Source organism: Marinomonas piezotolerans (assembly GCF_003362755.1).
GTDB classification, from domain to species: Bacteria; Pseudomonadota; Gammaproteobacteria; order Pseudomonadales; family Marinomonadaceae; genus Marinomonas; species Marinomonas piezotolerans.
The window spans coordinates 57,672-112,641 of sequence record NZ_QKRA01000010.1; the positions used below are offsets into that span (position 1 = coordinate 57,672).

At 44.0% G+C, this 54,970-nt stretch carries 50 protein-coding genes, 1 tRNA gene, 2 rRNA genes and 1 riboswitch (1 of these 54 running past the window's edge); of the genes, 18 read left to right on the top strand and 35 right to left on the bottom strand.

All coding sequences use genetic code 11. From position 1 onward, the window contains the following. Positions 1 to 445 carry the end of a DNA topoisomerase III gene (locus tag DN730_RS16320; protein ID WP_115469216.1) on the top strand. The gene continues 1,499 nt to the left of window position 1, outside the view, so only the last 445 of its 1,944 coding nucleotides appear in the window; its start codon lies off the left edge, out of view; its stop codon occupies positions 443 to 445. Here the strand turns inward: DN730_RS16320 and DN730_RS16325 are convergent. From DN730_RS16325 to exaC, 5 genes are all read right to left on the bottom strand, one after another. Continuing rightward, the gene (locus tag DN730_RS16325) at positions 442 to 1,059 is read right to left on the bottom strand and encodes a LysE family translocator (RefSeq protein ID WP_115469217.1); all 618 of its coding nucleotides are present in this window, start codon (positions 1,057 to 1,059) and stop codon (positions 442 to 444) included. The genes DN730_RS16320 and DN730_RS16325 overlap by 4 nt on opposite strands. Positions 1,060 to 1,155: 96 nt before the next feature. Beyond that, positions 1,156 to 1,944 (bottom strand): hypothetical protein, encoded by a 789-nt coding sequence (locus tag DN730_RS16330; protein ID WP_115469218.1) that lies wholly within the window; start codon positions 1,942 to 1,944, stop codon positions 1,156 to 1,158. A 69-nt stretch (positions 1,945 to 2,013) separates the two neighbouring features. After that, a complete protein-coding gene (locus DN730_RS16335) occupies positions 2,014 to 2,712 on the bottom strand; it encodes a hypothetical protein (protein ID WP_115469219.1) in 699 nt (232 codons plus the stop codon). Positions 2,713 to 2,817: 105 nt separating this feature from the next. Continuing rightward, entirely contained in the window at positions 2,818 to 4,386 is a 1,569-nt protein-coding gene (locus DN730_RS16340; RefSeq protein ID WP_115469220.1) for an inorganic phosphate transporter, read from the bottom strand. 312 nt (positions 4,387 to 4,698) lie between these two features. Next, positions 4,699 to 6,216 carry an acetaldehyde dehydrogenase ExaC gene (gene exaC, locus DN730_RS16345; protein ID WP_115469221.1) on the bottom strand — a complete coding sequence of 506 codons (1,518 nt, stop codon included), beginning with the start codon at positions 6,214 to 6,216 and terminating at the stop codon, positions 4,699 to 4,701. Positions 6,217 to 6,415: 199 nt separating this feature from the next. On the opposite strand from exaC, the gene DN730_RS16350 reads away from it, so the two are divergent. Both DN730_RS16350 and DN730_RS16355 read left to right on the top strand, forming a co-directional pair. Beyond that, positions 6,416 to 7,321 (top strand): helix-turn-helix domain-containing protein, encoded by a 906-nt coding sequence (locus tag DN730_RS16350; protein WP_115469222.1) that lies wholly within the window; start codon positions 6,416 to 6,418, stop codon positions 7,319 to 7,321. 119 nt (positions 7,322 to 7,440) lie between these two features. Further along, entirely contained in the window at positions 7,441 to 8,670 is a 1,230-nt protein-coding gene (locus DN730_RS16355) for an MFS transporter (RefSeq protein ID WP_115469223.1), read from the top strand. Positions 8,671 to 8,745: 75 nt separating this feature from the next. Here DN730_RS16355 and DN730_RS16360 read toward each other — a convergent pair. Next, positions 8,746 to 8,830: transfer RNA gene (locus DN730_RS16360), tRNA-Leu, on the bottom strand. Positions 8,831 to 9,024: 194 nt separating this feature from the next. On the opposite strand from DN730_RS16360, the gene DN730_RS16365 reads away from it, so the two are divergent. After that, positions 9,025 to 9,897: a carboxylate/amino acid/amine transporter gene (locus tag DN730_RS16365; protein WP_115469224.1), complete on the top strand. Its 873-nt coding sequence runs from the start codon at positions 9,025 to 9,027 to the stop codon at positions 9,895 to 9,897. A 67-nt stretch (positions 9,898 to 9,964) separates the two neighbouring features. Here DN730_RS16365 and folE read toward each other — a convergent pair whose 3' ends face one another. After that, complete coding sequence (gene folE, locus DN730_RS16370; protein ID WP_115469225.1) at positions 9,965 to 10,648, bottom strand: GTP cyclohydrolase I FolE; 684 nt, start codon at positions 10,646 to 10,648, stop codon at positions 9,965 to 9,967. Between the two features lie 49 nt (positions 10,649 to 10,697). Next, positions 10,698 to 11,462 carry a dihydromonapterin reductase gene (folM, locus tag DN730_RS16375; RefSeq protein ID WP_245957998.1) on the bottom strand — a complete coding sequence of 255 codons (765 nt, stop codon included), beginning with the start codon at positions 11,460 to 11,462 and terminating at the stop codon, positions 10,698 to 10,700. Between the two features lie 127 nt (positions 11,463 to 11,589). Here folM and DN730_RS16380 point away from each other — a divergent pair, with 127 nt between their 5' ends. Next, the gene (locus DN730_RS16380) at positions 11,590 to 12,489 is read left to right on the top strand and encodes a dienelactone hydrolase family protein (RefSeq protein WP_115469226.1); all 900 of its coding nucleotides are present in this window, start codon (positions 11,590 to 11,592) and stop codon (positions 12,487 to 12,489) included. Positions 12,490 to 12,552: 63 nt separating this feature from the next. Here the strand turns inward: DN730_RS16380 and DN730_RS16385 are convergent, their stop codons facing one another. The 7 genes from DN730_RS16385 to DN730_RS16415 all read right to left on the bottom strand — a co-directional run bounded on the left by DN730_RS16385 (position 12,553) and on the right by DN730_RS16415 (position 19,815). Continuing rightward, a complete protein-coding gene (locus DN730_RS16385; protein ID WP_115469227.1) occupies positions 12,553 to 13,629 on the bottom strand; it encodes an MJ1255/VC2487 family glycosyltransferase in 1,077 nt (358 codons plus the stop codon). Further along, on the bottom strand, positions 13,626 to 14,141 hold the full coding sequence (locus DN730_RS16390; protein WP_115469228.1) for a phosphatase PAP2 family protein: 516 nt from the start codon (positions 14,139 to 14,141) through the stop codon (positions 13,626 to 13,628). Before DN730_RS16390 ends, DN730_RS16385 begins: the two co-directional genes overlap by 4 nt. Positions 14,142 to 14,299: 158 nt before the next feature. Further along, entirely contained in the window at positions 14,300 to 14,863 is a 564-nt protein-coding gene (locus DN730_RS16395; RefSeq protein WP_115469229.1) for a hypothetical protein, read from the bottom strand. Positions 14,864 to 14,974: 111 nt separating this feature from the next. Next, entirely contained in the window at positions 14,975 to 15,970 is a 996-nt protein-coding gene (locus DN730_RS16400; RefSeq protein WP_245957999.1) for a phospholipase A, read from the bottom strand. A 30-nt stretch (positions 15,971 to 16,000) separates the two neighbouring features. Beyond that, entirely contained in the window at positions 16,001 to 16,348 is a 348-nt protein-coding gene (locus DN730_RS16405) for a 5-carboxymethyl-2-hydroxymuconate Delta-isomerase (RefSeq protein ID WP_115469230.1), read from the bottom strand. Between the two features lie 33 nt (positions 16,349 to 16,381). After that, positions 16,382 to 17,326, bottom strand: a complete 945-nt coding sequence (locus DN730_RS16410; protein ID WP_115469231.1) for a 2-hydroxyacid dehydrogenase — start codon at positions 17,324 to 17,326, stop codon at positions 16,382 to 16,384. An 89-nt stretch (positions 17,327 to 17,415) separates the two neighbouring features. Beyond that, positions 17,416 to 19,815, bottom strand: a complete 2,400-nt coding sequence (locus DN730_RS16415) for a putative bifunctional diguanylate cyclase/phosphodiesterase (protein ID WP_115469232.1) — start codon at positions 19,813 to 19,815, stop codon at positions 17,416 to 17,418. Positions 19,816 to 20,192: 377 nt separating this feature from the next. On the opposite strand from DN730_RS16415, the gene DN730_RS16420 reads away from it, so the two are divergent. Next, positions 20,193 to 20,882, top strand: coding sequence for a hypothetical protein (locus DN730_RS16420; RefSeq protein ID WP_115469233.1), 690 nt, complete (start codon positions 20,193 to 20,195; stop codon positions 20,880 to 20,882). Here DN730_RS16420 and DN730_RS16425 read toward each other — a convergent pair. After that, on the bottom strand, positions 20,879 to 22,087 hold the full coding sequence (locus DN730_RS16425) for an MFS transporter (RefSeq protein WP_115469234.1): 1,209 nt from the start codon (positions 22,085 to 22,087) through the stop codon (positions 20,879 to 20,881). The genes DN730_RS16420 and DN730_RS16425 overlap by 4 nt on opposite strands. Positions 22,088 to 22,184: 97 nt before the next feature. Here DN730_RS16425 and DN730_RS16430 point away from each other — a divergent pair, with 97 nt between their 5' ends. Next, positions 22,185 to 23,081 (top strand): LysR family transcriptional regulator, encoded by an 897-nt coding sequence (locus DN730_RS16430; RefSeq protein WP_115469267.1) that lies wholly within the window; start codon positions 22,185 to 22,187, stop codon positions 23,079 to 23,081. Between the two features lie 63 nt (positions 23,082 to 23,144). Here DN730_RS16430 and DN730_RS16435 read toward each other — a convergent pair whose 3' ends face one another. Further along, positions 23,145 to 24,194: an FUSC family protein gene (locus DN730_RS16435; protein WP_245958000.1), complete on the bottom strand. Its 1,050-nt coding sequence runs from the start codon at positions 24,192 to 24,194 to the stop codon at positions 23,145 to 23,147. 65 nt (positions 24,195 to 24,259) lie between these two features. Beyond that, positions 24,260 to 24,841, bottom strand: a complete 582-nt coding sequence (locus DN730_RS16440; protein ID WP_115469236.1) for an NnrU family protein — start codon at positions 24,839 to 24,841, stop codon at positions 24,260 to 24,262. Positions 24,842 to 25,187: 346 nt separating this feature from the next. Between DN730_RS16440 and DN730_RS16445 the strand changes: the two genes are divergently transcribed. The 3 genes from DN730_RS16445 to DN730_RS16455 all read left to right on the top strand — a co-directional run bounded on the left by DN730_RS16445 (position 25,188) and on the right by DN730_RS16455 (position 30,235). After that, the gene (locus DN730_RS16445; protein WP_115469237.1) at positions 25,188 to 26,759 is read left to right on the top strand and encodes a glucan biosynthesis protein G; all 1,572 of its coding nucleotides are present in this window, start codon (positions 25,188 to 25,190) and stop codon (positions 26,757 to 26,759) included. Positions 26,760 to 26,764: 5 nt separating this feature from the next. Continuing rightward, a complete protein-coding gene (mdoH, locus tag DN730_RS16450) occupies positions 26,765 to 28,912 on the top strand; it encodes a glucans biosynthesis glucosyltransferase MdoH (protein WP_115469268.1) in 2,148 nt (715 codons plus the stop codon). 210 nt (positions 28,913 to 29,122) lie between these two features. After that, on the top strand, positions 29,123 to 30,235 hold the full coding sequence (locus tag DN730_RS16455) for a GGDEF domain-containing protein (RefSeq protein ID WP_115469238.1): 1,113 nt from the start codon (positions 29,123 to 29,125) through the stop codon (positions 30,233 to 30,235). Here DN730_RS16455 and DN730_RS16460 read toward each other — a convergent pair. Genes DN730_RS16460 through DN730_RS16475 form a run of 4 tightly spaced genes read right to left on the bottom strand, consistent with a single transcriptional unit; the run spans position 30,228 to position 33,816 of the window. Further along, entirely contained in the window at positions 30,228 to 31,448 is a 1,221-nt protein-coding gene (locus DN730_RS16460; RefSeq protein ID WP_115469239.1) for an MDR family MFS transporter, read from the bottom strand. The genes DN730_RS16455 and DN730_RS16460 overlap by 8 nt on opposite strands. A gap of 40 nt (positions 31,449 to 31,488) precedes the next feature. Further along, the gene (locus tag DN730_RS16465) at positions 31,489 to 31,929 is read right to left on the bottom strand and encodes a pseudoazurin (protein WP_115469240.1); all 441 of its coding nucleotides are present in this window, start codon (positions 31,927 to 31,929) and stop codon (positions 31,489 to 31,491) included. After that, on the bottom strand, positions 31,919 to 32,761 hold the full coding sequence (locus DN730_RS16470) for an ABC transporter ATP-binding protein (RefSeq protein WP_115469241.1): 843 nt from the start codon (positions 32,759 to 32,761) through the stop codon (positions 31,919 to 31,921). The genes DN730_RS16465 and DN730_RS16470 overlap by 11 nt, the downstream gene beginning before the upstream one ends. A 2-nt stretch (positions 32,762 to 32,763) precedes the next feature. Continuing rightward, positions 32,764 to 33,816 carry a FecCD family ABC transporter permease gene (locus DN730_RS16475; RefSeq protein ID WP_115469242.1) on the bottom strand — a complete coding sequence of 351 codons (1,053 nt, stop codon included), beginning with the start codon at positions 33,814 to 33,816 and terminating at the stop codon, positions 32,764 to 32,766. 201 nt (positions 33,817 to 34,017) lie between these two features. Here DN730_RS16475 and DN730_RS16480 point away from each other — a divergent pair, with 201 nt between their 5' ends. After that, positions 34,018 to 35,115, top strand: coding sequence for an ABC transporter substrate-binding protein (locus DN730_RS16480; RefSeq protein ID WP_115469243.1), 1,098 nt, complete (start codon positions 34,018 to 34,020; stop codon positions 35,113 to 35,115). A gap of 222 nt (positions 35,116 to 35,337) precedes the next feature. Next, positions 35,338 to 36,078 carry a MipA/OmpV family protein gene (locus DN730_RS16485; RefSeq protein ID WP_115469244.1) on the top strand — a complete coding sequence of 247 codons (741 nt, stop codon included), beginning with the start codon at positions 35,338 to 35,340 and terminating at the stop codon, positions 36,076 to 36,078. 68 nt (positions 36,079 to 36,146) lie between these two features. Here the strand turns inward: DN730_RS16485 and DN730_RS16490 are convergent, their stop codons facing one another. The 5 genes from DN730_RS16490 to DN730_RS16510 form a co-directional block, all read right to left on the bottom strand. Beyond that, positions 36,147 to 36,374 carry a DUF2789 family protein gene (locus DN730_RS16490; RefSeq protein WP_115469245.1) on the bottom strand — a complete coding sequence of 76 codons (228 nt, stop codon included), beginning with the start codon at positions 36,372 to 36,374 and terminating at the stop codon, positions 36,147 to 36,149. A 93-nt stretch (positions 36,375 to 36,467) separates the two neighbouring features. Further along, positions 36,468 to 37,118: an NAD(P)H-binding protein gene (locus tag DN730_RS16495; protein WP_115469246.1), complete on the bottom strand. Its 651-nt coding sequence runs from the start codon at positions 37,116 to 37,118 to the stop codon at positions 36,468 to 36,470. Positions 37,119 to 37,322: 204 nt separating this feature from the next. Continuing rightward, on the bottom strand, positions 37,323 to 38,912 hold the full coding sequence (locus DN730_RS16500; protein WP_115469247.1) for an ABC-F family ATPase: 1,590 nt from the start codon (positions 38,910 to 38,912) through the stop codon (positions 37,323 to 37,325). Between the two features lie 147 nt (positions 38,913 to 39,059). Further along, positions 39,060 to 40,100, bottom strand: coding sequence for a GGDEF domain-containing protein (locus DN730_RS16505; protein ID WP_115469248.1), 1,041 nt, complete (start codon positions 40,098 to 40,100; stop codon positions 39,060 to 39,062). A gap of 159 nt (positions 40,101 to 40,259) precedes the next feature. Further along, entirely contained in the window at positions 40,260 to 40,844 is a 585-nt protein-coding gene (locus DN730_RS16510; protein ID WP_115469249.1) for a hypothetical protein, read from the bottom strand. Positions 40,845 to 41,287: 443 nt separating this feature from the next. After that, positions 41,288 to 41,447: riboswitch (FMN riboswitch) on the top strand. A 94-nt stretch (positions 41,448 to 41,541) separates the two neighbouring features. Between DN730_RS16510 and DN730_RS16515 the strand changes: the two genes are divergently transcribed. Then, the gene (locus DN730_RS16515; RefSeq protein WP_115469250.1) at positions 41,542 to 42,027 is read left to right on the top strand and encodes a 6,7-dimethyl-8-ribityllumazine synthase; all 486 of its coding nucleotides are present in this window, start codon (positions 41,542 to 41,544) and stop codon (positions 42,025 to 42,027) included. 72 nt (positions 42,028 to 42,099) lie between these two features. Here DN730_RS16515 and DN730_RS16520 read toward each other — a convergent pair whose 3' ends face one another. Beyond that, on the bottom strand, positions 42,100 to 42,723 hold the full coding sequence (locus DN730_RS16520) for a hypothetical protein (RefSeq protein WP_115469251.1): 624 nt from the start codon (positions 42,721 to 42,723) through the stop codon (positions 42,100 to 42,102). Positions 42,724 to 42,812: 89 nt separating this feature from the next. Then, a complete protein-coding gene (locus tag DN730_RS16525) occupies positions 42,813 to 45,014 on the bottom strand; it encodes a malate synthase G (RefSeq protein ID WP_115469252.1) in 2,202 nt (733 codons plus the stop codon). Between the two features lie 367 nt (positions 45,015 to 45,381). On the opposite strand from DN730_RS16525, the gene DN730_RS16530 reads away from it, so the two are divergent. Next, a complete protein-coding gene (locus DN730_RS16530; protein WP_115469253.1) occupies positions 45,382 to 46,977 on the top strand; it encodes an isocitrate lyase in 1,596 nt (531 codons plus the stop codon). Positions 46,978 to 47,203: 226 nt separating this feature from the next. Beyond that, positions 47,204 to 47,749: a glutathione peroxidase gene (locus tag DN730_RS16535; protein ID WP_115469254.1), complete on the top strand. Its 546-nt coding sequence runs from the start codon at positions 47,204 to 47,206 to the stop codon at positions 47,747 to 47,749. Positions 47,750 to 47,792: 43 nt separating this feature from the next. On the opposite strand, the gene DN730_RS16540 is transcribed toward DN730_RS16535, so the two are convergent. Further along, a complete protein-coding gene (locus DN730_RS16540) occupies positions 47,793 to 48,197 on the bottom strand; it encodes an MmcQ/YjbR family DNA-binding protein (RefSeq protein WP_115469255.1) in 405 nt (134 codons plus the stop codon). 156 nt (positions 48,198 to 48,353) lie between these two features. On the opposite strand from DN730_RS16540, the gene DN730_RS16545 reads away from it, so the two are divergent. Continuing rightward, the gene (locus DN730_RS16545) at positions 48,354 to 49,961 is read left to right on the top strand and encodes a methyl-accepting chemotaxis protein (protein ID WP_158541231.1); all 1,608 of its coding nucleotides are present in this window, start codon (positions 48,354 to 48,356) and stop codon (positions 49,959 to 49,961) included. Positions 49,962 to 50,005: 44 nt separating this feature from the next. On the opposite strand, the gene DN730_RS16550 is transcribed toward DN730_RS16545, so the two are convergent. Both DN730_RS16550 and DN730_RS16555 read right to left on the bottom strand, forming a co-directional pair. Then, a complete protein-coding gene (locus DN730_RS16550) occupies positions 50,006 to 50,644 on the bottom strand; it encodes a phosphatase PAP2 family protein (protein WP_115469257.1) in 639 nt (212 codons plus the stop codon). A gap of 450 nt (positions 50,645 to 51,094) precedes the next feature. Continuing rightward, positions 51,095 to 51,754, bottom strand: a complete 660-nt coding sequence (locus tag DN730_RS16555; RefSeq protein ID WP_115469258.1) for a glutathione S-transferase — start codon at positions 51,752 to 51,754, stop codon at positions 51,095 to 51,097. Between the two features lie 187 nt (positions 51,755 to 51,941). Between DN730_RS16555 and DN730_RS16560 the strand changes: the two genes are divergently transcribed. After that, complete coding sequence (locus DN730_RS16560; RefSeq protein ID WP_115469259.1) at positions 51,942 to 52,679, top strand: substrate-binding periplasmic protein; 738 nt, start codon at positions 51,942 to 51,944, stop codon at positions 52,677 to 52,679. Between the two features lie 122 nt (positions 52,680 to 52,801). On the opposite strand, the gene DN730_RS16565 is transcribed toward DN730_RS16560, so the two are convergent. Then, complete coding sequence (locus DN730_RS16565; RefSeq protein ID WP_115469260.1) at positions 52,802 to 53,353, bottom strand: DUF2058 domain-containing protein; 552 nt, start codon at positions 53,351 to 53,353, stop codon at positions 52,802 to 52,804. A gap of 228 nt (positions 53,354 to 53,581) precedes the next feature. Here DN730_RS16565 and DN730_RS16570 point away from each other — a divergent pair, with 228 nt between their 5' ends. Beyond that, on the top strand, positions 53,582 to 54,451 hold the full coding sequence (locus DN730_RS16570; protein ID WP_115469261.1) for a lipase family protein: 870 nt from the start codon (positions 53,582 to 53,584) through the stop codon (positions 54,449 to 54,451). 129 nt (positions 54,452 to 54,580) lie between these two features. Here DN730_RS16570 and rrf (DN730_RS16575) read toward each other — a convergent pair. Together rrf (DN730_RS16575) and rrf (DN730_RS16580) are read right to left on the bottom strand one after the other, a co-directional pair. Beyond that, positions 54,581 to 54,695, bottom strand: a 5S ribosomal RNA gene (gene rrf / locus DN730_RS16575). A 120-nt stretch (positions 54,696 to 54,815) separates the two neighbouring features. Beyond that, positions 54,816 to 54,930: ribosomal RNA gene (gene rrf, locus DN730_RS16580) — 5S ribosomal RNA — on the bottom strand. Positions 54,931 to 54,970 lie beyond the last annotated feature (40 nt).

The following is a 54,970-nucleotide window of genomic DNA, read 5'->3' on the forward strand; positions in this document are numbered from 1 at the left end:
CATAAGCAGGTTTGTGCTGGATAAAGAAATTAAAGCAATTTTAAAAGATACAGATGGCCTTGGCACAGAGGCCACACGGGCAGGCATCATCGAACTACTTTTTAAGCGAGGCTTTTTAGTCAGAAATGGAAAGCAAATTAACGCGACGGCGACGGGACGGGCTCTCATTGAAGCGTTGCCCGATAGCACTAGCGTGCCAGACATGACGGCAAAATGGGAAGCTATGCTTAATGATATAAGCCTAGGAAATGAGAGCTATAAGCATTTTATGGATGAGCTGTGCCTTAATTTAAATAGCTTAATTGAAACGGCAAAAACAGGAAAAATGGGAAGCTTCGCCAACCTTCCCGCGCCGAAGAGTAAAAAGGTGGCTTACCGGAAAAAGCGAGGCAAAACAGGTAGCAGAACGACTTCAACAAAACCTAGCAAAGTAAAGGCTACTTAACCCAGCGCCAACCAAATACCAACGCCTACCATCAGCGTCCCCGCGATACGGTTCATAATGCGTACATTACCACTCTTCATAAGCAATGATCTTAGAGTGCGCCCTCCTGTTGCATAGATCAACAAACAGGAAAACTCGAGCAATAAGATAATAGTAATTAAACTGACTAGCTGTATTGCGAGAGGCGCATCAGCCTCCAAAAACGGTGGCAATAAGGCAACAAAAAAAGCCCATCCTTTAGGGTTTGCAACGGCTGTCAAAAAGCCTTGTGACGCAAGCTCATACGCTGTCGCTCGAAGACTGCTGTCGTCTGTTTTGATTGCCATTTTCCCACGAGAGCGCCACATCTGAACACCGAGATAAGTCAGATAAGCTCCACCTAGATATTTGAACAGCATAAATGCTGATGGATAATTGAGCAGTAACGTGGCAACCCCCACTGCGGTTAACACCGCCACTAAGCCAACGCCAACAAGCTCTCCTAGCATCATCCATAATGAGCGTTTGACCCCTATTGTCATACCTAATGTCATAGCTAGGGTCATACACATGCCAGGTGTAATGGAAACGAAAAAGAATGTGGGTACAAAGACCGATAATAACCCGAGGCTCATCGCAGCTAGATCCAATATATTAAAGACCGTAAGTTGCCATCTATACAGAAAAAAAACAATGTGTTCTGTGTGTAAATTGGGGGGAGTATTCGGTTACTAGAAATGTTTCTTTCTCTGGAATTCACCGTCAGTCATGAACTTTTGCCATTCGTCGTCTAGCTCGCCTTCCGCTTCGTCATCTTCTTGGCTTTCTGCTGCCATTTCAGCTTCCCGGCGCTGTAACTCTAGGTCATCTTCAATCTCTTGAATGGTCTCTTCATACTTTTTGATGACTTCCGCTGCTTCAGGCTGCTCTTGAATTGGCCTCATCTGATTAATCGCTTCTTGATATTCACTCACAGCTTCTTCCATTTTATGGGTCAAAAAGCTTTGTCGAGCAAGGTAAGCATGATAGTCAGCATTCACTTTATACTTATAAAGCATCAACAGCGACTCATAGCGTTCTGCTGATTCTTGGTCTATTTTCTTAGTTGTCTTAGCGTTGTGAATATAGTTTGCAAACGAATCAAACAATCGCTTCAGTTCCAGTATTTGAACGTCGTCTATCACTGGCTTAGCGCGTCTTTTCTCTTTGCTACTTTGAAATTGAACCATCTCTTCTTGTAAAAAACGGCGGCGACGAGCCAATGGCTCATCAGGCTGGATGGCGAGTAGCTCATCACAGGTTGCAAGAATTCGGCTAAATAACCATAGCCTCATATCCTTCGGTTGATACTGTGCAGGGAGCTCATCTAGGAAGCGACGCTCTTGTCGTAACTGATTATTCAATAGCGCAACTTTTCGCAATCGCTCAATTCGAGCCTGCTCTTTAAGTTGTAGATAGATTGCAAAGGCAATAAAACCGCCAATGACCAATAACAGCAATGTTACAAAAACAGTGGTCATGAAGTTGGTTTCCGGAGTTTTTTAATAATTAGGTATTGAATCACTGATTCTTCCTTATAACAAAACAACTCAACTCACTCTAGGTTTTTTTCCAAATAGCTCTGATTCTACCCGATGAATTATGCTATTAAGACGCTTGATAAGTACTTCTGATTGAGTAACGGTCCCGACTTTCTCTATTTCCACTAAAGCTAAGCGAAGCTTTTCCAAAGCTCTCGCTTTTTTGTCAATATCTAAATCTAACTGAGCTTCACGAACCAAAAGGTCATGATGGGCTAAAAAATAACTGAATCGAATCTGCACAACTTGCTCTTTAGCTGTCGCCTTGTCTAAAACTCCTAAGCCAACTAAACCCCGGATTAACAGTGGCAGTGCCTGCAACGCCTGCTGAACTTGCGCCAATTGCTGAGCGCTGACAACCTTATCCTTCAATGTCGCTTGTTGGCCTTCTTTTAGCTCTTCAAACAATTGCAGATATTGCGGCATCCATTTTACTAGCTCAGTCTCCACTGCGTGCTTTTTAATCAGAGTTAAACTGGAAATCAAATACTCAACTAAAACAAGCTTGGTTGTTAGCGGCAAATAGCGATCAGAAACGGTATTAAGTATTTGTTCAATTCGCTGGCAACGTCTCACTAACAATTCCAGTTCTTGCATCTGCTTGGCTTTGCGAGTTTTAAAAAACCTCACCAACACCACCAATACAATCAAGGCAACCAAAACGACGGCCAAGATAATACTTAATGACACCACTAATGTATGGGGCACATGCTCACCACTATAGATTATTGAGTACGCTCAAAATACCATTATAGTAGACTTAAAAAAAAGCCGATCATATCAATGATCGGCTTTTATTCTTACCATCAAATTTTAGGCAACAGAATATCCAAGCAGTGCATAGAATACTAATGCGGCAAGGATCGCTGAAGCTGGAACAGTAATAATCCAGGCAGCCGCAATTTTAAGTAATGCAGAGCGCTTAACAAGCTCTTGCTTGGTGGCCTTTTTCAAGCTCTTACGCTCTTCCCTACTAATCGGTGCGGCGGCACTTAGCTCTTTGACTTCACGAAGAATCGCTCGTTTTTCCTCAACATCAGCTTGATTAAAACGATCTACGAACGCTTGAGTTTCATCTACATTGAAACCTGCACGTTCAGAGTGCTTAATAATTTTCTTCAGTTTCTTCTCATAGGATTGTTTCAAATATTCACGCAAGAATCCCACACCGAAGATACCACCCACCGCAATGTGTGTTGAGCTGACTGGAAGACCCAGTTGTGAAGCGATAATTACCGTGATGGCAGCCGCCATCGCAACACAAAAAGCTCGCGTTTTATCAAGCTCAGTAATCTCAGAGCCAACTGTACGAATCAATTTAGGACCAAATAACGCCAATCCAATCGCGATACCTATACCCCCTACAACCATGACCCAAAGCGGAATGGACGCTTTAGTCGACACCCCGCCGTGCAGCAACGCGTCATTGATCGCAGCCAATGGCCCGATAGCATTCGCAACATCATTAGCGCCATGCGCAAAGCTCAATAGAGCAGCGGATACCACTAACGGAATCGTGAACAAGCTATTCACAGACTCTTTCTCATTTTTAAGCGCAGAAGCCGCCTTATCAACGATCGGACGTACGATGAAGTAAATGGTCAGTGCGATCGCAAAGCCAATCAATAGAGCCGTCACAAAATCTAATTTCCAAAGCTTTTTCAAGCCTTTAAGGATCAAATATGTGGAAAATGCCCAAACCATCGCAGCAACCAAGAGAGGAACAACTTTCTTAGCGGCTTCAATCATGTCACTTTTATAGGTTATTGCCCGTTTAATATAAATAAGGAATAACGCAGCGATCAAACCACCCAATGCAGGTGAAATGACCCAGCTAGCTACGATCGCCCCCACTTTATCCCAGTTTGCGATATCCCAGCCCCCAGCTGCGATACCTGCCCCGAGTACTCCACCCACTATTGAGTGCGTAGTCGACACCGGAGCGCCTAAATACGTTGCTAAATTAAGCCACAGTGCGCCAGCCAACAGTGCCGCCATCATCACCCATATAAAAGTAGTAGCGTCGCCAATCGCACTTGGATTAATGATGCCTTTTTTAATCGTGCCTACGACACTGCCACCTGCGATGATTGCACCACTTGCTTCAAATATCGCCGCCAACAGAATTGCGCCTGTCATGGATAGCGCTTTCGCGCCAACAGCTGGCCCCACATTGTTTGCCACATCGTTCGCACCAATATTCAGCGCCATGTAAGCGCCAAAAGCCGCCGCAATAGCAAGGATAGAGACGTTAGACACACCTTCACCATGTGTACTTGCGTAATAACCAGCGACAAAAACAAATGCTAGAGCGATTAGAATTCGAACAATTTCACCACCACGAGTGGTCTTCTCTGATGTACCGTAATCTGCGAGATCCATAAAAGCGTCTTCTCAATTAATTAAACAAAGCCAGTCTGATTGGTATGCATGTACCAAACCAGCCCCTTGGCAATTTCATTAATCCGTCAAAATATAGTCATAGTTTTGAAACGTGCGACATTCTACACTCAGCAGATTTTTATAAAAACCCAATCACCAAATGATTTGCCCCGCAGAGCTTTTCTCTGCCTTTGTTTCAATTCGGTGTCATTTATAAGACAGTTAAGTTACAGAATTGTTACAGGCATTAAAAGTACAAAAAAAAGCCCCCGAAGGGGCTGGAAGGTGAACAGTGTTTAGATAGTTTATGGGTTAGAAAAAACCCATCGGGTTGATATCGTAGCTGACCAGCATATTTTTCGTTTGTTGGTAGTGATCCAGCATCATCTTATGGGTTTCGCGCCCTACTCCTGATTTTTTGTACCCCCCAAACGCAGCGTGTGCAGGATACTGGTGATAGCAATTCATCCATACGCGTCCAGCCTCAATGCCTCGTCCCATGCGGTATGCGAGATTAGTATCCCGAGTCCAGACACCTGCCCCCAAACCAAATTCAGTATCGTTGGCAATGGCCAGCGCTTCCGCTTCGTCCTTAAAGGTAGTGACTGCGACAACAGGCCCGAAAATCTCTTCTTGGAAAACTCGCATGTTGTTTGAGCCTTTCAACAAGGTTGGTTTAATGTAGAAGCCATCGTTAAAGCCATCGATTACCTCTGAGTCACCACCGATTAACACTTCAGCCCCTTCATCGCGGCCAATTTTTAAATAACTCATGATCTTATTGAACTGCTCTTCGGATGCCTGTGCCCCAACCATAGTGTCAGTGTCTAGCGGATTACCTCGTTTGATCTGCCCAATACGGTCAATGACTAACTTAATAAAGTCGTCGTACATATCTTCTTGAATCAACAAACGAGAGGGGCACGTACACACTTCACCTTGGTTAAAGAACGCCAACACAGTGCCTTCAACACATTTGCTGATGAACTCGTCTTCTGCGTTCATAATGTCACTGAAGTAAATGTTTGGTGATTTACCACCCAATTCGACGGTTGATGGAATGATGTTTTCAGCGGCGCATTTAAGGATATGTGAGCCTACGGGCGTAGAACCAGTAAAGGCGATTTTAGCAATACGTTTGCTAGTCGCCAGGGCTTGACCTGCTTCTGCACCATAGCCGTTTACAATGTTCAGAACACCCGCAGGAAGTATGTCTTTGATCAGATCTGCAAGCACTAAAATAGAGGCTGGAGTCTGCTCAGCAGGCTTTAAGACGACGCAATTACCTGCAGCAAGAGCAGGTGCCAGTTTCCAAGCCGCCATTAGCAGCGGAAAGTTCCAAGGGATGATTTGACCGACAACCCCAAGTGGTTCATGAAAGTGATAGGCAACCGTATTTTCATCAATTTCACCTATTGAGCCTTCTTGTGCGCGCATACATCCTGCAAAGTATCGAAAATGGTCAGCACTTAATGGCACATCTGCAGCCAAGGTTTCGCGTACGGCTTTACCGTTATCCCAAGTCTCGGCGACGGCTAGCATTTCAAGGTTTTGCTCAATTCGATCTGCAATTTCTAGTAGGACTTTAGAACGCGCTTGCACTGAGGTCTTACCCCAGGCTGTCTTGGCTGCATGAGCAGCATCCAGCGCTAGATTTACATCTTCTTCTGTAGAGCGAGGAATTTGGCAAAATGCCTGACCGTCAACAGGACTAACATTATCAAAATATTGGCCTTTTACCGGCGCCACCCATTCGCCACCGATGAAGTTCCCATATTGTGCTTTAAACGAAACGACACTGTTTTCTGAACCAGGTTTAGCGTAGATCATACTAAGTACTCCGTTATTTTTGTTGTTCGAGATGCTTTGTGTATGTTCAATCTAATACGTGCTAAAAAAAGTTACTTGTCTGTGAGTCTAAATATGTTGTCTGTCAATCCAAAAGTTTGACCTGCTTCTATAATTAGAGTCATGATATGGCGAATGTCACGTTGCATCACCACCCAATAACAATTTAAACGAGGTGTGTATGACCCAATCCTTAACGAACCTGAGTGCGCGTCAGCCCACCCAGCTAGTGGAAAATAGAAGCTGCTTTGCTGGCCCGAATTCTGAACTAAGTATTTATGACACTTACGAATCTGCTCAGAAAGTTGGCCTGAAAGCCGAGTCGCTCCTGTATTGTGGGATGGTATCGGGTGCCAAAGTGATGCATACACATTATCAAGATAATATCCCGTTTATGCCTCACGAGTCGTTTATCCTTGCGCCAGATGAAGAGGTTTTTATAGATTTCCCAGAAGCCAGTCTGATTGCCCCAACTACGTGTCTAACCATTGAAATCGCTCAAGAACGCGTGGCCCAAATTTGTGACCGAATGAATGACGTGATGAATCCAAACGGTCGCATGAAAATGCCGACATTGGATCCAAGCAAGCCATTACATACGCTTCATACTCAAGCGACACAACAGGTGATTGATCGTCTCGTCAGTGATTTTGTGCAAAACGATCCAGATAGAGACCTATTGGTCGATTTCGGTGTTAGCGAATTAGTCACGCGTATATTGCGCCACCATGGTCGCGATGCGCTGCTCCAGTTTGCCAATACCCAACCAGACAACAATGAATTAACGTCGGTGTTGAGCTTTATTGAATCCAACCTATCATCAGCGTTAGATATTGACCAACTGAGTAAACTTGCCTGTATGAGTCGCAGCCGATTTTATCAAACTTTCAAGCGACACTTAGGGTGTACGCCCAGTGAATATCAGCACCAGCGGCGCATGGCTACAGCATTAACTCTATTGAAACAGCGCCACTCAGCGACATCTGTCAGCATTGAACTGGGCTACCAGAGCTTGAGTCACTTTAGCCGCCGTTTTCATCAACACTTCGGTATTTCTCCTCGCCAAGTCCAGCACTCACTCAATTAATCAAACAGAAAAAAGGGCCTTTGAGTTGGCCCTTTTCAATGGCCTCCTAGTTCACAAGTTTGTATAGTTGATTAAGTTAACTATTTACTCTGTCTGTTCACCGCATTCAAGGAATTCGAATGTCTACGCTCGACCCATCATTATTTAAACAACGTAACTTTGTTCATTTTTGGATTGGGCAAATAGCCTCTTCGTTTGGCTTTCAAATGTTGTCAGTAGGTATTGGTTGGCAAGTATACGACTTAACAGACAGCGCCTTAGCATTAGGCTTGGTTGGATTGTTTCAGTTCTTACCACATCTATTATTAACACTCGTCGTCGGCCATGTGGCAGATCGCTACAATCGTCGTATCATTTGCTTTTGCACTCGACTTACCATGGCTCTTACAGTAAGCGTATTGGCGTTTGGAAACCTAACAGACACGATTTCTGTCAACATGATTTATACATGTGCCGTTATGTTGGGCATTGCCAGAGCTTTTGAGATGCCAGCGAGTCAGGCGATCCTACCCAACCTAGTCAGCGCTAAGGATCTTTCTAAAGCGGTTAGTGCCATAGCATCAGCTCGAGAAATTTCAGTGATTGTCGGGCCAGCCTTAGGGGGACTGATCTATCTACTGGGAGCTTCTACACTTTATTTTACCAGTACCGCCTGCTTTATTGTGTCCTGTGCCATTATGGCATTGCTAAAGTATGACTACATCGCAAAAGAAAAAGCGCCGATCAACCTCACTCATTTATTAGGGGGATTGCGCTTTATCAAGCACAACAAGATTATTTTTGGTGCGGTTTCGATGGATATGTTTGCAGTGTTATTGGGTGGTGCGACGGCGTTACTGCCAATCGTAGCGAAAGACATACTACACACTGGCCCTTGGGGACTGGGACTTCTGCGATGCGCACCAGCAGTGGGTGCACTGTTAATGTCAATCTATTTGGCAAGGTCCCCTTTGCAGCACAGTGTAGGAAAAATCATGTACGCCGCGGTCGCTCTTTTTGGAGTGTCGACGATTATTTTCGGTTTATCGGAGCACTTATGGCTCTCGTTAATCGCATTATTTGTGCTTGGGGCAACCGATATGATCAGTGTTGTTATTCGTTCGACACTCGTTCAGCTTGAGACACCGGATGATATGCGAGGTCGAGTAAGTGCTGCCAATTCTATCTTTATTGGTAGTTCGAATCAGCTTGGCGAGTTTGAGTCGGGCGTCACGGCCGCTTTGTTTGGCACCGTTCCAGCGATTGTTATTGGCGGTATTGGTACGATTGGAATAGTAGGAATCTGGATGTACCTTTTCCCTAGCTTACTCAAGCGAAGTTCATTGGAAGTGGAGCCAAAAGAGCCGTAGCTGCTATTGATCAACTAGGACTTATAAAAAACAAAAAAAAGGCCAACTCAATTGAGTTGGCCTTTTTTAAAATTTTGGTGCGGAAGGAGAGACTCGAACTCTCACGCCGTGAAGCACTGGAACCTAAATCCAGCGTGTCTACCAATTCCACCACTCCCGCAAGCAGTGGGAGTGCATTATAGGGAGCTTTTAATTCGGGTCAAGCATAAAATCAATTTTTTTGAATTAAACCACAAAAACAGAGACCCAAGAGCAAAACATCCACATTAGTAAACCATAAAAATCAACAAAGTTTACTCTATACCAATGAAGAAAGTCCCTATAATGCCAGCTCAAATTTAGGGAGTATCTTATATGTCGATTCTAGTAGCCATTACCGTGTTATGGGCATTTTCGTTTAGCTTGATTGGTGTGTATCTAGCAGGTCAAGTAGACGCTTGGTTTTCAGTTTTAATGCGTATTTCATTGGCAATGCTGGTATTTCTTCCATTTATTAAATTTCGTCAAACACCTCGACCTTTAGCTCTCAAACTAATGGCTGTTGGCGCTATTCAACTTGGAGCAATGTACGGCTTTTACTATCAATCATTTTTGTACTTGTCTGTACCTGAAGTGCTGCTGTTCACTGTTATGACCCCAATATACATTACGCTCATTAATGATGTGCTAGAGCGCCGCTTTCATCCTGGCTTCATTATTAGCGCTTTAGTCGCGGTGGCGGGCGCTGTGGCAATCCGCTATCAGGGCGTCGACGAAGGTTTTGTTCAAGGCTTTTGTATGGTTCAAGGTGCCAATCTTTGCTTTGGACTCGGTCAGGTAGCCTACAAACATATCATGGCAAAGGCTGATACAAAGCTCCCTCAACTCACGTTGTTTGGATGGTTCTTTATCGGTGCTTTTATCGTCGTTGTTCCTTGCTTCTTAACATTGGGCAACTTTGAAAAGTTACCTACAACGTCACTGCAATGGGGTATCTTAGTGTACCTTGGAACCGTCGCATCTGGGCTTGGGTATTTCGCATGGAATAAGGGAGCAACTCTGGTTAATGTCGGCGCGCTAGCTGTCGCAAACAATCTATTGATCCCTGCTGGCATCGTTGTAAATCTAGTCTTTTGGAATCGCGAAGCGGACGTGACACGATTACTGGTGGGAGGCACCATCATTGTCGCAGCTCTGTTTATTAACCAGTGGTTCGTCAAACAACGAACTCTGATTCCTGCAACATAATCCATATTAAAAAGGGGAGACATCGGTCTCCCCTTTTTAAAGTACTCTGTTTACAACTTTCTAGCCTCTAGCCGGCTAAAAACTCACTACGAGTTTTGTCGCTGCGCTTGAATAAACCACCTAACGCCGTCGTCTGAGTCGATGAACTGGCATCCATTACACCACGAGCTTTGACACAATAATGTGTGGCGCTAATGCTAACCGCGACATTATCTGTCTCAAGCAAGGTTTGTAACGTCACCAGAACTTGCTGCGTCAAACGCTCTTGTACCTGTGGCCGTTGACCAAAGAAGCGAACTATTCGATTAATTTTAGACAAGCCAATGATTTTGTTTTTCGGCAAATACGCCACTTTTGCAAAACCGTCAATTGTCACAAAGTGGTGCTCACAGGTACTGGTAAAAGAAATATCACTTACTTTAACCATTTCATCAACGTTCATTTTATTTTCAATGACGCTAATTTTTGGGAAGCAAGAATAGTCGAGGCCAGAAAAAATTTCTTTAACGTACATTTTTGCGATGCGGTGAGGCGTTTCAGACAAACTATCATCAGTAATGTCTAAACCAAGCGTGTACACCACATCTTCGAAAGCCGCTTTGATTCGCTGGTACTTTTCTTCCACCGACAGGCCATTCTCAATCATGGGTGTTTCCAAGCCATGCTTGATTAGCGCATCGCGCACACGGGACGCTTCATCAGAGAGAGGGAGCGAACTAACTTTACTGGTTTCTGCCATTGCAGTTGTCATATCAACACCTTAACTAACAAATTCATTCATGACGCCAAAGGCAAATCGATTATCCTCGTCGAGCCAAGTGACGACCTCCATCCAAGGCCAATGTTCGCCCAGTCATGTAACGACTATTCAAAACATATTGTACCGCCGCAACACCCTCTTGTTCACCTGGTTCAACCGATAATATCGATTTATTTAACGCTTTTTGGCGATATTCCTCATCATCATCTTGATGGAACATCAACAGAGATGGCGCGATACTATTAACCTTGACCACCGGAGCAAGCTGGCTAGCAAAGGATAAACTAAGGTTTGCAAGCCCTGCTTTGCTAGATGCGTAGGCAATATGCTTATCACTCCCTTTTTCTGCGACATAATCAGTTATATGAACAATATCAGTCGGCTTACCGAGAACTTTTGCACTGGCCTGTAAAAGCGGCGCAAGGGCCAAGTTCATTTGATAAGGTGTCGATACGTGCACCTGCCACATACGCTGAATCAAATCATAAGGTGCCATCTCCCCACCCTCTGAGAGCCAATCAGACGCATTGTGAATGATTGCCCTTAACCCTTGGTATTCTCCAAGCACTTCTTGAATTAGATGATTGACGTCCGCCACAGAGGTAAAATCCGCTCGGATACAATGAACACCTTTCGCTTTTAGCTCTTCAACCACTACTGTGTGTGTTCGATATGTCGTGATAACAGGATTACCAGAGTCCAAAAAAAACTGAATTAGCGCCAACCCCAAGCGCCGCCCTCCACCTGTGATCAAAATAGGATGAGCCAAGTCTTCTTGGCATTCTTCGGACATTTCTATTGCCATAGTCATATCACTCAATCAATCTGCTTTGGAATTAGATACGTACTTAATAGAGCAATGGTTCACGTTTTAGACTAATTTTCAGTGAGCACCATTATGGTGAACTTACACCTCAAAAGGAGCGTCAGCAATGAATAAACCATCCCGTTCGGTTTCAGTCATCCCCCAACAAGCATTCGATTGGTATGATGAGTACGCACATGGCGATATTGACCGAAGAACTTTCTTACGACGTGTTTCCACTTTAGGCGTCGCAGGCGTAACCCTATCTGCGGTTTCGGCGGCACTGATGCCTAACTACGCGCTTGCAGAGCAAGTGTCTTTCAACGATCCAGACATTACCGCTCAATATGTCGAAATCGATGCGCCAAACGGTCATGGTAAAGCCAGAGGCTATTTGGTTTTGCCGAAAGGAGTTAGTGCCTCTTCGCCCGCACCCACCGTTTTAGTTGTACACGAAAATCGTGGCCTTAACCCGTACATTGAGGATGTTGCAAGGCGTCTCGCTGTAGAGGGATTTATCGCTTTTGCTCCCGACGCACTGTTCCCCTTGGGCGGCTACCCTGGTAATGATGATCAAGGTCGTGCAATGCAAAGAGAGCTAGACAAAGATAAAATCTTGGGCGACTTTTCTGACGCCGCGTCGTTTCTTGATAATCACGAACTCGGAACTGGCAAAGTAGGCGTTGTTGGATTCTGCTTTGGTGGCTATGTATCCAATCAACTAGCCGCTTCGATTCCGGACGTAGTTGATGCGGCGGTGCCGTTTTATGGCACACCTCCGACGTCTGATATCAGTGATTTGAAAGGGCCTTTATTGATCCACTTTGCCGAGCTAGATCAGCGTGTGAATGCTACGTGGCCAGATTATGAGGCTGCTCTCAAAAAACAAAACGTACCGTATACCGCGTATACGTACCCTCGCGTCAATCATGGCTTTCACAATGACTCAACAGCGCGCTATGACGAATCCAGTGCTGAGTTAGCGTGGAAGCGCACCCTAGATTTCTTCAATCAACACCTGAGTTAGGGACCTCAACCCAAAACAAAAAAAGGGCTTCAATATTGAAGCCCTTTCTTATTAATATCCATCTCAGCTGGCAATCGAATATTGCGCTTCAGCTCGTTGAAACTGTATGCCATTTGCTAACGGTACACAGTCCCATAGACGTTGGCTGAGTTGTTCAATTGGTTCTTCTGCCCCTGCGGCTATCCACTCAGCAATGGCCTTCGCCACATCGGGATAATCCACTTTAACCACTTTTGAAGACTCTAACCATTGATTGATAACCTCTGCACTGAGCTCTTTTGAGCCTTGGGCAAACCCCAATTGTTCAAGTGCTATCATATTGGAAAGTTGCTCGACTTGACCATGGAGTGGTTTAACCAAGATCCTACGCCCCATCTGTAAAGCTTCTGAATTTAATTCAAATCCAGCATTACACAATACCGATTCACATTCTTTTAGATTCTGCTGAAATTGATCTCGGCTGAATGGAAACACCTTAATATTGCCATAGCAACCTGGTTCGATGTCTTTACAATGAACGCGAAATTTATAGTTAGGTACTCGCTCTAACCACTCCATCACTTCTTCACTGTTTTCAAACGGCAAATAGACTAATACATGGTCATCTTGTGGCTTCGTGACGTCATTGTGACGTTGAATAATAGGAGGTAAAATCGGCTGATCAAAATGATGCCAATGAACACCAATAGACCTAGGAACGGGAGCAAAACGCGATAGAATCCAAGATCCAACCGCATCGCCTTGGTATTTAGGTATGTCATAACCCAAGGCATACTGATGACCAATGCCAATGCATGGTATATTTTGCCGCTTCGCTGCCCAAGCACTAATTGGTTCAAAATCCGTTATCACTAGGTCATAATCTGACAAATCAAGTGCTCTAATGTCTCTAATTAGACCCATTATATTTGCTTTACGATAACTAGAAAGCAAACTAATACGTCCGTCTATCGCGACAAATGATAGTCCTTCAAATACACGATAGTCACCAAAGCACGCCATATCGAAGTAATCATCTTTGTTTCGTCCTGAAAACAAATAGTCGACGTCCATACCTAAACGAGCAAACTCTTCATTCAATGCTCGAGCGCGGGTAATGTGGCCATTTCCTGTCCCTTGAACACCATATAGAATTTTCATACCAGTACTCCAAACGCGAGGGCTGCGCATATACTGCCCAAAAGCGCCCCCATTACTGTGTCAGTAGGAAAATGAACACCCAAAAATATCCGCGACATACCAACCATGACTGACCAGCTATACAGCGAAATGGAAAAACTTGGAAACCATTCACTGACACAATAGGCGATAAAAAACGCTCCCGAAGTGTGTCCCGAAGGGAATGAGAATTGATCTGAGGGTCGGATAAAACTGGTAAAATCATCCAAAATATCGGCGGGGCGATTGCGCTTAAACCCTTTTTTCAGAATTAGATAGAGAATGCGCTCGATTGCAAACCCTACCGCCAGCAACCACGCCCAGTCTTGGTGTCCCATCAGCCAAAATACAATGGCTAACAATACATATAAGGGACCATCAGCAGACATTGAAATTATCCGACTTAGACGCGTCAACAATTGGCGATGCTTACGAGCCATCAGCCAGTAGAATGTTAGAACATCTAAGTTATGGATATTGGTAAGTAAGTTCATCACAACCTCCCGATCCTTTGGTGTAGCTTAAAAAATAGCTCAGGCGGGTGTCACTGACGTTGCAGTTGGATGATGCTTTTATGACAAAAAAACGCCTCTTATAGAGGCGTTTTTTCATACCATAACGAGGATGTTATGGTCATATATAGAGACTCGACTTACAGACCGTTGGCCGCTTTGAATTTTTCAACAAGCGCTGTAGGTTCTTTCTTCTTGTTATCGCTGTTTAGTGCGTAAACAACTGTCTCACCATTTGGGCCAGAGCCAATTGATGTAAAGCGAAGAGGTACTTCACCGACAGTACGCGCAGTGTTCATTTCCTCTAAAGATTGAAAAACGTAAATACGACCTTCCATGCGCATTTCACCGTAGAAATCTTCGGCGCCATTAAGCTCTCCGTCGTACATTTCTACGCTGGCAATGCCAGACATTTTCTTCTTATCTTCATTTGTTAAACCGAATACCACGGTTTCGCCACGAGGACCGTCACCAATACGCACTTTGCGGTAAGACGTTTCACCGACACTTAGGAAGTCTTCATAAACATCGCGATCATCGAACACATAGATACGACCTTCATCATGCACTTCGTATAAATCATCGTTATTCATTGAAGCTTTAGCAGGCATTGCATCATCAGTTTTAACATTTGATCCGCCGCACGCGGTCAGCAAAACAGACGCCGCAATAACACCAAGCATAGGTAAAGTAACTTTTTTCATGGGTATCTCCTTAGTTAGATAACCCATTACCGTACGTAAAAATTATGACAAATTGACGACACTATTCTTGCACTTTTATAGCAATCGATGATCGACATGTCATATTGGGACTTAGAGCCAGCCCGTCAACATAAAGCCTACGCCAACTGTACGAGTATAATTGTTGTAGTCGAGCATTGATTGACCGTAACCTTCAAAATATTGGCCATAGCCTCTTACCTTGCCCCATAAAGGAAAATTAACACCTAAACGGATGGCACCTTTGTTTTCGCTACGCAGATTATTTCGAAGCATAACTTCATAAGAGACATCATCGATGACGTGGATAACATTAAGTTCACCATACCCCATATAACGGTCAATATCGGGGTTATCGTTATCGTCTGAGGGTTCTGGAATTCGATACCAAGGCTTAATAGACACGACGGTATTATCTCGTTCAAATATAAAATCTAGATACACCCGATTCCACGAACGTGATAAAGGCTTTTGCTGGCCATTAGATTGGTGATTCACACCATAATGAAGATACGTAAGTTTATTGCCAAAAAATGAAAGGTCTGGATTCGTTACAATGAACGCCTCGGGTTCATAATTAGTGTCACGAAAAGGCGCTGAGGCGTCACTATTATAGGCTTGCCAATAGGACTGCTGCGTATACGCAAACCATAAACTTGAACCATCCCCAACGACTCCAGTAGCGACGGGAAATTTGATACTGACTTGAAACTGAAATTCAATTGACTGCAAGCTATCATCAGCAATGCCCTGACGTGTTTCACGCTTATTAGGGTTATGCGTATAGCTAAGGGGCAAGAAATAATTAGGGCGATGTGACGTTAAAACAAATGGATCACTGGCTGATGCCGTCTCTCCTTGTACTCGCTGCTCAACCATACCATCGGCCAGAAGAGCCCTCTCGGCGATGGGTTGAGGCGCTTTGGGTTCGCTTACCTTCACACCTTCAAAAATGCCATCCGACTCTTGCCGATCAGATTGCTCAGCAGTTTGAGGTTGAGACAATACTTCGTTGACGTCTGACTCCATAGCAAAAACAGGCGCTGACAAAAATGTAAGCACATACATACTTCTTTGAAACCAACGCATTGACCATTCCTTTTTGGCGGTATCGTTACCTCAAGACGGGATTATCTTACGAGCGTAGCTCGCGCTGTCCATCTCAAGAATCTCTACCGTTAGGCTAACCTGTTTCACTGAAAAGCAACACAAAGCATCTAGGACACTCTGTGCAAGTCGATTTTTTTGTTCCTGTGTCCGCCCACTCAGTATTCGAATCGTCACATGGACAAATGCGTCCTGTAGCCCTCCAGTAATAAAATGCTTACACGGAAATGCTCGCAGTTTAATATCACTTGGCTGAAACAGTTCAGACTTCATACACGCATCTTGAACAGCCTCTAGCCAGTCCATTGGCGGTACTTCTTGTTCAAGATTTTGACTGTACTCCACAATACAATGAGGCATCGATATTTCCTATTTTTATATGATGAAGGGACTTTAGTACCCGATCTGTATATCCACAGTTTTTGGTAAGATATTGAGATAGCGATAGTTGCGGATATTCTGCGCGACGATGGTGCTAGCGGACGAGACAGTCGTAGCCGCTGATACATGAGGCAGAACCGTTACATTTGGGTGCGTCCAATAAGGATGAGATCGAGGCAATGGTTCAATCGCGAAAACATCCAATACCGCATGCTGAAGCTGTCCTGTATTTAAGCTGTACAACAAAGCTTCATCATCGATAATCTTACCGCGGGCAAAGTTAATCAGTCTTGCCCCTGGCCTTAAAAAGCCAAAACGCTCAAAGTCCAAAAGATGCTCCGTTTCCGACGTCAAAGGCAGAAGACAAACAAGTATATCACTTTTTTTCAGCGTCTCTTCTAGCCCTTCACTCCCTGAATATGTCTCAACATCTGCGATCGTTTTAGGCGTCCGACTCCAGCCGATAACATTAAAACCAGAGGCCTGCAATTTCGCTACACTGGCTCGACCAAGCTCACCAAGCCCCAATATGCCTACAGTCCTGTCTCGCGCCGCAACATAAGGAATGGGTTGCCAGACGGCTGTACGTTGCTGTTCCGCATAGTAAGGCATTTCTCGGTGTAGAAATAAGGTCCAAGCCAACACCGCTTCTGCCATAGTACTGCTCAATTCTGGGTCGACCAAACGAACAATGCTAAAGGTGGGAGCATCAAGTTCTCTTACGATACGCTCCACTCCAGCCCAAACACTGTGAATCCAAACCAAGTTAGGTAGACACTCGAGATCTTGGGGATCGGGGTTGGCGACGACGGCAATATCCGCAAACTCACGCTCGGCTTGACTTAATTTATTGAGAGGTAAAATCGTTTCATCAGGTAATTTTTGTGATAATAAACTGAGCCAGTGGCGCTCTTCGTCTTCATTTAGACGATGGATAAAAGGAATAGGCGCTTTCATGTTACCTCGCGTAAATTCAGCAATCTCTTTAACATACCGAAGCAACTCTAAAAGTAAAGCGCGTCCATCAACACTTAATACAAACCTACTTATGTATGTGCTTGATGCTTATTACAAAGTTCTACGAATTGCGCAGCAGGCATTGGCCTGCCAAAAAAGTACCCTTGATAAGTAAAACAACGCATAGATTTTAATTGATCGAGGTGTGCTTGGGTTTCAACGCCCTCCGCCAATACATTCACATCCAGCGCATCTGCCATCGCAATAATGGCCATGACGATAGCGCGATCACTTGGGTCATTGATCAAGTCACGTACAAACGATTGGTCAATCTTTAAGCGATCAATTGGTAAGGATTTAAGATACTTCAAAGAAGAATAGCCCGTGCCAAAATCGTCGATCGACAAATGAATACCGAGCTTACGAATTTGCGCCATTTTCTCCAGCGCCAATTCTGAATCCGCCATCAAAACATTCTCAGTGATCTCGATATCAATTGCTGAAGCTGGCAGCCCGCTCTCACGCAGTGCGTCATCAATGTCGGCCAGCAGATTGGGGTGCAAAAACTGCAAAGGACTTACGTTAATTGATATCCGCCATCCTTCTTGCCACACACCTTCTTCAAGCCATTTAGCAACCTGTCTCGCAGCTTGATTAAATACAATACTGCCAATATCGTGAATTAAGCCAATCTCCTCGGCTAACGGGATAAACTCATCGGGTGGAATGAAACCGTGCTCTGGATCGTGCCAACGCAGCAAAGCTTCCGCACCGATGATGGCCCCCTCTGCGTCATTTTGAGGTTGATAATAAACTTCGAACTCACTTTTACTTACCGCCCGATGTAAAGACTTCTCATGGAGCAATCGTCTATCAGAGATTTCTTGCATATCCTGTTGAAAGAATGCAAAGGTATTTCTCCCCGTTTCTTTTGCGCGATACAGAGCCGTATCGGCTTGACGCAAAATAGTTGCTGGCGATTCCTCTGTACCATCAAAAAAAGACACGCCAATACTGGCCGTAACATGCAGCTCGTGACCGGCGACATGCTTTGCTTTTGAGCACTCGTTTAGCACATCCTGCACGAAGCGCACGAGATCGACATTACGGTCGGTACGTGCACCTTTAACGGAACTCCACAGAAAAGCAAATTCGTCCCCCCCCATACGTGCAAACACGACATCTGACGGTATCGTATGTAACAGAGCCTCAACGACCGACACCAGTAGTTGATCTCCAACATTATGCCCTAGTGAATCGTTTATCGTTTTAAAACGATCGAGATCCAGCATCACAAGTGCCCCTGTTTCTTGTGCCTCTAAACTCTCCATGCGTTTTTTCAGACGTTCAACAATCATTGTGCGATTGGGTAATCGCGTAAGTGAATCATAGTAGGCAAGACGATTAATACGTTGCTGAGCCTCTTTACGCTCAGATAAGTCACGTACTAGCATTACGCTTTCAAAATCATCTTGTGCAAAGTATTTAGCGATTCGTATTTCAACAGGAATCGGCGACATCATGGGAGAAAACGTTGTCTCAACCGTCATAACATCATCGACACGCATTTCAGATAACAATTCATCGAGTGATAACCAAAGATTATCCCCATGCAGATCACTAAGCGACGTTTCTCTCAGCTGCTCTTGCGTGAGTGATGTCATTTTTTCTACCGCCGCATTACTACGGATAATCCGGTTATTTCGATTAACTACCAAGATGCCATCGGCTGCATGATCAATCATTGCTTTCGAATGCTGATGACTGCGCTCTAGTGCAGCCATCGCCATATTTAAACGGGATAGTAACTGATTAAATGTCGACTTGAGACGCCCTAACTCATCCTGTTTATGGATGCGATCAAACGATTTTGGAACGGGCACTTCTTCACTACCATCAACTTGGGAAATTGCATACGTCAGCTGCTTCACTGGACGGGTCACAAGGCCGTAAAACAACAGCGAAATTAAGGAAGCGAGCAGGATATCTTTTAATAGGTTATGAATGAAAAACTGACTGTTTGAGGCAATAATACCATCCAGCAGATACCTTCGGTCGAGGTCTATTTGGATACGTCCCAATTTGATTTCAATGCCAGAGAAGTAAAGCGCTCGTTCAACCATCAGCTCATTTGGTAAAAGCCACTTCAATACTGTGTCACTTATTTGGGTATAAGGGTGTGATGCGTCTGCGTAGGCAAATCGTTGACCTTCTTCATCCAGTATTTCAACTGCTTGGATGGCTGGGTGATATAGCAAACTTTCTGCTTGTTGCTGTGCAAACGCCCTATCTAAGCGAAATAAGGCATGGGCTAAGGGTTGCTCGACGAGCGACAAAATTCCTTGAAATTCCTGATCAATGCGGGCGGGCTCACTACGCAGCGTTTCAATCGCTTGTAAGCAACTCAATACGATACTTAACACAATAGCTAGGAGCAGCGTCGTAAAGGACTGCTTTATATAAAGAGATTTCTTAAATGCAAAGCGCATATTACTCCTACTACTTAGCCGTACCGTTTTAATGTTGTCCGCTCAGTTTCTAGGCGGTGCCTCTTATCGAAATCTTAATCTTTGGGCACCACTCTGATACAAGATGTCTTGAAAATATACTTGAGTTCATTAGCTGCCGATTCATACACGCGTCAGAAGTTTAATTTTTGATAGATAGCAATAACTTGTAATATATCAATCACTAAACCTATAAAAATAGCTTATGTTGGATTACAAAAGAATACATTAATTTTTCACTTAGCCTACACTAAATATCCCGTTTCAAAAACTAACACCTGCTTGAGTACCCTCACTATATCAAACAGCCATGTTAGTATTGCGCAAAACACAGGCTCGCAGGACAACACTACGACAGTATGATCAAAACATTACTTCAGCCAGAAATACTCGACGGAACCATCACCATCGACAATGAAGAGGCGCTCGACGTTCGGTTCTCCTTGACCGCCCCTCTTCTCAGCTTTGCACAAGGTGTTATGTTTGAAGACGGCGATCATCAAATCAAGATTATGATCGCGACAGAGCAAGGACAACACGAAATTCCGTGGGACGGAAAACGCGTAATTTCAAGCATTGAACATAGCAGTGTGTTTAAGCAACAGGTGTTAAAAACACACACGGCTACACGCTTTTGCAATACCAATGCCGCTATCTTAAAACATATAAACCGCTGCTCGTGTATTGATCCGATACTTAGTGAAAAGCGCCTTATCGGATTTGATTTAAGCTATCCGGAAATACCTAGAAAACGAGGTGTACTGATTGCAGGAAAATGCTCTCAAGGCTGCGGCTACTGGAGCGTACGCGCTTTTGACGTCGATACACGTCACATTAATGAACGTAATATGCTCATCACCTTCCTAAAGAACATTTGCCAATCTGAAGCACTACATTTGCCAGCATGGGAATCGATCATTGATGAACCAAGTCAAGTTCACACCTTTTATGCTGTTGGATCAAGCAAACGTCAACGAGAAGCGACAAAAAACAAAGTCACTTCTCTTAAAGGAGTTAGTACATTAGACGAGCTCAAAAGACGCTATTAACCTCGGCGCATACTGACACCGTCTATATATCCGCGCTTAACCGTCATAAGATATGCTGTCAGCCCTAAAACAAAAGTGAGGATGGCAAGAGAACCGATGACAACCCATACCCAACCGCCATACTGCCAAAAAGGATCAAGGTAGAAGCCACCAAAGCTGGCACCAAGATAATAGAACACAAGGTACAGCGACGAAGCACTGGCTTTTGCTTGTTTAGCGTTCTTTGAAACATAGCTGCTAGCCGTAGAGTGACATAGAAAAAAACCAAAGCAGTTAACAAACAACCCTAAGATAATGCCAACGAGTGAACTATGTAGCGTAATACAAGTACCAGCCATCAACAACGCCGTACCGATCATCATAATACGAGGCTGAGGCATGATAGCCGCTAGTTTGCCAGAGAATGCAGAGCCAACCGTGCCACTTAAGTAGGTTAGAAAAAGTAAACTCACGTATTTAGCCGATAGGTTGTAAGGTGCCTCTTCTAATAAAAAAGTAATATAGCTGTACTGATTAATGAAAATGAAGAAATTAAAACCGCCAATCAAATAGCACAGCACCAATACTGGATTACTGAGATGCAATGTCACGTTTGATAAAATGGAGCCAATTCGAAACGGCTTCGCTTTAAACTGTTTAGATGTCGGTAACAAATACGCAAATAAAGCAAAACACAGCAGGCTAATCATCGCCATCACAGCAAAGGCACTCGAAGGATCGCGCCACTCGCCGATAAAACCACCGATCAACCGTCCACCAATACCACCGAGGGTATTACCACTGATGTATAGTCCAACCGCGACCGCCAAAGCATGTGGAGTGTACTCATCTCCCATATAAGCAACGGCAATGGCAGGTAAGCCTGCAAGAAAGAAGCCTTGTAGCCCTCGCAATATTAACAGCCAGCTGTAATGCTCAACGAGTGATAACATCATGGTGGTTACAGTGACACCTAGTAACGTCACTACCATAATACGCTTGCGCCCTAATGCATCGGACAATGGGCCATAAAACAGCAATGATACGCCAAGCGTAAACGTAGTAATGGTAAAGCTGCTTGCCGCCTCTAGCTCAGAGATCGAAAATTGCTGAGCAATCATAGGCAGCAAGGGCTGAGTGACATAAACATTTGCGAACACCATAAAAGAGCCAATTACTAACGCTATGGTGCCACGCCAAAATGCCATACTTCCCGCTTCAATCACTATTAAACTCCAGAGCCATGTAAGGAAACCCTGACTATACGCGCAAGCTTATCATCAATATAATATATATAAATTATCAAAAGGATAATAAACATTGATAGAAATAAAACCTCTTCGTTACTTCTTAGCGGTCGCTGAACGGCTCAGTTTCACGCGCGCTGCTGAGCAGCTACACATCGCTCAACCTGCAATCAGTATGGCAATGAAAAAACTGGAGTCTGAACTAGGCGTTACATTATTCCATCGCTACGAACGAAAAGTATCGCTGACCGATGAGGGGCGTATCCTAAAAGAGTATGCCAAGAAGGTCGTCCAGGCAGCTGATGATACCGAACTGGCAATGCGAGAACTCGACGGAATGGCGAGAGGAGAGGTTCGAGTAGGTATCCCCAGCATGCTAGGGTCTTATTATTTTCCGCCCATATTAATGGCGTTTAAGCATCGCTACCCCGATTTAACCTTACGCGTCATCGAAGGCGGCACTTGGAAACTGCAACAAATGCTGGAAGCGGGAGAAATAGACCTAAGTGTTATCGTTGCCGAAGCCCCCAATCCTCAATTAGAAACAAGAGCTTTAACCCGCGAACAAATGCTAGTGGCTGTTAATGCGGATCACCCCTTCGCCCAAAAAGCTGCGATTACACCGGCGGAATTCTTTAAAGAAGAACTCGTCATGTTTAGAGAAGGATATTTTCATCGTCGAATCATCGACAGGCTAGCACAAGCACACAACATCACCCCTAATATCGGGTTTGAGACAAACCTTATCCCGCTCATCAAATCAATCATTAAACAAGGATTCGGTGTATCCACATTGCTCGGAATGGTGATTGAAGAAAACGATGAATTAGTTACCAGACCATTCGATAATAATGTCTGGTTAGACTTGACCATTGCTTGGCGTAAGGGAGGTTACTTGTCAAAAGCTAATCAGGTATTTTTGGAGTTTCTCATTGAGCAAACTGAACAACAAAACCAACGCTTCAATCAATAACGGGCTCTGTTGTCAGTTTTAGGCTTCACTTAAACGACCAGTTGTCCAACTGTATAATGACACTTAAAGCAGATCAGACAATCGGCTTCTTGGCGACATTTTTGCCTCGATACGACGGCAAACATCTGTTCGATGAAACAACGCTCCGCCGATAAATCCAAAAAAGCTACCCAGTACAATGTCGATAAATCGATATTCAAGCAGCAACGAAGCGCTCATCCCCAAAGACGTCATTTCCGCCATAATCACGGTTAGTGGCGTAATAAAAATGACAGCTAAGCCATAATTTTTAACGATAAGGTAGTCAACGATCGCTTGAAATGCGCAAATACATAAGGCTAAAACAAGAGGAGACGGATCAAAAGAAAACAACAACGCTGCTAGTAACATCCCTAGAGTCGTTCCGACCACTCGGTGAACATTACGATGCCACACCATTCGAAACGTCGCCCCTTGCATTATGGCCGCACATGAAATCGGCACCCAGTAAGGATTATTCATACCAATCCATAATGCGAACCCATAGGAAGCACCAAGAACACTACTGGTTAATGCTGCTTCAATGATCAATGCATTGACTTGCGGATCTACTGTAATTTCTTGAGGCTCTGCTTTATGTGCTTGAGTAACAACACTGTAGACAAATGCAGCGAGCACCGCCCACATTCCCCCCAAAGCGATTAACCCCACTCGATTTGAAACGGCACCTAGATCAAACGGCATCGCAAGCGCAACACAAGACGCTAATATAAAAAAGAAGCTACCTGGCGGCGGCAAGCGATAATACCGTGTTATCAAGATCACAAGAAAAGCAATCGCCGTTAGCGCAAATGGTGGCAACCAAGGCAATACTGTTGAGAGTGTTGCCAACGTTAAACATGCCATAAAACCAAAAGCACACAGACTCATAGTAAGCATACGAGACGCCGTACGATCACCACTCATATAGAGGAAAACCATCGCCCCAAGACTGGACAGTAGAGCCTCACCAAAAGTATTCGTAAGTGCACCAAATATAGCAGGCAAGCCGATGACAAATCCCGTCACTAGCGGCAGATGCCAAGGGCGAGCCACCTTATTTAGCGATAATAAGTCTTTCAATATTGAAGACAAAGAAATCTCCCACTGATGTGAAGCAAATTAAGATGCGTATAAATACGTCGAAATTTTAACCTATGTCACATCGCAAATGGTGCAACGCCTATTAATAAAGGGTGCAAAAACACCCCAAAGACACCATAAGCGATGACGCCTACCACAACAGCAATAAAATCATACTTCGCATTTGGAGCCTCATAAGTCACTCCTTGTTCTCTATCGCGGCGTTTTGAGATGGCATAGTCCGCCACAGCCCAGGCTAAAAAGCTACCAAATAACAACACGTCTGCCGAGGTTCCATTACTAATAAGATGAGCAAATGCCCAGAGCTTCACCCCAATCAACATCGGGTGACCACCCATTTGCTTCATTTTCGAATACGGCATTTTTGCTACCGCTAAATATATAAACGCAATGAGGATCAGTAGTGCCGCGACATGACGCGACCACAATGGCGGGATCCAGAGTAATTCAGCACTGTAACGCGCGTAGCCGTACCCCATAATAGTGGTCACGAAACCAACAATGGCGACAGCGCTATACAATAACTTCCAGTTTGAAGCACCCAGTTGCTCGATCATAGACTCTCGCCACTCTGGCGCAAATGCTCGAACCGAATGCACACCAAGAAACAACACCAACCCGACTAACAAGAGCGCCATGCCCATCTCCTTAATTTCAATATTGCCTGTTTGGCCCTTTGATTTTTCCCATTATATAAGTGTTGGCCTTTTAACCCTAGCAATGAAATGCCAATCACCCCATTCGTTAAATAGCGTCTTACATCACATTACGAATGCCGACCCAATAGACTGTTTTCTAGACGTAATACCCACCCATTTAGACGCTGAAAGATTAAGCTTTTTGTAAACATTTCAAAGGTTTACCAATGATCCCCATTCTTTTCATTATCACGACATCAAAACCACATTATTAAGCACATAAATCATTAACATTGGCACATGCCGTTAACGCACACTAATAATCAATGGATTAGATTAAATTCTTATGTTTAAAACTAACTTTACGACGTTTCTTGTACTTTTTCTGACCTCATCGTTGATGAGTGCTGCCGTCCAAGCAGAAACTAATACAGGGCATTCTCTCCACCCCTCTGATACCCAAAATGCCAATACAGATTCTCCTACCGAGGGATATCGATTTACTCAAAAGACTGTCATTGAGATGGCGAAGCAGTTAGCCAAAGCACCAATGCAACCTCCAAGCAAAGCCCCCTCTGCATTGAATGCATTAGATTATGACACCTATCGGCAAATTAACTTCCAACAAAACCAAGCTGTCTGGGGTGATTCTCCGACCCAGTTTTCGATTCAACTGTTCGCACCTGGCTTTTTATATAAGGATCTTATTGAAATTGATGCAGTTGAAAATGGCCGAGCATTTCCTATCGAGGTGACGCCTAAATCCTTCAACACCCCAAATCAAGAAATCAACGCACTATTAACAAAAGTCGGCAAGTACGCTGGATTACGACTTCACTACCCTATCAATAATAAGAGTTACAAAGATGAGTTTATTGTCTTTCAGGGTGCCAGCTATTTCCGCGCAGTCTCGAAAGGACAAAACTACGGCGTATCGGCTCGAGGACTAGCGATCGATGTCGCTCAACCAAACGGCGAAGAATTTCCGATGTTTCGACATTTCTGGATCGAGCGCCCCTCAATTTCCCAAACAGCGATTGTGGTTCACGCCCTACTCGACAGTGAGCGGGTAATAGGAGCCTATCGTTTCGGCATATTTCCTGGGTCACCAACTCGTGTAGACGTTAGCGCCACACTCTTTCCACGTGAAAATATCGAACACATTGGTCTCGCTCCACTTACTTCTATGTACATGTTTAACAGCACTTTGAATCAGTCAGATATTCCCGACTATCGCAAAGCAGTGCATGATTCGGAAGGCCTACAAATCCATACAGGGTCTGGTGAAATGCTTTGGCGCCCACTTAATAACCCTTCTGATCTGCAAATAAGTGCTTTTATTGATCAATCACCAAAGGGATTCGGACTGATTCAGCGCCATCGTCAGTTTGACGATTATCAAGATCTCGAAGCGACGTATCAGACTCGACCTTCTATCTGGGTTAAACCTTTAAATGATTGGGGAGAAGGACACGTAGAGCTCGTTGAAATCCCCTCTAACTCGGAAGCCAATGATAATATCGTCGCCTACTGGCAGCCCAAGGGAGGCCTAGTAAAAGATCAACCCTTTACATTTTCCTATCGATTAACGTTACCAAATGATACGCCAGCGTTGGCTAGCAAAGCTCATGTTGCCCGCAGCGCATATGGCAAAAAACTTGGCAGTACAAATGAAGAGTTTGTTATTGATTTTAGCCATATCGATATCGACGCTCTTGATTCGATTTATATAGACAGCAACACATCCGCTGGCAAAATTCTGGAAGCACACTTGACTCCAAACCCTTATCAAGACGGTATTCGTACATACATCAGCTTTGACCCTGAAAACGCGGACTCTGCAGAGCTTCGAGTGCAACTTAAGCAAGATGGTAAACCGCTCGCTGCCACATGGTTATATCGATGGTTAAAAGAATGATGGATATGAATAAGCTAACAGGACGCTACGCACTTCCCAAAGAAGCAAAGATAGGTATGCCTCGGCAACAGGTCAATGACCGCTCGCAACGGTCAAAAAGACAAGTACAGAGCTTTTTTATTAGCACTATCGTTGCCCGTCTATTTGTGATTGCAGCAACATGTGGGCTAACCACCTATGGTGCGAAAGAAATGTATGAAGTACTAAACACTAATCAAATCACCTCTATCCAGTGGCTATTCTTAGTGCTTTTCTGCATCAACTTTTGCTGGATTTCATTCGCATTCAGTCAAGCCACTCTAGGCTTACTCTATAAGGCAATCGCCTCGCTCTGGAAGCGTCGAGAACAAGACCCTGAAGGTATTACTGCAATACTAGTACCTGTTTATAACGAAGACCCCCTATGCATTCGAGCCCGTATCGAGGCTATGCGCGATGACCTTGTTAAAAATGCACCTGGAAAATTCGCATTTTTTATTCTAAGTGATACTAATCGTGCTCATGCCTGCATCAAAGAAAAACAAATTTTCCATCCTGTTCTAAACGACAAAAAAGCCAAATGCCCTGTCTATTATCGACGCCGTTTTAACAACGCAGAGCGTAAAGCTGGCAACATAGCCGATTGGGTGACACGCTTCGGCGCACAATATGATTGTATGATCATACTCGATGCAGACAGCTTAATGAGCTCTCAATGCTTATTGTCTTTGACTAGAAGAATGGCAGCGGAACCGACGCTCGGTTTAATACAAACCTTACCAAAACTCATCCGTGGCGATACTTTATACAGTCGCCTCCAGCAATTTGCCAATCAGTGTTTTGGCCCCATCTATGCCGCAGGCCTAACCGCGTGGCATGGCAATGCTTCAAATTTTTGGGGACATAACGCAATCATTCGTATTCGAGCGTTCGCAGAGTCCTGTGGTTTACCACTGCTCCCCGGAAAAGCACCATTTGGCGGACATGTCATGAGTCATGATTTTATCGAAGCGGCCTTATTACGCCGTGCTGGCTGGGGCGTTCGATTTGATACTGATTTACAAGGCTCCTATGAAGAAGCGCCACCATCTCTCATAGACGTCATGGTGAGAGATCGCCGCTGGTGCCAAGGCAATTTGCAACACAAGGCGTTTCTAACTGCGAAAGGTCTGCATTTTGCCAGTCGGATACATATATTGACTGGAATCTTTGCCTATCTTAGTGCTGTTTTTTGGTTTGCACTGATCATTGTAGGCTTTGCATTAGCGGTACAAGCCCATTTTGTCAGACCTGAATACTTCAGCAACCCGTCACTGTTCCCGAATTGGCCAGTATTCGATTTCGAGCGAGCTCGCGCACTGTTTATGCTATCCATGGCCTTGGTGTTAGCACCTAAAATATATGGCTGGCTCAGTGCATTGCTGAATATCAGACAATGCTTAAAATTCGGTGGCCCCATTATGTTGACGCTCGATACTTTAGTCGAAATCATTATTTCAGCGTTATATGCACCAGTCTTGATGTTCGCGCAATTTCTCGTCGTTGTGGATATTCTAAAAGGCCGTGACAGCGGTTGGAAGCCACAGTCTCGTGATGATGGCGCATCGACTTGGAAGGAAACTGCTCGGGCACATGGGCACCACACCCTTTTCGGCCTGCTCTTAGCAGCAGGTGCTTTTTATCTTAGTCCACAGCTATTTTTTTGGTCATTGCCGATTACCTTCGGGTTACTGTTCTCCATTCCATTGTCATGGCTTAGCGGCGGTCTTGGCAGGGGCAATTACGTAGCCAAAATGGGGGTTTTAAAAGGGCCTGACGAACGTAACTCTCCCCTTATTGTAAAAGAGTTTGAACAAAAACTTCACTCACTGATACAGCAAGCACAGCCGTTTAATGAAGCCAATGAAGAGCAGATGCTAAAATCCTATTTGTACGACTCAGAATTGTACGATTGGCACTTAGCGCAGCTTACCGAACAAGAAGAGTCAGACTTTAATAGGAATGAAATCTGTGCTGCGTGGCAAATTGAGAATAATAGCGACTTGGACAGTCTTCTTAAAAATCTCAATGAACAGGAGCGCCTCGCGATATTAAGGAAACGTTCTTTATTTCTTTCAATGAAAAAGTTTTTCTATATGGAGCAACAACCGTCTTTACAGGCAAGCGCGTCATAACTAGAAGGCCGCCTAAGGCGGCCTTCTAGTATTATCCAACATCAAGAGCCAGACTAGATTTTGCTCGCTGCAGCAAAACTACTCAGTTACATAAGACGAAGATCACAGCGCTGAATCATATTAATCAAGCTGCAAATGTTACTAACACTCTTTTTTACATCGCTATAGCGCTATAATGCCATTCCTTAGCCAAACATCACGAAGGAAAACATGGCTGATCATTTTCATCACGAGCCACTCAACTTAACCCCTGTTATGCCACCGACAGTTTTCCGATGGTTACTCGTTTTGGCTGCGGTTAGCTTTTCGGCTATTTGGTCCATAGACGTTAGTAGCGGGATTATCTCTTCGTTTGATGCCGCTGCATACCCCATCTGCGTCTCATCATTTCTGGTAACGCTTGCACTAAGCTTTATTCTCAAACGGCAACTTACAGTACTCCATTTCGTTACCTATGCGACGGTCGCGGGCTATCTAATTAGTACTAGTGCTTGGCATCATTTAGCAGAAAACGGAATCTTCTCGAATTCTACACAATGGCTCGGGTTAAATTATGTGGTTGCCTATTTATTTCTTGATGTTCGCAAGGCTGGAGCGGCCACAATTGTTGTCTTTATCACGACCCTTGGAGCCCATTTCGCCGCACTAATACAACATAACACTTTAAACGAGGCTCTAGGGGTTGTGGCAAATATCGCGGTCGCCAATATTATCTATATGGCACTGCTTTGGACCGTATTAAAAATGCGCGTAAATGGAGAAATCATTCAACAAAAAGCGCAAGCAATGGAAGAGCATGCTCTTTTTGATCCATTGACCAGAATTCGCAATCGAAGAAGTTTAGAACGAGAAATGGATGCTGCAGACCAACGCTGGCATCGCAAGGGTGAACGATATTCTATCCTGATCATCGATATTGATCATTTTAAACAAATCAATGATTTACATGGCCATATGGAAGGTGACCAAGTACTTCGCGACTTTGCAGACACCCTCACTAAGCAATTACAATCTAATCAGTTTTTTGGTCGATGGGGGGGTGAAGAGTTTATCATTCTGTCTCGAATGGACTCACAAAAAGACGTCTTTCAGCTAGCACAGCACCTGCGGGAAACTGTCGAACGCATGCAATTAAGACAAATGATGAAAATCACAATCAGCATCGGCATGAGTCATTGTGAGGAGGCATCGAACCTAGTTCAAGCCATGACCATTGCAGACCATAATTTATATGCAGCGAAGCATAGCGGACGTAATAAAGTTATGGATAGCCAAGCTGCTGAGGCATTGACTCGTATACGTCAGGAGCCATCTCCTACTTAGTTTTTGGAATAGCGTTAACTCGTCGATATAGCCCCATTCCAGCACTTATACCGACCACTGCCAACGTGCACCATATCCATTCTCGCTCCAATTCTGCGAGCGATAAAAGCCAACCTATACCAACGTTCCCTAAAAAGGCTGCGACACCTCCGATGCATGAATAAAGTCCGTAATAACTACCAAGTTCTGATTTTTCGCAAAAACGCGGTATATATGACCATAGCAGTGGCAACACTAACATTGAGCCAACACTAAACATCACAGCGTAGCCAATAAAGTTAAGCCATGGAAAATCCGGCACAGACACTAAAAACCACAGGAACGAAGCACCCATCAGTGCTAACCCGCCCCCCATGGCACATGCATTTCCTAAATAATTAGCGACCCAACGACTGATAGGCATCTGCAAGGTAATACCTAAAATGGAGGTTGTCATAAACACCCACGTAATAATCTCTGTACCGAGCCCTCGTACCTCGACTTCATTTGGCAAGGCCAGATAAAGTTGATGGAAAAAGAGCTGAAACGCACATGCAAACGCAATAAACCCCATGAATGGCTTATTACCCAACATAGAGCGCCACTGAGATAAAAAAGGGTGCTCTTTACGGTTACGTCTTACTTGCCCTGCAAGCTCTGGTAGATAACACCACTGAATCACGAATAGTGCTGTGAACAATAGAGCCGCACTTAAACCAACCCACATAAAGCTAAATGAAATCAATGACATACCAATTAATGGCCCAAGAAACATTCCTGCTTCCGTAGTCCAGTTTTGCATCGCAAATATTCGATCTCTACGAACCTGATCGGGCGCTTCATGAGCCAGATAAGCATTGCTTGAAGGTGTAAATAACGCGCCCGCAAACCCTGTCAAAAATGCACCAAGCAACAACAGAGGCAAACTTTGAGCAAAGCCAAGTAACGCAAACCCTGCAACACGGACAATGCAGCCCAGAAGTATTAAGCGTTTATAACCGAGATAGTCACCAAGCGTACCTCCCACTAAAAATAAACCTTGCTGACTAAGCACACGTAAGCCAATGACTAGGCCGACATGCCACGGACTCAAACCTAAGGAGCGCTGAAGGTGATCTGCCAAATAAGGCAGCAACATGTAGAAGCCAAGATTAAAAGTGAAGCCGTTAATAACGAGGACTCGACTGGCAGCAGATAGCATTCGCCAGTCATTTAGAAAGTGATGATCATTCATACTAGGAATCAGTTTGGAGCTGGGTTAAGGATCGAATCTTTTACTTCACTTGGTTGACAATTTGGTCAACGCGCTCGGGATTAAGTGCTATGCGAGTACGCAGATTTTCATAGGCGGAGTCTAGAGCGGCCTGATTGACTGCGTCACCTACTTGAATAATACCAACCATCCCCATAACCAAATGAGGTGGACAGTAATACAACTGAACCCCCTCTTCCACAAGAGTGATACTATAGGTCTCATTCAACTTCGATGCCCAAGCCTCTTGTCCATCGGGTACTAAATACGATTGCACGTGATGTCCAGGATCCGTCGGTATAAATGTCACCGTATCCCCCACATTAGCTTTAAGAAACGCGGGCTCAAATACCATTGGACCTTGCTCACCAAAACTCAGCATCTTTACTTGCCAATCCTTTGCCTGTGCCGCAGAGGCAAGCAACAATATAATAATACCTGTCAATAACTGACTACTTCGCATGGTGGAATTTCTCTTGATTAAATTCAGGTTGGATAAAAGACTTTTTCATGTTTTCAAATGCCGCTAGCCCGCGACGCTGAGTCCGAACAAACGGCACGCCCATGCTGTCTAATACGACATCTGCATGAACGCCGTACACTTCGTACACTAATTCGGGCGTTAGAACATCTTCTGGGGCACCTTGAGCGTAAAGTTCGCCGCCTTTCAACACCAATAAATTATCTGCATACTGTGCAGCAAGGTTGAGGTCGTGGAGAATCATCAATGATGTCCAGCCCTTCTGTTTGGTTTGCTGGTCTAGATGTTCCAAAAGCACTTGCTGAAAGTGTAAATCTAACGCGCTGACAGGTTCGTCTAACATCAAAATCTTAGGATTCCGCATCAGAGCCTGAGCAAACAAGATCATCTGACACTGTCCACCACTTAGTGTTCGGACATCTCTATTTGCCAGATGCAATAAACCAATTTGATTAAGGGCACTTAAAGCCTCTTCAATCAGGCTATCACCGAGCTTTAAGGACAGCGCGTTAAGTTGCCCGAGTAACACGACTTCTAAAACACTTAAACCGACGTCAAGCTTGATGTCTTGTGGCATATAGCCAAATTGTTGTCGCCAAGCTGGAAGTTGTTTTTTATGTAAACTAGTACCATCAAATGACACGTTTCCACTCTGAGGCGCAATATCGCCAAACAGGGTTTTAAGCAAAGAACTTTTACCTGTGCCATTGGGACCGATTATAACGTGAACTTTACCTGCCTCCAGCGCAAAGCTCATATCCTTTGCTAGTACCAGATCATCAAACGCCAAATGCAAATTACGAACTTCCAACATAACTAGCGCCTTTTACCGATAATCAACCAAAAGAAAAATGGAACACCAATAATCGCCGTAACGATTCCGATTGGAAACAGTGCGCCAGGGACAATAATTTTGGATAATACAGACGCACTGGACAGTAAAAATGCACCGACTAAGAATGATAACGGAATAAAGTATCGCTGATCTTCCCCCACCAGCATACGAGCAATATTGGGTGCGACAATACCGATAAAACCAATAATCCCTACAAAACTTGTTACTGTAGCCGTCATAAGCGCCACGAGTACGAGTGTTTTTAAGCGCAGCATTACAACATTTACACCTAGACTTTTCGCCCGCTCCTCGCCCAAACGCAATGCCGTTAGCTTCCATGCATCTTGCATCAATACACCAATACACCCAAAGACAACAGCGGTGGTAATGGCCACATTGCCCCAAGTTGCTTTAGTCAAGCTTCCGAATAGCCAGAACAAGATCTGCTGACTCAACTCAGGAGAAGAGACAAATTGGACCAAAGAAAGCAAAGACTGAAACAAAAAGAGTAGGGCTATCCCGGCTAAGATTAACTGGCCAGAGGATATATGACGCATCATCGCTAATCCAAACAACATACTAGCCGAAAGCATACAGCATACAAACGCCCCGATAGGCACCACCAACTCTTGGGTTAGGCCTAATGATCCGAGATACAGCATCAGTGCAGCGCCAAAACCTGACGCCGCCGCCATGCCTAACGTATATGGGCTAGCCATAGGATTGTTCAACAGAGTTTGCATTTCAGCCCCACCCACCCCGAGCGAGCCGCCAACGACCAGCGCCATTAAAGCAATAGGTAACCGCAGGTTGGTCACAATTACTTCAGTCGTAGAGGACACCTCTATAGGCAAGCCAAACAAGCTAAGCAGTGCTTTAGCGACATCTGAAAGCCCCAACAGCGATGGCCCTGTCGCAATATCAACAATAAACGAGAGAACCAGCGCAAACAGGAGCACGGCTAATACCAACCAACGTTTCTTTTCGTATCGACGCTGAGCATCCACGGCTTCAGCCACTAAATTCGTATCCAAAATCCAACCTTAGCTTTTTTTCATTCGCGAATTATCAATCGAGATAAGTTGGTCATACATTAGTCGCCATTCTTAAATCGCTAAATTTTAATGAGAATAGTTTGCATACGCATTTTAAATCACTGTAGAATCGAGACAAGCTTTAATTGAGTTTTTTATACAAATATCATCTTCATTGCCCTAAATATGCAAGGTAACACTATGCTATACACTCAACTTAAAAAATGGATGGCGTTGGTTTTCGTCCTAGCCGCATCAAGCGTTTACGCTACCCCGATAACCATTACAGATGTCTTAGGACGAGAGGTCACATTTGATGCTCCGGCTCAGCGAGTCATTGTTGGATTCTACCCAGAAGACTATATGGCAATTGGCACCGAAGACGCATTTGATCACGTTGTCGGCATGTCAAAATATATTTGGCAAGCTAGGACTCGAAATTGGCAAATGTATTTAGAACACCGCCCATCACTGGATGACATACCGGGAATTGGTCGTGTCGACACTCAAACCTTTTCGGTCGAAAAAACCATCAGTTTAAACCCTGACGTCCTCATGCTGGCTGACTGGCAGTTTAAAGGTCTGGGGAACGATATCAAGCGCCTTGAAGACGCCGGTATCGCCATTGTTGTTGTAGATTACAACGCACAGACGCTTGAGCGTCACATTAAAAGTACTAAGCTTATTGGTGAAATTACTGGCCAAAAAGAGCGTGCTGCCAAAATCGCTCGTGAATATGAGAACAATTTGAACTCGATTGAAAAGAGGCTAAAGGAGGCTAACCTACCTAAGCCAACTGTTTATAGTGAATATGGCGCTGCGGGCGTTGACGAAATTGGCTATACCTTTGGAAAAAATATGTGGGGCGCCATTTCAACTATGGCGGGAGGCGATAATATTTCGGCCCCCTACATTGAGTGGTGGGGAAAACTAAACCCAGAACAAATTTTAGCATCCGACCCCGATGTAATCGTCATGACAGGTTACGAGTCCAGTAGTAGTGATACTGGTATGGTAATGGGGCAAGGGGTTGATGAAGCACTTGCTAAGCAGCGCCTTGAAGGGTTTAAGAATCGTACAGGCTGGTCTACTCTGACTGCAGTAAAGAATAACCGAATGTATGGCGCCTACCATGGTGCTGTTCGCTCTATTACTGACGGCGCCATGATTCAATTTTACGCCAAAGCCATGTACCCAGAAGAGTTCAAAGATCTGGATCCGGAAGCTGCGTACTTAGACTTTTACAAAAAGTACTTACCAGTCATGCCTGAGGGTACTTTCATGGTACAGTTAAAGTAATATTGATCTTATTAAGCACTGCTTTTTAGCAGTGCTTAATGTCTTTTTTGTAATCCTTCCTCTCCTCAATCCATGCTATACAAGATCCTTCTGTACAACAAATCAGCTCAAATCATTTTGAAACAAACAAACTTACGTTGTTTTTGATACAAGTTTTACCTTAAGTGCGTATTATTATTTCAGAGCCTTGCCAATGTTCTTGATTCTTTAGAAGGAAATATTATGGTAGTCACTAAATCCGCGATTGTTTTAGCCACTCTAGCGATCGCATCTTATGTCAATGCCGAAGGTTTTTCAGCCAGTACTACGGTAGGATTTGGGAACTCTCCCTACAAGGAAATGGAATCAGATAATCAAGTAATACCCTTAGTTCAATACGATAGTGATACTGTTTACTTTAGAGGGGCGAATCTAGGGGTTCACATTGTGAACACACGCCAACAAAAATTTAATGTTTTCGTGGGCTATTCTCCAATGAGTTTTAATGCATCGCACTCCTCTGACCCTGCAATTAGACAGTTAGATGATCGCTACAGCAGCGCCGTTGTTGGTACTGAATACTCGCATTTATCACGTAAAGGCATTGTATCAATCAAACTGACTCACGATATTTTAAGCGTATATGGTGGTCCAAGCGCAGACGCTTCTTATGGACTCATGATCCCACTGAAGTCGGTTCGCATCCTTCCAAAAATTGGACTGCGCTGGCACAGTAGTGACTTTAACGATTATTACTTTGGAGTCAGTGCAAAAGAGTCGAACAGAAGTGGTCTCAATACCTATCAGGCGGATTCGAGCTTAACACCCTATATCAGTGCAACCGCTATTATAAATATCAATGACCACTTTAATGTAATCACTAACGTTGGTATGGAATGGCTCCCAGCAGAAGTAACAGACAGCCCAATGGTAGATAAAGATACAACGTATGGTGCACGCTTTAGCTTAGCGTACTCGTTTTAGAGTTCCTCTGTGACATTCACCTCAGCATATAAAAGCGGCACATAATATGTGCCGCTTACTGTTTATGATTACTGACGCATCATAACGTCAAGCTGATCAACAACATCAGACCAGTCCGCGTCTTCGTCTTTCATTTGTTGCAACACTTTTGCTTGTGACGCCGACCAGCAAGGCGCATCCCAAAGTTTCATATGACTAGGGATTGGCGCTTGATCCGCAATAAATTGGTCGATAGACCCTGCATCCAGTCCTAATTGCTCGAATAATGCTTCGATCGTGTGTGGGTGAGTCTCCATAGTTCCTCCGTTTATCAGTGTCATCAATTACTTTAATTACTTAACTGAGTGTAGTTGAGTCAGAGCAGGTAGCAACGCGATGCTGGCCAAAAGCTACGCAAGTGCAGCAACTGCTTTGTCTACTGCGTGATCGCCGTCGGTCAACTCAAAAATATCGCGTTTGATGTGGGGAGCCTCAATCAGTGTTGCTAAGACTTTCGCTACATTACCGCGTTTGACGGAACTGTACGGCAACGCTTTCGCTAAGCTCACTGAACCATCACCTTCCTCATTAAGCAGAGTTCCAGGACGTAAAATCACCCAATCAAGCTCTGACTCGACAATGGCAACATCTGCCTCTTTCTTCACAGACATGTAATGCTCGAAGCCTTCACCTAGCTCTTTTGTACGCCCCGCTTCTGGGAACACCGAAACGAGATACAACCGTTTAATCTGATTGCGGCGCATTGCCCCGATTACTTTTAACGGACCTTCACCGTCGATTAGAGTTGTACGTTCCTTGCCGCTACCCGCAGCCCCAGCTGAAAAAACAATTACGTCCGCATCTTTTGTAAGCTCAGTCAGCGACTCAACCGTGATATCCATCAGATCGCCTTCAACCATAGTTACTTGGTTTTGCTCATACCAGTCCTTGTGCCCACTATCACGAGCCAATCCACTAACGCTATGACCTGCCGAGACAAGCATTGGACACAATCGTTTACCGATTCCTCCAGTCGCCCCTATTACAAATATATTAGACATCCTGCCCCCTTCCTTCAGTTGGCTATGTGTTTAGATTCATTAAAGCAAGGGAAGGTGCAGTGTGTGCGCAAGAAACATCAAAATATTAAGAAGCCGCAATATGACACTCTGATTAGAGCAACACTGCGGTTTTTTGTGTGTAAAACGACAAAAGCCCCTAACGCAGAACGTTAGGGGCTTTTTTACAGGAGGGTGACGATCAGTTTAAAGCTCTCGTGAGCTCAAAAATTCGTCATAGTTACCTTGGAAATGTTCGATCTTGTGGTTCTTGATATGCAGTATTTCAGTCGCCAAAGAAGAAACGAATTCGCGGTCATGACTGACAAAAATCAGTGTTCCAGGGTACATTTCAAGCGCCATATTTAGAGACTCAATGGACTCCATATCCAAGTGGTTTGTCGGCTCATCCATTAATAATACGTTCGTTTCTTGTAAAATCAGTTTACCAAAGATGAGCCGGTTTTTTTCTCCGCCAGAACAAACACGAGCTTGTTTTTTGAAGTCATCCGCTGAAAATAGCATTCGTCCTAGTGTCGCTCGAACCACTTGATCGTCATCGCCTGGCTTGCGCCACTGTGTCATCCAGTCAAACAAATTCATGTCATTATCAAATAGATCACTCGCATCTTGAGGACAATAGCCTAACGATGCATTCTCTGCCCATTTGACTACGCCTTCCTGTGCCTGCAATTCAGACATCAAGCAACGTAATAAGGTAGTTTTACCGACACCGTTTTCACCAAGTACTGCTAGTCGAGCCCCAGCCTCTAAAATGAGATTACCATTCGAAAACAGTTTTTCACCTTCATAACCGTGCCCAAGATTTTCAAGAATTAGTGCCTGACGATGTAGCTTCTTATCTTGATTAAAACGAATAAAAGGGTTTTGGCGACTTGAAGGTTTAATGTCTTCTAGCTGAATCTTATCCAGTTGCTTAGCTCGCGAAGTGGCCTGCTTCGCCTTCGATGCGTTCGCAGAAAAGCGCGCAACAAACTGTTTCAAGTCAGCGATCTGAGCAGATTTTTTCGCATTAGCTGCCATCATAGTTTCGCGCGCTTGAGCAGAAGCCAGCATAAAGTCATCGTAATTACCGGGATAAACTCGTAACTCACCATAATCGATATCCGCCATATGAGTACAAACCGAGTTCAAAAAGTGACGGTCGTGCGAGATTATGATCATGGTAGATTTATATTGGTTAAGTAAATCTTCCAACCAACGAATTGAGTCAATATCCAAGTTGTTTGTTGGCTCGTCCAACAACAAGATATCAGGGTTTGAGAACAGAGCTTGGGCAAGCAATACACGAAGCTTTAGACCGGGCGCTACTTCACTCATTGGGCCAAAGTGAAACGATTCGGCAATACCAGCGCCGAGTAGAATTTCGCCCGCACGGCTTTCTGCGCTGTAGCCGTCCATTTCAGCAAACTCACCTTCTAGCTCAGCCACTTTGATGCCGTCTTCCTCACTCATTTCTGGCAAGCTGTAAATGCGGTCACGCTCTTGTTTCACTTCCCATAGCTCTTTGTGACCCATAATTACAGTATCGATCACGCTGAACTCTTCAAACGCAAATTGATCTTGATTAAGCTTACCTACTCGCTCATTAGGCGATACTGAGACATTACCTGATGTAGGTGTCAGTGAGCCGTCCAAAATTTTCATTAATGTCGACTTACCACAACCATTTGCACCAATTAGGCCGTAGCGGTTGCCATCACCAAATTTTACGGAAATGTTTTCAAAAAGAGGTTTGCTACCAAACTGCATGGTAACGTTAGAAGCTGTAATCATTGATAGTCCAGAGGTTTAGAGGAGGCGTACGAAGCACTCATGAATTGATGGTCGTACTATAAAGCCTGTGTATAAAATGTCTATGACAGCGGCGAAAAATTCATCACTTTTCAACTGTTAGGCGAACATAGATAGATGAGCTACTCACTATGCGGGTAAATTAACCACCGCCTGTTGTGAATCTGAATCCAGCCAGACAACTCGATTACGTCCTTGATGCTTAGCTTGATACATTCGGTGATCCGCAATATCTAACAGCACTGCACCGTCTTGACTGTCTTCCAAGCCAGCAACGCCCATGCTAATAGTCACTTGCAGCGTCAGATCGTTTGAACCAAATATATGCTGACTGATATCACGGCGAATTTTCTCTGCCTTAACAATGACGTCTTCCTTTTCTCCATCAATCAATAGACAAAATTCTTCGCCACCATGTCGGTAAACATTCGCTTCGCCACACATTAGCTTTAGTTCGCTGGTCAATTGTCGTAATACCGCATCACCTGTTTCGTGACCATATTCATCATTCACTTTTTTGAAGTGATCAATGTCCAGAAGAATCAATGCAAACACATCACTCGATTCAATCCGAGCGGCAAAGTCTCTTTTAAAAGCGAGACGATTTTTAACACCTGTTAATACATCCGTTAGCGCTAATTGCTCCAAGTTCTTTTCAATACGAGTTCTGTTAATCTCGTAGACAGCTGAGATCCCCCAAATGAGTACGTAACAAAATACAAAATTAAGACGTACTGAGGATGATCCGAGTATTGAGTCTTCAGAGATTTTAAAACTTAAAATGGAAAACAAAAGCAGCAACGACAACAGCGATATAATGAATCCAGCGCGTGTTCCAAGCGCCAGATAAGCAAGAATAGGAAGAAATAGTGGCCATACAAATATGCCATTCATAAAGGGGCGCGATACTATTGCGTAAGCGACGATGCAGACAAACAAAAGGATGTATGCGTATTGACTCCAGCGACTCTCACGACCCAAGTTGAAGCTTCGGTAAATATATAGTGAGAACAACGCCAACAATACCTCAACGACACCTAGGATCGGTGCGTTGTTGAATAACAAATTCCATGCCGCCAACAACGTTGCAATGGTGCCCAAAACGATCGTCAACCCTTGCCATACTTTGACACGAAGCTGATCACTAGTGGTAACGGATTGGTTGCTCATAGAAATATCCTAAGCCATTACTAGGAGAGTGTTACCGCCCTACATTTAAGTATTATCTAATGAAGATAATACCCTGACGCTAACATAAATCAATGTACGTGTTATCCGCTATAAAAAAACTCAATAATATGAGGCTCCAGAGCCAACATGAGAGAGTCGTTACAGTCTAAATTTCATCAATAAGATGTCCTTTATTCTACGATCAATCTCTATTCCAACGGCATCAAAATCAGAGCGCTCTACTTCATATAGAAACGGTTTAATCTCACGTAACTTTTTTATCGCCTGTGGATCTTCGGTCAACAAAACCGACACATAAGAAAAAGCATCATAGTACGCAAAACCCTGCTCACGTAGTGCGTTTAAGTACGAATCAACTGTTTGCTCACCGAACACTTGCTTCACTGCTGCAACGGCACCATATATTGCCGCCCCCTCAGACAATGCATTGGTATCTTTCGCATCGATCCCGACTGGATAAAGGCCTCGGGTCATTTCTTGTATAAGATCCGCTAACAGCATGACTTCATTGCTAAAGCTACGAGCGGGTATTTGGAGCGTGTAGTGAAAAGGCTGAGATGCGTCACCAAAATGTGGAATAGGCTTAGCAATATCCTCACTAACGGTGAAACCTTTGAATTCTGCTGACTCGGCAGGCGTCCCAAACAAAAATTCAACAGCAGGCAACCAAGCTGTACGCAACTTCTCTAATTTTTCAACTTGTGTTAATTCGGTTTGTGACACGCTCTTGTCCTATTCTCTATTACTGTATGCAAATGATCCGTTAGGCAAACCACATCAAATTGAGGTACTGCCCATGTATCCACTTTCGTATGTCGCCCCATCATAACGAGGTCGATAGGATTCGCAAGACCCACTCATCAGGTAAATAAAGGATCGGATAATATAGACTGATATCTTAGCTGCGATGGGAACAGTCTCGCGGATGAAGGATCATAACAGACAACGAGGTACGCAATGGAATAGTCTAGCTATTTGGCTAGGAGCTTAACCCTTCATAATAACCAAGGAACGCACACCCGATCTGCCTAGATACGACGATTTAAGCCATTAACCCAACAAAATTAAGCCACGTTATTGATTATCAGTTTTTACCTATTTTTTCTCGATTTGTGCTTTGACATGGCTTATTTGACACTTTAGAGTTAGCGCATCGTTTATAACGATTTCGTTCTCGGGGCGGGGCGCAATTCCCCACCGGCGGTAACGAGTATCATACTCGAAGCCCGCGAGCGCTTGTGGAATCATTACCGTGGTTCAGCAAGGTCAGCAGATCTGGTTAAATTCCAGAGCCGACGGTTATAGTCCGGATGATAGAGGACGCGTAGACAAGTCACACCCTATGTATAATCACACTAAACTTGTGATTGTGCTTGCCTGCCGTTCGCCCTGATTCAAGCATTATTTGTGGAAGATACATATGAATCAGAGCTCAACGAATTCTCAAACATTTGATCCGTCAACTAAGCGGATCGCATTCATCCATGCCTCATGGCACAGCGATATTGTTTTACAGTGTTGGGAAGGATTTAAAGAAACCTTAGTAACACGCGGCTACAACGAAGATAATTTGGAATTGATTGCCGTGCCGGGTGCTTATGAAATTCCATTGCAAGCGAAGTTGCTCGCTAAGACTGGGCAGTATCACGCGATCGCAGCTAGCGGGCTAGTAGTAGACGGCGGGATATACCGACATGATTTCGTCGCTCAAGCGGTATGTAATGGATTAATGCAAGTACAGTTAGAAACAGAAGTACCCGTGTTAACCGCAGTCCTTACCCCACACAACTTCCATGAACACGATGAGCACTCTAGCTACTTTAAACGCCATTTCGTTAAAAAAGGCCAAGAGCTTGCTGAAGCGGCTAACCGTACTATGTTACTAACAGAAGTGGCTAAATCTTAGACCCCAAACCAAATAACATAACACTTACAAAAAGAGCTTCATTTGAAGCTCTTTTTGATCTACTTGACTCATTTACCAAACCCAATTTATTCCCATCGCAACGCCACTACTCAGATTTCGAGACTCCAAATCATTAGTTAGCATCGATTCATGGTAATAATAGGTGTTTAGACCTAAATTTGGCAGCAAACGGACGTCAATGCCTGTGTCAAAACCAACTTCTGTCAATATATCTGGATCCCAATCAATCGATAAGAAAGTAGGTCGCAACGCCAATCCAAGGTACCACGTAACACGATTAATCACAGGTAAGTAGACTGTTGCTTTCGCACTCAACCCAGTTCGCTGGTAGTCTTGAACTTTGGTGTGGCTCAACCCTAACGTCATATCGGCCCCCACTTCTTCGTCATCAGCGCCTTGTATGCTAAATCCTCGTATACCCAACGTCTGAATTGTCGCATTGGACTGCCCATAACTCTCAGATGTATTCTTAAACTCAGTTTGCGAGAAATACAATCCGCCAAAACCTGGGCGATTATTGTCTGGCTTGATACCAAGTCCCACACCAAACTTAGAAACATCAGGTCCTCTTGACAGCTCTAGGAATGTAGCAGTTCCGTTGTTTTCAACATGTGTCGTAGCTGCTTGTGCTGCCATCGCAAGCATGCCCACCCCAATTATCGCCAGCTGCTTCATTATCACGCTCCCATATCCATGAGGGCCATAATATACATCAACTCGAGAGTTCGTCCATGTACTCTCTATTCATGTGCGTCTGTGTGTTGTTAGCCCGTTTTGCCAACGTAAACTTCCGGCTTCTGAGCCTTTTTGTATTCTAAGCGTCGAGCATGTAATAACGGCTCTGTATATCCATTAGGCTGCTCTTTGCCCTTGAAGACTAGGTCGCAGGCAGCTTTAAAAGCGATACCATTAAAATTGGGAGCCATTGGTAGGTAATGTGCGTCATGCGCATTCTGTTGATCAACAATCACTGCCATTTTCTTCATCGAAGCCATCACTTGCTCCGAATCACAGATGCCATGTTCCAACCAATTAGCAATATGTTGTGACGAAATACGTAACGTCGCACGATCTTCCATCAGTCCAACATTATGAATATCTGGCACCTTGGAACAACCCACTCCTTGGTCAATCCAGCGTACAACGTATCCTAAAATTCCTTGGGCGTTATTGTCTAACTCAAACTGAATCTGCTCCGCAGATAAACTACTTGAATCCTCCAATAATGGAATCGATAAAATATCATCTAGGCTTGCTCGCGCTCGGTTGGCCAATTCACACTGGCGTTGACGTACATTGATAGTGTGATAATGAGTTGCATGCAAAGTAGCGCCATTTGGAGAAGGCACCCAAGCGGTGCTTGCTCCCGCCATCGGGTGACCAATCTTTTGCTTTAGCATATCTGCCATTTCATCTGGCATTGCCCACATCCCTTTACCGATCTGGGCTTTCCCAGGCAGTCCACATTCAATGCCTATATCAACATTCCAGTCCTCGTACGCTTTGATCCAAGCTTCTTGCTTCATCGCTGTTTTTGGCACGAACGGCCCAGCGAGCATGGACGTATGGATTTCATCACCAGTTCGATCAAGGAAGCCTGTATTGATAAACACCACACGCTCTTGAGCTTGTCGAATACATTCTTTTAAATTAACTGTAGTACGACGCTCTTCATCCATAATGCCAACTTTAAGAGTGTTACGCTCCAGCCCTAATGCTTGCTCTATACGACCAAACAACTCCACCGTAAAGGCGACCTCTTCTGGACCATGCATTTTAGGTTTTACGATATTAATACTCCCTGCACGGCTGTTGCGTCGTTGCGTATTACCTTGTAAATCATGCATGGCGGCAAATACCGTAATCATCCCATCCATAATGCCTTCGGGTACTTCATTCCCTTTGGCATCTAAAATGGCAGGGTTTGTCATCAAATGCCCAACGTTACGGATAAACAGCAAACTACGACCATGTAAAGTGAAGCTTTTACCTAATTTATCTAGGTAGGTTCGATCAGGATTCATGGTACGTGTAACACGCTTCCCTGCTTTTTCAAACGACTCTTCCAGTGTCCCCTGCATTAAGCCTAACCAGTTCTCATAGACCTCTACTTTGTCCTCTGCATCCACCGCTGCAATGGAGTCTTCACAATCCATAATCGTTGAAACGGCCGCTTCAACCAAAATATCTTGTACGCCAGCTTCGTCATGCTGTCCTATGAAACCCTTTGCATCCAATTGTATTTCTAGATGCAGTTCATTGTTTTTTAGCAATATTGCTGTCGGTGCATCAGGTTCGCCTTGATAACCAACACACTTGGGTGTGTCTTGTAGTTGAACGACCTCATCATTTGTTAACGTTACTGCCAGTTGACCATCGACGATTTGATAATGCTTTGCTTCGGCGTGGGAGCCCGAAACCAAAGGGGCGGCCTGATCTAGTAACTGACGACCAAAGGCTATAACTCGATTCCCTCGCACAGGGTTGTAACTCCCTGAACGCTCTGCGCCTTCCGCTTCAGAGATAGCATCAGTGCCATACAAAGCATCATATAAGCTCCCCCAACGCGCATTAACAGCGTTCAGAGCAAATCGCGCATTTTTCACTGGTACGACGAGTTGTGGTCCGGCTTGTAAGGCAATCTCTTCGTCAACATTCTCAGTCGATACTTTAAAAGAGCCACCCTCCGGCAATAAGTACCCTATTTCGCGCAAAAAATGCTGATAAGCCTGGGGATCATGTGCCTGATTTTTGCGAGCTCGATGATAGTCATCGATTTGCTGCTGCATCTCATCACGCTTAGCAAGCAAAGCAGCATTAACGGGAGCCATATCATTGATGATTTCTTCAAAGTGATGCCAGAACATCTTCGGATCGATACCGGTACCGGGAGCGATGCGCTCATTTACTAAGTTAAAAAGACTTACTGAGATCTGAAGTCCGCCTTGCTGAATTCGTTCTGTCATAGCTCTTTCCTTTTCTGTCATGGATACCGACGAAGTACCCGTATATTTATTATTAGCGATGCCATTGAAATAGGCAGAAATCACATACAAGAAACATTCATATCGTGAATAAATGAAATAAGATTAATATGTCATAAATTTTAAAGCATCTAAGATATCAATGATTTTATGCCAATTTTCTTCAAATTATGAATATTTAATCACTATGAACGGATTCCACACAAAAATCACATTCATAAAAAATATGATTAAGATAACAAATATAGATTAGACGAATCAAAACTCTCAACACAGACTGTAAGAGCAAACAATAACTACTCAACCGCTAGCAAGCGTGAAGCACGGGTACCACCAAGAGGAAAATGCCATGTCTAATTACAACAACGATATCGACGCAACTGCTACTCTAATCGCTCAACATGGAGCACCTTGGGCAGCAATTAATCCTGAGTATGCTGCTCGAATGAGAGCACAAAATCGTTTTCAAACAGGATTGGATATTGCTCGATACACGGCAAAAATCATGCGTGCAGATATGGAACGCTACGATCAAGATCCAACTCAATACACACAATCGTTGGGGTGCTGGCACGGTTTTATCGGCCAACAAAAAATGATTTCTATCAAAAAGCACTTCAACTCAACAGACCGTCGCTACTTATATCTGTCTGGCTGGATGATTGCAGCACTTCGCTCTGAGTTTGGTCCACTCCCCGACCAATCAATGCATGAGAAAACCTCGGTGCCAAGTTTAATCGAAGAGCTTTACACCTTCTTAAGACAAGCCGACGCTCGGGAAATGGGAGGCCTCTTCCGACAACTGGATGAAGCAAACAAAGCTGGGGATGAAGTCAAAGCAGCGTCTGTTCAAAAGCAACTAGATGAATACCAAACACACATTGTCCCAATCATTGCAGATATTGATGCGGGGTTTGGTAACGAAGAAGCTACTTATCTGCTCGCTAAAAAAATGATTGAAGCAGGAGCATGTTGTATCCAGATTGAAAACCAAGTGTCCGATGAAAAACAATGCGGTCACCAAGACGGTAAAGTAACGGTTCCTCATGAGGATTTCTTAGCCAAAATTCGCGCTGTTCGCTACGCCTTCCTAGAGCTTGGTGTAGATGACGGCGTAATCGTAGCGCGTACCGACTCCCTGGGAGCTGGATTAACAAAACAAATTGCGGTTTCTAAGACAGCTAATGACCTCGGGGCTCAGTACAACGCGTTTTTAGATGTTGAAGAAATTGATCTTAGCAATGCGAAAGACAGTGATGTATTGATGGTACGCGATGGCAAATTGGTGCGACCTAAGCGTTTAGCGAGTAACTTATTCCAATTCCGTAAAGGGTCTGGAGAAGATCGTGTCGTACTTGACTGCATCACATCACTCCAAAATGGCGCTGACTTACTCTGGATTGAAACGGAAAAACCACATGTAGGCCAGATCAAAGGTATGGTAGATCGCATCCGCGAAGCGGTACCGAACGCTAAGCTGGTTTACAACAACTCACCATCTTTCAACTGGACGCTAAGCTTTCGTCAGCAAGTTTTCGATGCATGGGAAGCAGAAGGCCGTAACATGTCCACATATGACCGCGCACAACTTATGAGCGTTGAATACGACAACAGTGAACTGGCAAAAGAGGCTGATAACCGTATACGCAATTTCCAAGCTGATGCTGCTCGCGATGCAGGAATATTCCATCACCTCATCACGCTACCGACCTACCATACGGCCGCTTTGTCTACCGATAATCTGGCTAAAGAATACTTCGGTTCGGAAGGGATGCTTGGTTACGTCAAGAACGTTCAAAGAGAAGAAATCCGTCAAACCATTGCCTGTGTAAAACACCAAAACATGGCTGGATCCGATATGGGAGACGACCATAAAGAGTACTTCTCTGGGGAGGCCGCCTTGAAGGCTTCCGGCAAAGACAACACCATGCATCAGTTTGGCTAAGGAGCAAAAGACATTTAGATACACTTTACAAAATTCATTTACCCCGCGTTGGGCCGCTTCGGCGGCCCTTTTTTCGGATGAACTATTTGACGTCTAATCGATACGCATTACACTAAATCTTCGAGCTGTCATATGCTGGTCACTATGAATACGCCAGAATGGTACAAGGAACTTATTACGATAATAGACAACCAAGTTTATTCTAGATAACACAGGGGCAACAAACATGGCGGATATATACGATATCTCGGTAATGGACATTGACGGTAACCAGACAACGTTGGAACCTTTTTGTGACAAAGTTTTAATGGTTGTAAATGTCGCATCAAAGTGTGGGTTGACGCCACAATATGAGGGACTGCAAGACCTCTATGAACACACTAAAGATTTAGGTTTTGAGATATTAGCGTTTCCTGCGAATGATTTTGCAGGTCAAGAACCCGGTACAGACGAGGAAATCAAGTCATTTTGCTCAACAGAGTACAACGTCACTTTCCCTATGTTTAGTAAAATACAGGTAACTGGGCCTGACAAGCACCCGCTTTATCATTATCTAACCGAGCAAGCACCAGTCGCGGTAAACCGCGAAGAAATGGAAGACAATCTTAAAAAGCATGACGTGATACCAACCGATGCGCCCGAAGTGGTCTGGAACTTTGAAAAATTTATTATTAGCCGCTCAGGCCAAGTCATTGGGCGCTTTGCTCCACACACACCACTGGATGACAAAAATTTAGTGAGCAGTATTCGTGTGGCGTTGGCCAATGGCTAATAAATAAACTTATCGTTTGAGCATCTCATTCTTCGAGGTGCTCTCATGATGTTTCATCATTTTTGCCATACAACGCCTGATGATCAAATCTAAGCTCTAGGTTGGTGCGCTTTGCTTTCGTTAGACCTTTAACAACCAACGCGTAAGAATGATCGACCATGCGCCTAAGCTCTCCTTCAGGCAATGACCCATCCAATATAACGGTGTTCCAATGCTTTTTATTCATATGGTACCCAGGCTGAACACAATCGAAGATATCTCTTAACTCCTGAGCGTGAAACGGATCGCACTTTAAATTCACTCGTGCGACACCTTCTTTTTCGGTGAACAAAGCAAACATTTTTCCATGAACTTTTAACACCAAAACTTGGTCATCAAACGGATAGTCTTCTAGCGCATCTGGCTTCTGTTTCAAATAAGCTAAAAGTGTACTCTTGGTATCTGTCACTCCCCTCTCCTTTTCAAGCTATTCGCTTTCTTCAAAATCCGGTCACTAATCAGTAAAACATAGAGCTAGATCAATACATCACATCGCCCAACCACCATACACTCAAAAATACTATGAATGCACCACACAGTCCCTACGCGAACTAAGAGCCAAGTCATGCCCAAATATATCTCAGTACGATGGAAGATCCTTCTCCCTATGGCGGGCATACTAATTCTAATTATTGCTGCCCTCAATTTTTATTCCTCTTATCAACAAAAGGAAAGGCTATTAGACCTAAGCGAGCACCAACTAGCTGACATCGCTAATGGGTACATGGATAGCATGAATGCCTTAATGTTTACTGGCTCTATGGGAAGTCGAGAGATCCTACGCGATAAAATCAGTCAGCGAGAAGGAATTGAGTCGGTTCGAATGTTACGAGGTGAAGCGGTTAACAAGATTTATGGCCCAGGTTTTGCCCATGAAGCACCGCAAGATGAATTAGACCGACGAGCGCTATCTGGTGAAAGCATTACTCAAGTTGAGACCGTAGACGGCGAACGTTTCATCACTATTTTGCTGCCTTTTGCGGCATCTGCTGATCGACATGGAACAAACTGCCTAAGTTGCCACCCTGTAACGGAGGGGACCATTCTAGGAGCTGCGCGGATCACCTACTCTATGGCCACTCGAGATCAAGATATCGAAAACGCCATCATAAAAAACTCAACCATCAACTTCATCGCGATACTTATTGGGCTAGGCATCATCTATCTCATTATGATGAAAGTACTTATCTCGCCACTTAATAGGTTAAAAGAAACGATGGTCGAGATTGGCGAAAACGCTGACCTTCGCCCACGAATCCGGCTTGGCTCTAATGATGAATTCCATCAAGTCGGACTTGCCACTAATAATATGCTCGACCGCTTTCAACCGGCGATCCACGACTTAACGAAAACGATGGACGATCTGAGTAACTCGGCCGATCAATTGGCGCTCGTGACACGAAAAACAAGTGAAGGCGTCGATCAGCAAAAATCAGAAAGTCGACTGTTAGCGAACTCTATTCAAGAACTCTCAAATGCTGCGGAAGAAGTCGCTCAAAATGCGGCGAATGCTGAGCTATCCGCAGGTGATGCTAAGGAACTTGCTGACGGTGGAAAGGCGATGGTGTTACATGTCGCTAACGCCAATTCTGAATTAGCACAGCAAGTTGATTCTGCTACGAATGTGGTCAAAAAGCTTGCCGAAGACACTCAGAATATTGGTCGCGTCTCCCAAGAAATCAGCGATATTGCAGAACAAACAAATTTACTTGCACTCAATGCTGCCATTGAAGCTGCTAGAGCTGGCGAACAAGGCCGGGGCTTTGCGGTAGTAGCGGATGAAGTCCGTAACTTAGCCAATAGAACGCAATTATCAACAGAAGAGATTCGTGCCATTATTGATAATCTGGCATCAATCTCAATTAGAGCCGTTGACGCAATGGAAGGTAGTAAAACCAAAGCTGATGACGGCGCTCTAGATGCGAGCAAGGCCGCAAAGTCACTAGAAGAAATCGCGGTTAGTGTAGAGCGAATACGTGAAATGAATTCTATGATCGCAGCCGCAGCGTCAGAGCAAAGTGCCGTTGTGAACGAAATTAACCAAAATATTCAAACAATCAGTTCGGTATCCGAACAAACAGGGGAAGGTGCTCACGAAACGTTGAAGCAAAGTGAAGACATCGCACATATAGCTGACGAACTAGATAAAACAATCAATACATTTAAATCTTAACCATCCTTGTCCGTCCACGATGGTGCTCACTAAAGTACTTGCGCTTAATGAGCACTGACAACACGAGATTTGAACAATTGGCTCCTACGATAGACCATATCAACCCATAAAGCCCCAAGCAGCCAACCTGCAATGATATCAGTAGGCCAATGCACTCCCAGCAGTACTCTGCTTATACCAACAAACATGCTCATTACTACAGCTAGAGTTATAACGGCTTTGCGTACTCTTGCTGGCCCATCTACTGAGGTCAATACCAAAGCCGCCCCTAAAAAACACACCATCGACATCGTCGCATGCCCAGACGGAAAGCTGGGGGTATAAACATGAATTAAAGGCTCAACAAGGTCTGGACGCGGTCGATCAATAATATATTTCGCTCCCATGCTCAATATAACACCTCCTATGGCCATAATCGCGAGTGTCACAGCATGTCTGACCCTCTGGGCGATTGTCAGAATCAGACAAACAGAAGTAATCAAAAAAATTAGGATCCAGTTACTGCCCAATGCCGTCACATCTCGAACAGTGATGGCAAACCATCTTGGCCCCATCAATGCATAAGTTGTGTCATCTCTTAGCAATAACAGACCAAATCGATCCAATGCAGATACGCCGTTCAAAGCCAATAACGTAACCAAAACCAACATGATAACCATTGCAATGCGTTGCCAACTGCCCACGTATAAACCTCATCATTCTCATTGATAATGAGTAATAATAAGTAAATTCATTTGATTAAATTGTCTTCTCCGTCATTTGCACGTACTTTCCTCGATCTGATCCAATCATGAAGGCTTGATATAGGCTAGCCTTTAAAAATGAAGGAACATCCATGCAGTCATATAAAGGGGGATTTTTGCCCTCGCATTAGGGGCATTTGGCCTTGGAACCACCGAATTTTTCCCAATGGGATTGTTACCGACGATTGCAGGTATTGGCTTCACCATAGGAAACTTCTGTAGCGGTAAACTCGCAGACTGCAATCTTCATAGTATTAGCGAATATGCGCCTACTTGTCTCATTAGTCATGGCAATGCTAGATGAAGGCTTAGAAAAAGGATCCCCCGACAATTAAATATTATCGGGGCCTTAAAGGTGTCTTACTAGTACTAGCTCACTTGAACCGTCGATTATGATGATTCAGGGAAATAAGTCACCTGTTGCGACTCCTCCCATGCAGGAAACTTCTTCATGACTATTTGAAAGCTCTCGCTTTCTACAAATGCATTAAGCCATGCCCGTAAGTGAGCATAACGACTTTGTTCAAACCATTCTCGATTTACGCCCGCGAATTGGCGAACAAACGGAAAGATTCCTATATCGGCAATCGTTATATGTTCCCCCATAAGGTAAGGTGAGTTTGCCAACCTTGCATCCAAGCGTCTTAAAAAACGCTCTCCTTTTTCTCTGTAGTAACGTTCTGATTGCTCCGTGTATCGATCCGCGTACTTATAGCGATCTAACCAAGGCTTGAAACAATGGTCATTAAAGGACAACCAAGTCATTATTTTCACGCGTGTATTCGGGTTACTAGGCCAAAGTTTAGACACCAATGCTTGGTTAGTAGAGAAACTTAACGCCCAAAAAATAATATCTAGACTCTCAGAATAGCGCTCATTTCCAACTAACAACTGAGGAACCGTTGTGCGTCCCCCTAAATCTAATAACGCCTTAGGTTTGTTTTTTAAAACCACTTCTCTTAACTCAACAGTAATAGATAAGGAAAGCAAGGTATAACGCGCCCGAATAGCATAAGGGCATCGACGAAAACTGTATAAAATACTAGCCAAAATAACTCCTACGACTCGCCTACAAACTGTTTACTCAAGAAACTAATTTCATAAGGCATCAATTCTTGTGTGTTTAACTAACGGTACGACAGTTTAATGCTCATTAGCGACAGATTGGCTGCACCCCCTCCAAAATGGTCATAAAATAAGCAAACAAGTATAATTTTTAAACAATAGGATCAACCGAATGAAAAAACTGACAAAGTTCTTTTCCGCGTTAGCTGTTGCTCTACCTCTTACAGTTCAAGCCCAAACCGTTGAGCTTACCACTATGAACTGGCCGCCTTTCTATGGTGACAACCTTGAGAAAAGTGGCTTCATTGCTGCCATCGTTGATGAAGCCTTGGCCCAATCTGATTATGACAGCACCGTTGAATTTACCGCTTGGCAAACCGCGTTAGATACGGTCAAGGCAGGTGAAAAAGATGCAATTCTTGGTGCTTACTACTCTAAAGAGCGCGCTCAAGAGTACTACTTTTCGATTCCGATCTACACAGTGTTAACCGGTCTAATCAAAAAAACAGACTTTCCCTTAAACAACTATGACTCTTTCGAATCATTAAACCAATACACCATTGGAAAGCTGAAAGGCTCCGTCATTAGCGAGTCTTTTGACAACTTCCAATTCTCTGCTTTAAAAGAGTACCTTGAAGTATCGGATGCTATTAAGGCATTGGATTCAAATGAAATTCAACTATACGCAGACAGCTTAGCCGTCGCAAAAGAAGCAGCTAAAGCCGAGGGAATTGATGCTTCTAAATTCCAAATCCTAATGCCTCCGCTGGAAGAAAACGATTTGTATTTGATGATTTCAAAATCTATCCCTAATGCGGAAGCGCTACGAGATGCGTTCAATAAGGGATTATTAGAGATACAAATGACAGGGCGCTATGATGAAATACTAGCGGAATTCAACCAGCGGTAGTTCCACAGGCGCTTCCACGTTTTACTTAAAAGCCCTCTAGATTATTCCATTTCTGAGGGCTTTTATTTTTTCAGCATTGTTCTTTATTCTAAACTATCTCATCGAAAAATGAGCAAGTCTTATTACCACATAAGGTCATCTGGAATCTGGAACTCTGCATAAGGGTCATCTTCATCAATCTCTGCAGCAGCTTGCTTGGTATTGAAAACCAAGATCATATCAGGCTCTTTCTCCATGATTTTCTCAGCAACACCGTTTGGAATGATCTCATACTGGCCTTCCAATTTAGCAATTGCCAAACGCCCTTCAGATAGATCTTTATGCATTACCTCCGACACGTACAGTTTTTTCACCTTTTTGTCGTCAGTGAAATTATATGCCATATCACCATCTTCTTTACGAACCCGATTTTGTAAAATGAATTGGCGTATCTGTCCAAGCAAAGCTTTGTACTCGATCTCTAATTGACGCTGCCGATTAAGCTCTTTATCGCGAGCAGCTTTTTCTTCTCGCTGCTTCTTCAGCTCTAACTGTCGTTCGAGTTCCGCAGTATTATCTAGCTTTCCATTCTTTATCTTTTGCTTTGTTTGAAGCTTTTCAGCTTTAATTTTCTTGGCTTTCTTTTTATCGACAATACCGGCTCCCATAAGCTGTTCTTGTAGCGACTTTGCCATAGTTAACCTCTTAAATAACAATGTATACTATTCAAATATGGTGACTATCTTAGCCTTTATTAAAGTCAATGTGTGTATAAATTCGATCAAATACCCTGAATGCCATAGAATCCCTTTTTTATGTAAAGTTCGTGTAGAAAGAGTAGGTTAGCAGAGTAAAACTACTTCAAGATCCCCTTTTCGAGTATTCTTATATGCTTCTGGGGCTTTGTATATGTCGTATCCAACATGCTAAAACTCGTAATGTCTATTGCTGCTGTTTCCCTCCCTCTTCTCAGCCAAACGCTCTATGCAAACACCGACTTTCAAAGCATTGGTAAACTTGCGCAATTGGCGAATGACACCTATTTGGACGATTCCAGTCTTGAAAAACAGCTGGTGAATCAAGGCCAACAACTGGTTCAGAAGAACATTATGATTGGCTCAGAAGTCAGCTACTTTTTGAGTAAAGCTAACGGAGTACAAACCATAGCTGTTCGAGGGACATCCAACCTCACTAATGCTATGGTGGATATAGACTTATCCCTACGGCATGATCCAATTCTTAATATTAAGTTGCACCAAGGCTTTTCTGTTGCCGCAAGAGCTGTATATGAAGATATTAAACCAGTTCTCAATATGGATGCACCAATCCATATAACAGGTCATAGTTTAGGTGGAGCTATCGCCGTTATTATTGGAATGTACTTCACCAAGGAGGGCAAAGAGATCAAAGACATTACCACATTTGGGCAACCTAAAGTGACCAATGTAACCGGAGCGAGATTTTTTTCAGAGCTCCCTTTGACCAGAGTAGTCAACGAAAATGATATTGTTCCGTTAGTCCCTCCTATTAGCCCACTACAAATTAAAGACCTCGATATCTTTTGGCATATGGGAACGGAAGTCATCTTGATGGAAGATAATAGCTACTCCATCACAAGCGGCGTAAAAAGCGCGTTAAGAGCCACTAAATTTACTTCATCTATACCTAACCAAAACAATCTTGAGGCACATAGAATGTCGACCTACCTAAGCAAGATTGAAAGCTTAAAAATAAGTGCCACAGAAATACCTTATAAAGTAGGTATTGATCTGTTTGGTATTTCGATTAACTAATAAATTTTTATATTTGCTCAAGTTGGATTGGATTCGATAGGTGGATTAATGCGATAGAATCTCTGTGATGCTCTATCTGGGTATAAAAAAGCCCCGATCAATATTGTTGATCAGGGCTTCATATTTAAAACTTGATGACGACCTACTCTCACATGGGATCTCCCACACTACCATCGGCGATGGCGCTTTTCACTTCTGAGTTCGGGATGGGATCAGGTGGTTCAACGCCTCTATGATCATCAAGCAAACTGGGATGTGATCATTTTGATAAGTGCCGATATTAGGAAGGCTGTTTATCAAAATACACAAGTCTGAATGTCGATAAAAAGCCCTGACCATTGCTGATCAGGGCTTCGTATTTGAAGCTTGACGACGACCTACTCTCACATGGGATCTCCCACACTACCATCGGCGATGGCGCTTTTCACTTCTGAGTTCGGGATGGGATCAGGTGGTTCAACGCCTCTATGATCGTCAAGCAAACCGGTGTGCGTTTCGTTATGAGTGATCGGATGTGGA

Bases quoted from the DNA above. Each gene is read 5' to 3' on its own strand.
- DN730_RS16470 (WP_115469241.1), bottom strand. From the start codon at position 32,761: ATGTTGGAAGTTCGTAATTTGCATTTGGCGTTTGATGATCTGGTACTA.
- DN730_RS16520 (WP_115469251.1), bottom strand. From the start codon at position 42,723: ATGAAGCAGCTGGCGATAATTGGGGTGGGCATGCTTGCGATGGCAGCA.
- DN730_RS16325 (WP_115469217.1), bottom strand. From the start codon at position 1,059: ATGAGCCTCGGGTTATTATCGGTCTTTGTACCCACATTCTTTTTCGTT.
- DN730_RS16380 (WP_115469226.1), top strand. From the start codon at position 11,590: ATGAATAAACCATCCCGTTCGGTTTCAGTCATCCCCCAACAAGCATTC.
- DN730_RS16410 (WP_115469231.1), bottom strand. From the start codon at position 17,326: ATGAAAGCGCCTATTCCTTTTATCCATCGTCTAAATGAAGACGAAGAG.
- DN730_RS16395 (WP_115469229.1), bottom strand. From the start codon at position 14,863: ATGAAAAAAGTTACTTTACCTATGCTTGGTGTTATTGCGGCGTCTGTT.
- folM (WP_245957998.1), bottom strand. From the start codon at position 11,462: ATGGCAATAGAAATGTCCGAAGAATGCCAAGAAGACTTGGCTCATCCT.
- folE (WP_115469225.1), bottom strand. From the start codon at position 10,648: ATGACAACTGCAATGGCAGAAACCAGTAAAGTTAGTTCGCTCCCTCTC.
- DN730_RS16355 (WP_115469223.1), top strand. From the start codon at position 7,441: ATGTCTACGCTCGACCCATCATTATTTAAACAACGTAACTTTGTTCAT.
- DN730_RS16455 (WP_115469238.1), top strand. From the start codon at position 29,123: ATGGCTGATCATTTTCATCACGAGCCACTCAACTTAACCCCTGTTATG.
- DN730_RS16400 (WP_245957999.1), bottom strand. From the start codon at position 15,970: ATGCGTTGGTTTCAAAGAAGTATGTATGTGCTTACATTTTTGTCAGCG.
- DN730_RS16440 (WP_115469236.1), bottom strand. From the start codon at position 24,841: ATGGCGCTCTTGTTAGTCGGGTTGGTGTTGTTTCTTGGTGTGCATTCG.
- DN730_RS16350 (WP_115469222.1), top strand. From the start codon at position 6,416: ATGACCCAATCCTTAACGAACCTGAGTGCGCGTCAGCCCACCCAGCTA.
- DN730_RS16405 (WP_115469230.1), bottom strand. From the start codon at position 16,348: ATGCCTCATTGTATTGTGGAGTACAGTCAAAATCTTGAACAAGAAGTA.
- DN730_RS16415 (WP_115469232.1), bottom strand. From the start codon at position 19,815: ATGCGCTTTGCATTTAAGAAATCTCTTTATATAAAGCAGTCCTTTACG.
- DN730_RS16330 (WP_115469218.1), bottom strand. From the start codon at position 1,944: ATGACCACTGTTTTTGTAACATTGCTGTTATTGGTCATTGGCGGTTTT.
- DN730_RS16525 (WP_115469252.1), bottom strand. From the start codon at position 45,014: ATGACAGAACGAATTCAGCAAGGCGGACTTCAGATCTCAGTAAGTCTT.
- DN730_RS16460 (WP_115469239.1), bottom strand. From the start codon at position 31,448: ATGAATGATCATCACTTTCTAAATGACTGGCGAATGCTATCTGCTGCC.
- DN730_RS16535 (WP_115469254.1), top strand. From the start codon at position 47,204: ATGGCGGATATATACGATATCTCGGTAATGGACATTGACGGTAACCAG.
- DN730_RS16485 (WP_115469244.1), top strand. From the start codon at position 35,338: ATGGTAGTCACTAAATCCGCGATTGTTTTAGCCACTCTAGCGATCGCA.
- DN730_RS16465 (WP_115469240.1), bottom strand. From the start codon at position 31,929: ATGCGAAGTAGTCAGTTATTGACAGGTATTATTATATTGTTGCTTGCC.
- DN730_RS16480 (WP_115469243.1), top strand. From the start codon at position 34,018: ATGCTATACACTCAACTTAAAAAATGGATGGCGTTGGTTTTCGTCCTA.
- DN730_RS16565 (WP_115469260.1), bottom strand. From the start codon at position 53,353: ATGGCAAAGTCGCTACAAGAACAGCTTATGGGAGCCGGTATTGTCGAT.
- DN730_RS16420 (WP_115469233.1), top strand. From the start codon at position 20,193: ATGATCAAAACATTACTTCAGCCAGAAATACTCGACGGAACCATCACC.
- DN730_RS16365 (WP_115469224.1), top strand. From the start codon at position 9,025: ATGTCGATTCTAGTAGCCATTACCGTGTTATGGGCATTTTCGTTTAGC.
- DN730_RS16560 (WP_115469259.1), top strand. From the start codon at position 51,942: ATGAAAAAACTGACAAAGTTCTTTTCCGCGTTAGCTGTTGCTCTACCT.
- mdoH (WP_115469268.1), top strand. From the start codon at position 26,765: ATGAATAAGCTAACAGGACGCTACGCACTTCCCAAAGAAGCAAAGATA.
- DN730_RS16515 (WP_115469250.1), top strand. From the start codon at position 41,542: ATGAATCAGAGCTCAACGAATTCTCAAACATTTGATCCGTCAACTAAG.
- DN730_RS16545 (WP_158541231.1), top strand. From the start codon at position 48,354: ATGCCCAAATATATCTCAGTACGATGGAAGATCCTTCTCCCTATGGCG.
- DN730_RS16500 (WP_115469247.1), bottom strand. From the start codon at position 38,912: ATGATTACAGCTTCTAACGTTACCATGCAGTTTGGTAGCAAACCTCTT.
- DN730_RS16385 (WP_115469227.1), bottom strand. From the start codon at position 13,629: ATGAAAATTCTATATGGTGTTCAAGGGACAGGAAATGGCCACATTACC.
- DN730_RS16505 (WP_115469248.1), bottom strand. From the start codon at position 40,100: ATGAGCAACCAATCCGTTACCACTAGTGATCAGCTTCGTGTCAAAGTA.
- DN730_RS16570 (WP_115469261.1), top strand. From the start codon at position 53,582: ATGCTAAAACTCGTAATGTCTATTGCTGCTGTTTCCCTCCCTCTTCTC.
- exaC (WP_115469221.1), bottom strand. From the start codon at position 6,216: ATGATCTACGCTAAACCTGGTTCAGAAAACAGTGTCGTTTCGTTTAAA.
- DN730_RS16495 (WP_115469246.1), bottom strand. From the start codon at position 37,118: ATGTCTAATATATTTGTAATAGGGGCGACTGGAGGAATCGGTAAACGA.
- DN730_RS16490 (WP_115469245.1), bottom strand. From the start codon at position 36,374: ATGGAGACTCACCCACACACGATCGAAGCATTATTCGAGCAATTAGGA.
- DN730_RS16530 (WP_115469253.1), top strand. From the start codon at position 45,382: ATGTCTAATTACAACAACGATATCGACGCAACTGCTACTCTAATCGCT.
- DN730_RS16340 (WP_115469220.1), bottom strand. From the start codon at position 4,386: ATGGATCTCGCAGATTACGGTACATCAGAGAAGACCACTCGTGGTGGT.
- DN730_RS16445 (WP_115469237.1), top strand. From the start codon at position 25,188: ATGTTTAAAACTAACTTTACGACGTTTCTTGTACTTTTTCTGACCTCA.
- DN730_RS16390 (WP_115469228.1), bottom strand. From the start codon at position 14,141: ATGAACTTACTTACCAATATCCATAACTTAGATGTTCTAACATTCTAC.